This is a genomic window from Streptomyces boetiae (assembly GCF_031845405.1).
Taxonomy (GTDB): domain Bacteria; phylum Actinomycetota; class Actinomycetes; order Streptomycetales; family Streptomycetaceae; genus Streptomyces; species Streptomyces boetiae.
Window position 1 is genome coordinate 1 of the sequence record NZ_JAVREN010000007.1, and the last position, 57671, is coordinate 57671.

Consider the following 57671-nt stretch of genomic DNA (forward strand, 5'->3'; position numbering starts at 1 on the left):
GACGGGGCGGGGCGCCGGGCCGGCTCCGGTCCTCCGGGTGTGGCCCGGCGGCGGGTCCCCGAGCAGGCCGCGGCCCGGCCGTCGGTCCCGGCCGTTCGTGCCCGGGCCGGCCCCGGTCGTTCGCGTCCGCGTTCCGTCGGGCCGTTCGCTCCCGGCCCGGCCCGGCCCGGCCCGGCGCGGGGGCGGAGGCGGGCCGCGTGTGGCGCGGGCCGCCCGGCGGGGCTATGTGCGGCCGGCCGGGCGGGGGTTGGGTTCGGGGCTGAGGCGGGAGAGGAGCTGGTCGCGGTGGAGGCCGGCGACGGGGGCCGTCAGGTCGGGGTGGCGCAGGAGCGCGGCGGCCCGCCGGTCGCGTTCGGCGGGCAGGGTGAGGCGGCTGAACTCCGCCGAGCCCGCCGCCGCGTGCTCCGTCCCGGCCACCGCCGCGACCGCCCGCGCGGCCAGCTCCGGGGAGCTCAGGAGGCAGGCCGCCCAGCTCGCCAGGGCCTCGTCCACCCAGGTGCGCCAGGCGAACTCCTGGCCCCGCGGCAGCACGGTGTCCGCGCCCACCGTCCAGTCGAGGCGGGCCGAGCCCCCGGGCCCGGCCATCGTCACCAGCGCGGCGTCCAGCGAGGTCGGGTACCGCAGCCAGGCGGCGACCGTCACGGCCTGCCGCGCCTGGATCTCGGCCAGCGCCTCGTCCAGGGTGCTGCCGGCGGCCGGGTAGGCCCGCAGCAGCCACCGGGTGGTGGCCGCTATCACGGGCGTGAGTTCGGCGCACATGGACGTCGCCTCCTGTCCATTGTGCGAAAGGGAGTCGGACGCGGAGCGCCAGACAGCGTACTCCTCGGTAGCTCCGGCGTGCGGTGACCCCCGTCACCTCGGCATCGCCGCAGGTCGGGGGCGTGCGGGTCACTGGAATGGCGGCGTCCGGTGTGCGGGCGGGGCGCCGGGCGCCAACAGTGGCATTCGGGGGACGCAAGTCGCGTTTCCCGCAAGCTTCAGAACGGAGAGTGCCGTGACTCCCGCCCGAATGGCCGCGACCGCGCTGGCCGCCCTGTTCCTCGTCGGACTCCAGGCCGGGCCCTCCGACGCCGCCCCCGCCGTCGTCACCGCGGCCGACCAGACCTTCCTGATCTCCGCCCACGAGGGCAACCTCGCCGAGATCGCCGCCGGCGAGGACGCCGGGCTGAACGCGACCACCGCGTGCGTCAAGGACGTCGGCGCCTCGCTGGTGGAGGACCACACGCGGCTGGACGACGCGCTGACCGCGCTCGCCGGGCGGCTGGGCGTGCCGCTGCCGGACGCGCCGACGCCGGAGCAGGAGCAGCAGCTCGCCGCGATCCGCGAGCACGCCGGGACCGCGGCCTACGACCGGGCCTGGCTGGCGGCGCAGGCCGCCGCGCACGAGGAGACGCTCGCGCTCATCGACCGCGAGCTGGACACCGGGAACAACACGGAGGTCAGGGCGGCGGCCCGGGACGCGCGCCCGGTGGTGGAGACGCACCTGGAGCGCGTCCGGGGCGGCGAGTGCCACCCGGCGCCGGCCTGACGGCCGTCGCCGGTCCGGCCCCCTTGCCGGGGGCCGTGCCCCCGGCCTGCCCCGGCGTCTCCGGGGCCGTGCCCCGGTTTCCTCCGGTGCCTCCGGCCTTGGGCGGGGGCGTGCCGCGGGTCTTCCTGCGGTGTCTCCGGCCCCGGGCCGTGCACCCGGGCCTGCCCCGGCCTGCCGGGCCCGTGCCCCCGGGCTCCCTCGGTCCGGGGGGACGGGCGGCGGGCGGTGCGGCCGGGGGAGACCGCCGTTTCGCGGCGACGCGTCCCCGCCGGGCCGGGGCGCGGCGGGGACGTGGCGGGATGGGGTCAGCGGGGGGCGGCGGCGGTGACGACCGTCATGGACTGGGTGAGGCCGCTGCGCTCCAGGGCGCCGCGCAGGTGCTCCGAGGCGCCCTCGATCACCATCTCGGCCGTCGCCGGCAGGTGCTGCTGGGCGAACGCCAGGCAGCGCAGCGCCGCGGGCACCATCTCCTCCAGGTCGTACAGGTCCACCACCAGGCGGCGGGGCGAGCGCCCCACGGCCTGCTCCACCAGGCCGCGCAGGGTGCGGACGTCCGCGTCGGTCAGCCGGCCGGAGAGGTGCAGCACGGCGGAGCTGCCCGAGAGGCCGACGGAGGCGTCGAACGGCATGGGACTTTCCCTTCTTCGTGAGGAATCGTGTCAGGCGTCGCGCGGGGGCGCGGGCCGGACGGTGGCCTTCACCAGCAGGGGCTGGGAGGACTCGGGCAGCCGGACGGTCAGCTCCGCGGCGTCGAAGTCCGCGTAGGGCGCGCCGTCCACCGTGACCGAGTCCAGCGTCAGCGTCCCGTGCGGGAAGACGTCGGGGGCCACCCGCAGCAGCCCGCCGGGGTAGGAGGCGCCGGGTTCGGGGCGGAAGTACAGGTCCAGCGGCTCGCGGTGCACCAGCAGACGGGTGTACACCTCGGCGAGGTAGCACAGCTCCGCCTTGTGGTACATGGCCATCGCGTGGCTGCCCTTCAGCCGCTCGTTGCCGACCAGGTACGGGATGCCCTGGGCGAGCACGGTGAAGAAGACGCCGCCCTCGTCGTGGTCGAGGAAGAAGGCGTTGTAGAACGCCGCCGACTCCCGCGCGTGCCGCAGGTAGTCGTCCTCGCCGGTGTGCCCGGCCAGGATCAGGTAGGCGAGGATCGCCTGCTCCTGCTGCCACCACGTCTTGCGGTCGTGCCAGACGAAGGAGTGCCGGCCGCGGTCCGCGACCCGCTCCAGCAGGTCGTACCAGCCGCCCCGCTGCCGGTCCAGGCCGACCCCGGGCATGGACTTGCCCAGCTCCTCGGCCAGCGCCAGGTACTCGCGCTTGGGCAGGGCCCCCTGCATCCGGATCAGGTTCCAGGCGATCTTCAGGTTGTGCCCGATCACCGCCCGGTTCTGCTGCCAGCCCCAGCCGTGGTCCGGCGTCCAGTCGGCGTGGAAGCGCTCCCGGACGAAGGGGCTGTCCTGCGGCGACCGCTCCGGCATGTGCGTGACGATCATGTCGAAGGTGTGCTCCAGCATCCTGCGGTACCGCTCCTCGCCCGTGGCGAGGTAGAGGTTGAACAGGTAGGCCGGCGCGTGGTCGCCGATGGAGTTCCAGTTCTTGCGGGACCGGTTGGGGCCCAGGCTCTCCTCGTGGGGGCTGAGCGTCACCGGGTCGATGTGCGAGTAGTAGCCGCCCAGCCGGGTGTCGCGGAAGAACCGGTCGAAGAGGCGGACCGTGCCCTCGATGTCGGCCAGGATCTCCGGGGAGCCGGTCAGCCGGTAGGTCTGCACCAGGCCCACCAGGGCGTAGATCTGCTCGTAGGCCGGGATCGCCCGGTAGTCGTCCCCGAACTCCGAGGCGAACAGCTTGTGTTCGCGCCCGCCCACCAGCTCGGTGCCGTGGTACCAGTACACGACGTCCTCGGCCGGGTCCACGAACCGCATGTGGTCGTGGAGGTAGCGGGAGCCGCGCTCGGCCACGGTCAGCGCCCGCTCGTCCCCCGTCAGCAGGAACGTGCTGGCCATCCCGTACACCATCCGGGAGATGGTGTCCGTCTCCTGCACCTGCCGGACGGACTTCTCGCCGCTGTTGCGCAGGTCGGTGCGGTAGTTGCCGAAGTCGATCTCCCCCTCCCCGAACTGGGCCCGGGTGTAGAACGCCGCGAGCTGGCGCAGCTGGTCGGTCCACCAGCCGGGGCGCTCGGCCGGCCAGGCCCCGTCGGGACCGGTGACGAACACCAGGTGGGAGGCCTGGAGCCAGGGCCCGGCGTCCTCCGCGTAGACCGGGCCGTAGCAGAAGAGGAACGCCCCGGGCACCAGCAGGTCGTGCAGGCGGCCGGTGACGTCCTCGTAGGGCTCCCCGAGGTTGCGCAGCCGCTGCCCCGAGGTCGTGGCCGTCAGGTGCACGGTCACCAGCCCGTCGGCGAGGGTGCGCAACGTCACGGCCTCGCCCCGGCGTTCCACCACGTAGCCCGCGGTGGTGTCCGACCAGGAGGAGAACGGCGCGGGCGACGCGGGGGCCGGCGCCGTCACGACGCCCCGTCCGCGGCGGCCAGGGCCGGAACCGGGTCCAGCAGCTCGATCACGGAGCGGGCCAGCAGGTGGCACTCGGCGACGGTGCGGCCGGTGACCAGGTCCCCGTCCACCACCACGTCCTGGTTGGTGTAGACGGCGCCCATGTTCCGCACGTCGCCCACCAGGTTGTTGTGGCAGGTCACCTCCCGGCCGCGGACCAGCTCGGGGGCGGCCGACAGCAGCAGCAGGCCGTGGCAGGAGAAGCCCTTGATCAGGTTGGGCAGCCGGAAGGCGCGGCGCATCAGCTCCACGGCGGGCGCCAGCTGCTCGACGTCCTCGCTGTAGCGCAGCCGGTCCGCGACCTGCCCGGAGGGCACGATCAGGGCGGAGAGGCGGGAGAGCTCGGTGTAGTCCAGGGCCTCCAGGTCCTCGCTCACGGTCATCGGGGCGCGCTGCTCGGCGCCGGCGAAGGTCAGCGAGGGCCGGCCCCACAGGCGGGTGAGGAGCACCACCTCGGCGCCCTCCTCGGCGAAGCGCCGCTGGTAGTAGGAGATCTCCTCCTCGACGAAGTCGTTCTCCATCAGCAGCCCGATGCGCTTGCCCTCCAGGCGGCCGGGCGCGGGCGACGGCTGGGTAGTCATCGTGATCATTCCTCCGGGTCGGTGGGACCGGGTCGTCGGTCGTGAGCGTTGAAGCGTGGTGAGGGTGGTGAGGGTGGTGAGCGTCGGGGAGGACCGGGAAAAGGAGGCGCCGGGTGCCGGGGCCGGCCGGGACGCGGGGTCCCGGCCGGCCCCGGCCGTCAGGCGCCGAGCAGCGCCGCCGCGCGGGTGGCGGGGGCGGTGGCGGAGGGGTGCACGGAGATGGTGCGGATGCGCGGGCCCCCCTCCTGCCGCACCACCCACCACTCCTGCCGCACCGGGGCGGCGCCCGGCTCGGCCGTCGTGGTCACCATCACCTGGGCGTGCACCGGCGAGGGCAGGCTCACCCGGATCTCGGCCAGGTCCACCGCCTCGCCGGCCAGCGGCAGGTGGCGGCCGGAGGCGTACCAGCGGCGGAAGTCCTCGATGCCGCGCAGCACGCCCGTGGGCAGGTCCAGGCGCAGCCCGTTGGCGAGGTGCGGGGTGAGCTGCTCGACGGGGACGCGGTTGGTGATCGCCCGGTGCCAGCGGCGCACCAGCGCCTCGGCGCCTTCGGCGGAGAGCCTGGGGCGGGTCGCGAAGAGGTTCACGGGATGTCCTTTCTCCCGGCGCGCCTGCGGGGCAGGGCGTGCGGGCGGGTCAGGAGACGGCCAGATCGATCAGGTACGGCCCGTCGTGGGCCCACATCGCCTCGACGGCGGCCTCCACCTCGTCGGGCTTGTCCACCCGGCGGCCGGGGACGCCCAGGGAGGCGGCCAGCTCGGTGAAGCCGATCTCGGGGCGGGTGAGGTCGAACGCCGCGGGCGGGTCGTGCGGGGTGATTCCCAGCTCCCGCCAGTACTGCTCGATGTTCAGGTCGAGCAGCCGGTAGCGGCCGTTGTTGCAGATGACGAACTTGGCGGCGACGCCCTCCCGGGCGGCGGTCCACAGCGCCTGGAAGGTGTACATGCTGCCGCCGTCCCCGGTGAAGCCGATCACCGGCAGCTCGGGGTGGGCCAGCTTGATGCCGATGGCGCCGGGGATGCCCACGCCCAGCGAGCCGCCGCGGGTCTGGAAGAACCGGCCGGGCACGCGCGGCGGGAGGTGGCGGGCCAGCGGCCCGGAGGCGGTCAGCGCCTCGTCGAAGACCACCAGGTCGGCCGGGGAGCGCTCGGCGACGGCCCGGACGAACCGGTCCATCAGCGAGTCGTCGGCGGCCGGGGCGGCCGTTCCCGCGCGGGCGGCCTCCAGGCCCGGGCGCGGCGTGCGCGGGCCCAGCGCGTCGGCGAGGCCGGCCAGGGCGAGCCTGGGATCGGCCACGATGCCGAGGTCCACGGGGAAGTTCTTCGCGATCTCGTAGGCGTCCAGATCGATGTGGACGATCCGGGCGTCGGAGCTGAACGGGCTGGTGAGGGACGGGAAGACCTCGGGGAAGACGTAGGTCCCCACGATCAGCACGCCGTCCGCGTCCCCCACCACCCGGGCGCTGTCCGCGCCGAACATGTGGCCCAGCTGTCCGCCGAACAGCGGGTGCAGGGCGTCGAAGTTGACCTCCGAGGAGTTGACGCCCCACACAGGCGCGCCCAGGCGTTCCGCGACCGCGGTCAGCTCCTGCTGCGCCCCGCTGACGGCCACCCCGTCGCCCATGAGGATCAGGGGGCGGCGGGCCGAGGACAGCAGCCGCGCCGCCTCCCGCAGCGACTCGGCCGAGGGCGCCACCCGCGTGTCGGGGATGCTGGTGGGCACCGCCGGCTCGGAGGTCTCCTGGTCGAGCACGTCGGCGGGCACCACGACCATCACCGGGCCGCGCGGCGGGGTCATGGCGATCTTCACGGCCCGGCGCAGCACCCGCAGGGTGGAGGCGGGGTCCACCACGCGGGTGGCGTACTTGACGACCGGCTCGGCCATGGCGACCAGGTCGGCCGCCATCTGGCCGTCCATCGCGTCGTACTTGACGCCCGCCTCGCCCACCAGGACGACCAGCGGCGAGCCGCCGCGCTTGGCCTGGTACAGCATGCCGATGCCGTTGCCCAGGCCGACGCCGCTGTGCAGCTGCACCAGGGCCGGGCGCTGGGAGGCGCGGGCATATCCGTCGGCGATGCCGACCGCGGCCGCCTCCTGCAGGGCCAGGACGTAGGAGAGCCGGGAATTCGTCGCCTCGTCGAGAAAGCCCTGCTCGACGGTTCCCGGATTGCCGAACATGTAGGTGATGCCGTCCGCCGCGAACTGCTCGAATATGGCGGCTCTTCCCGGCCTGGCTCGCATGATTGTCCTTTTCCGGATTCCCGCGGGAATCCTCGTCGGAGGGGCGGCCGGTCTTACCAGCCGTAGCGGCGCAGGCCGCTTTCCAGAACGCGGACCAGCAGTTCACCGGAGAGGATGGAGTCCGGCGTGGAACGCGCGGTCACGAAGGGGTAGTCGACGATGACGGACGTTTCCCGCCCGACGTTGCCGTGGAAGGCGCCCTCGGGGCCGGTCGCGTCGCGCAGGATGTACTCCAGCGGGTACGGCGGCGGGCCCATGTTGAACTCGACGCCCAGGAAGCCGGTGCCGTCCTTGTAGTCGTACTCCTTGGGGTGGCCCGTGACGTGCTTGCCCCACAGCAGGCTGGAGCGGTCCTCCCAGTCGCGGGCGAACGCCAGCACGGCCACGCCGTAGCACTCCGCGAGGATCGGCTTGTCGGCCTTGACGAAGGCCAGCACGACCTCGTGCAGCCGCTCGTTGTTGGCCAGGTCCACGATGGGGCCGCTGCCGCCGACGATGGTCAGGGCGTCGAACCCGGAGACCAGGTCGGTCGTGGCCGCCTCCAGGCGGCTGTGGTAGTCCTCCAGCTCCCGCAGGTGGTTGAGGGCGCTGTAGTAGGGGCGCTCGGGGATGAGCGCCTCCAGGCTGACCGGGTTGTCCAGCCGGCTGGACTCGTCCAGCGCGGCGGCCCGGCGGGCCATGTCGCGGGTGGTGACCGACCGGCCCAGGGGCGGGTCGATGTACTCCGCGTCCAGGCTCGGCGGCAGCGCGTGAGGCCGCTTGCCGGTCGGGGTCATGAAGGTGATCTGGTAGCCCTGCTTGTCGAACTCCTCGACCGGGCCGACGAGTTCCTCGCCCCAGTACCCGAATTCCGAGAGAACCACGAGGATGCGCTTGGACATCGATGTCTCCTGACTGCTGCGCTTCGCTGCCGCACGCCGCAGGACCGGCGATTCCCGGGCCGCCCGGCGTGGTGAGTACGGTTGAAGTACAGCCCGCGGCAATCCACCCGGCAAAGCGATCCGGGGCTACGCGCCCGCACTTGTCCAACTTGACGCAATGCGGCGCCCGGCCGGCCCCGCCGGACTTTCCCCCGCCCCCCGCACTTCGCCGAGTTGACGAAGTGAGCCCCTTCCGCGACGACTCCAGCATGAAAGGGCCCCGCGCCTCGCACTATCAGCGGGAAGCCTCGGAAGGGGGTAGAAAATGAGTGGACGCCTGGTCATATCCGACCTGGCACCGGTCGTCAGCGGGGGATGCCACCCCGCGAAGGCCGTCATCGGAGAGCACATTCCCGTCGGCGCCACCATCTGGCGCGAGGGCCACGAGGCCCTGTCCGCGCACGTGGTGTGGCGCCCCGCCGCTCCGCCCGGCGCAGCGCCGGACGCCGAGCCCGTCACCGTTCCCATGATCCTGGTCAACCCGGGTCTCGACCGCTGGGAGGCGCACGTCGTCCCGGACCGGGAGGGCCTGTGGACCTACCAGGTCGTGGCCTGGTCCGACCCCTGGACCAGCTGGCGGCGCGCGGTGGAGGCCAAGGCCGCCGCCCGCGTTCCCGAAGAGCTGCTGGCCAACGACCTGGAGAGCGGCGCCCGCCTGCTGGACCGCCTGGCCGCCGCCACCGGCGACCCGGCCGCGGCCCGCGCCGCCGCCCGGCTGCGCGCGGCGCACCTGCCGCTCGTCGAGCGGCTGGCCGGCGCGCGCGCCCCGGAGACCGACGCCCTGGCCCGCGCGCACCCGCTGCGCGAACTCGTCACCGAGGGGCCCGTGCACGAGGTGTGGGCCGACCGCACCCGCGCCCTGTTCGGCTCCTGGTACGAGCTGTTCCCCCGCTCCACCGGCGGCGTCGACGACGCCGGCAATCCGGTGCACGGCACCTTCGCCACCGCCGCCGCCGACCTGCCGCGCGTCGCCGCCATGGGGTTCGACGTGGTCTACGTGCCGCCGGTCCACCCCATCGGCCGCACCCACCGCAAGGGCAGGAACAACGCCCTGACCGCGGAACCCGGGGACGTCGGCTCGCCGTGGGCCATCGGCTCCGAGGACGGCGGCCACGACGCCGTCCACCCGGACCTGGGCACCGTGGAGGACTTCGAGGACTTCGTGCGCGCCGCCCGGGACAACGACCTGGAGATAGCGCTCGACCTGGCCCTCCAGTGCTCGCCCGACCACCCCTGGGCCAGCGAGCACCCCGAGTGGTTCACCCGGCAGCCCGACGGCAGCATCGCCTACGCCGAGAACCCGCCCAAGCGGTACGAGGACATCTACCCGCTGAACTTCGACAACGACCCCGGGGGGCTGAGCGCCGAGGTCCTGCGTATCGTGCTGTTCTGGGTGGAGCGCGGCGTGCGGATCTTCCGCGTGGACAACCCGCACACCAAGCCGCCGGGCCTGTGGCTCGACCTGATCCGCCGGGTCAAGGAGAGCCACCCCGACGTGCTCTTCCTCGCCGAGGCGTTCACCCGCCCGGCCGTCCTCCAGGGCCTGGCCAAGGCCGGGTTCACCCAGTCCTACACCTACTTCACCTGGCGCACCGGCAAGGCCGAACTGACCGACTACGCGCGGGAGCTGGCCGAGGGCGCCGACTTCCTGCGCCCCAACCTCTTCGTCAACACGCCCGACATCCTGCCCGAGCACCTCCAGCACGGCGGCCCCGCCATGTTCGCCCTGCGCGCCGCGCTCGCCGCCACCCTCTCCCCGACCTGGGGGGTCTACTCCGGCTACGAGCTGTACGAGCACCGCGCCGTCCGCGAGGGCAGCGAGGAGTACCTGGACTCCGAGAAGTACCAGCTACGGCCCCGGGACTGGGCGGCGGCCGAGGCCGGCGGGCGTTCGCTCGCCCCCTGGCTGACGCGGCTGAACGCCGCGCGCCGCGCCCACCCCGCCCTCCAGCAGCTGCGCCGCATCCAGTTCCTGGAGGTGGACAACGACGCGCTGCTGGCCTACGTCAAGACCGACCCCGCCACCGGCGAGGCCGTGCTGTGCCTGGTCACCCTCAACGCCGCCGGCGTCGAGGAGGGCACCGTCCTGGGCGCGCCCGCCGCGATGGGCGCCGGCGAGGGCGAGACGCTGGCCCTGGCCGACGCGCTGGGCGGGGGCGACGTCCTCGTCGGTCCCCGGGCGCACGTCAAGATCGACCCGCGCGAGGCCGTGGCCCGCGTCCTGGTGAGGCGGGGCCATGAGTGAGCGCGTCGCCAGGGGCATCATCCTGGAACCCGAGGCGGCCGACTTCGAGGCCGCCAGACCCGCGCCGGTCGAGCCCGGCTGGTACAAGCGGGCCGTCTTCTACGAGGTGCTGGTCCGCGCCTTCCACGACAGCGACGGCGACGGCATCGGCGACCTGCGCGGGCTGACCGCCCGCCTGGACCACCTCACCTGGCTGGGCGTGGACTGCCTGTGGCTGCCGCCGTTCTACGCCTCGCCGCTGCGGGACGGCGGCTACGACATCAGCGACTACCGCTCGGTGCTGCCGGAGTTCGGCACCATCGACGACTTCATCGCGCTGCTGGACGCGGCCCACGCCCGCGGCATCCGGGTCATCACCGACATGGTGATGAACCACACCTCCGACGAGCACCCGTGGTTCCAGGACTCCCGCCGCAACCCCGACGGCCCCTACGGGGACTTCTACGTGTGGGCCGACGACGACAGCGCCTACCGGGACGCCCGGATCATCTTCGTGGACACCGAGCGCTCCAACTGGACCCACGACCCGGTGCGCGGCCAGTACTACTGGCACCGGTTCTTCTCCCACCAGCCCGACCTCAACTACGAGAACCCCCGGGTGCAGGACGCCATGCTGGACGCCCTGCGCTTCTGGCTGGACCTGGGCATCGACGGCTTCCGCCTGGACGCCGTGCCCTACCTCTTCGAGGAGGAGGGCACCGACTGCGAGAACCTGCCGGCCACCCACGCCTTCCTCAAGGCGGTCCGCAAGACCGTGGACGACGAGTACCCCGGCCGGGTCCTGCTGGCCGAGGCCAACCAGTGGCCGCAGGACGCGGTGGCCTACTTCGGCGACCCGGGCCTGGACGGCGACGAGTGCCACATGGCGTTCCACTTCCCGCTGATGCCGCGGATCTTCATGGGGCTGCGGCAGGAGAGCGGCGTGCCGATCGCCGAGGTGCTGGCCACCACGCCCCGCATCCCGGCGGACGGCCAGTGGGGCATCTTCCTGCGCAACCACGACGAGCTGAGTCTGGAGATGGTCACCGACGACGAACGCGCCTACATGTACGAGCAGTACGCGCCGCACCCGCGGATGCGGGCCAACGTCGGCATCCGCCGCCGCCTGGCCCCCCTGCTGGACAACGACCGCGGGCAGGTCGAGCTGGCCACCGCGCTGCTGCTCTCCCTGCCGGGCTCCCCGATCCTCTACTACGGCGACGAGATCGGCATGGGCGACAACATCTGGCTCGCGGACCGGGACGCGGTGCGCACCCCGATGCAGTGGTCCTCCGGGCCCAACGCCGGGTTCTCCACCGCCTCGCCCGAGCTGCTGTACCTGCCCGTGGTCACCAGCCCCGGGCACGCCCCGCAGGAGGTGAACGTCGAGGCGCAGTACGCCGACCCCGGCTCGCTGCTGCACTGGACGCGGCGGATGCTGGGCCTGCGGCGCGCGCACCCGGCGTTCGGCGAGGGCTCCTTCGAGCCGCTGCACTCACCCGACCCGGCGGTGCTGGCGTTCCTCCGGGACCACGCGGGCACCGACGGGGAACGCGACCGGGTGCTGTGCGTCTACAACCTGGCCACGAGCCCGCGCTCCGTCTCCCTCGACGTGCCGGACGCGGCCGGCGGAAGGCTGACCCTGCTCACCGGGCCCGAGGGCGCGGGCGCCGAGCCGGCCGTGGGCCCGGACGGCGCGGTCCGCATCGAGCTGGCCGCGCGCGGCGTGGGCTGGTTCTCCCTCGGCGGCGGGTCCGCCGACGGGTCCGAGCGGGGCACGTCGTGAGCGGGGCCGAGGGGGTGCCGGCCGGGGCCGTGCTGGCCACGCCCGGCGTGGCCGCCGCGCTGGGCGCCTGGATGGCCGGGCAACGCTGGTACGCCGGCGCCGGCCCGGCAAGCGCGACCGTCCTGGCGACGCGGGAGTTCGCCCCGGGCGGTGACGGCCGGGCGGCCGGCGTGCTGGCCCTGGCCGGGACCGGCGCCGGGGGCGGCGACTACCTGCTGCCGCTGGGCGTCGGCCCCGAGGCCGAACGACCGGCCGGGGCCCCGGCCCTGGCCGTCGCGGACGGCGCCGTCGTCTGGGACGCGCTGGCCGACCCCCGGCTGACCACCGCCCTGGTGCGGCGGATCACGGCCGGTGAGGACGGCGGCGGCCTGCGGTACTGGCCCGGGCCGAGCCCCGCCTCCCCGCCCGCCGGGGAGGCGGCGATGTCCGTCAGGCCGCTGGGCGTGGAGCAGACCAACAGCTCGGTCGTGGTGGCCGGGCGGTACCTGCTGAAGGTCTTCCGCAGGCCCGCGCCGGGCCCCGGACGGGACCTGACGCTGCACCGGGCGCTGGCGGAGGCGGGCAGCGCGTACGTCCCGCCGCTGCTCGGCGCCGCCTCGGACGCCGGGGACGGCACCACCTACGCCACCCTTCAGCGCTACCTGCCGGACGCCGCCGACGGGTGGGGTCTCGCGCTCCGGGCCGCGGGGGCCTTCGTGCGCGGCGGCCCCGCCGTGCCCTTCCCCGCCCGCGGCCTGGGCGTGGCCGTGGCAGCGGTGCACCGGGACCTCGCGGCGGCCGGCGGGCGCAGCGCGCCGGGCCGGGAGGACCTGCGGCGGCTGGCCGAGGGCTTCGTGCGCCGCCTGGAGAGGGCGGTGGCCGACGCCCCGGCTCTGGAGCGCCATGTGCCGTGGCTGCGGGCGGGGTTCGCGGCCGTCACCCGGCGGGCGACGGCCGGGGCCCGTCCCTCGCAGTGGATCCACGGCGACCTGCACCTGGGCCAGACCCTTCGGTCCGGGGCCGGGTGGCTGCTCCTCGACTTCGAGGGAGAGCCACTGGCCACGCCCGAGGAGCGCGACCGCCCGGACTCGCCGCTGCGGGACCTGGCCGGAATGCTGCGGTCCTTCGACTACGCGGCCCACCACGGGCTCGCCGCCGCGCCGGACGGACCGGCGGGGCGGCGGGCTCTGGCCCGGGCGGCGCGGTGGGCGGAGCTGACGCGCCGGGCGTTCCTCGACGGGTACGCCGCCGCGGCGGGCCGGCTCGGGGCGGCGGACCGGCGGCTGCTGGACGCCTACGTGCTCGACAAGGCCGTCTACGAGGTGGCCTACGAGACGCGGCACCGGCCCGGCTGGGCCTGGCTGCCGCTGGCCGCGCTGGACCGCGCGGCGGCCGGGCCACCGCCCGGCGCCGAGCGGACCGCGGCCTGAGGGCGGGCCCCGCTCAGCGCACACCGACCTCCTTGCCGCGGCCGTTGCCGCGCACCGCGGCGAGGAGGTCGTCGCTGCCCTGGGGGGAGAGCCGCGGCAGCACCCGATCGGCCACCATGCCGGGCAGCACCGTCCGCCACCAGGTGGCCAGCCGCTCCCCGATGTCCGCGCGGCGGCTGAGCACCTGGGAGAGGAGCTGCACGCCCGTCAGGGAGCCGACCACCAGGTGCGCCAGGGCGTCGGGGTCGGCCGCGCCGTCCAGCTCGCCGGCCTTCCCGGCCTGCACCAGGTGGGTGCGGCAGACGCCCAGCCACCACAGGTAGAGGCTGGGGTCCTCGGGGCCCATGGCGCCCTGCTCCACCGTCAGGCGGAAGCTGGCGCGCAGCACCGGGTCGGCGCGCAGCAGGCGGGCCACGCCCTGGGTGATGTCGATGACGGTCTGCGTGTGCAGGCCGGTGTTGGTCAGCACCAGCGCCCGCTTCTGCTCCTCCATCACCCCCCGGGCCAGGGCTTCCTTCGAGGGGAAGTGGAAATACAGGGCGCCCTTGGTCACATTGGCGGCCCGCAGGATGTCCGCGATGCTTGCTGAAGCGAATCCGTGGTGGTCAAACACGGCCGCCGCGGCTTCCAATACCCGGCGTCTTGTTCGCAGGGCGCGTTGTTGCACGGTCACAGGATCCTCCCCCGTCGTGTGCCACGCATGTCAACGGCCAGGGGTCCCTGCCCGTTGGGTCCCATTGCCTGGGATGCATATTAGCAACAAGAACCTACCGGCCAGTATCGGCGTGTTCATCAGGAAAAGCGGAGATAAAACAGCCCTTCCTTGCCGGCGGGCGAATGCGGATGACGTTTCCGCGGAGTTGTCCGGCGGCGGAACGCCTGCCGCGCGGCGGTCGCGCTCGGGGCGGCCCCGGGGCCGCGGCCCCGTGCCTCTGCGCCCGTCGCGGGCCCCGGCGAGACGGCCGCGGGACCGGCTCGTGGGGCGGCGGGGCACGGCGCGTTCGGCGGGCCTCCGGCGCTTCGCCGGGGGAAAACGCTGCGGGCCGCGGAGCGCGTAAAGCGGGGGCCCGGGACCGGGCCGGCAAGAGGGTTTTTCGGGGAGCGAACGGCCGGGCGTTCGCGGGGATTCCGGCGGAATCCCGCCGTCCATTTCCCGGGGCCACGCGATAATGCGCCCGGCCGGCCCGCCGGGCGAGCCGCCCGCGCTTGGCCCCCACCGCGCCGGAAGGCGCGGCGGCCGGACGGGAACGGCCCGGAACGGGCCGCGCGCACCCGGGAATTCCGCCACCGGCCGACGATTTCGCGCCGCCTTTCGCACGCACCCCCGCCGGGATACTTCTCCGCGGGCCCTCCGGGAGCCGCCCTCTCGCCGCACCGGCGGCAACGCCGGCGGAGGGCGTTGAGCCGGCCTCGCGGACGAAGGCCGCGGCGGCCCTCACGCCGCGGCCACGAGAGCGCCCGCCCACGGCGTCGGCCGTCCTGCGCGGACGAGGCTCCAGCGGCCAAGCTCGCCGCTGCGGCAACGCCCGCCCGGGGCGTCGGCCCGCTGCCGCGGGGGAGGCCGTGAGTCGGTCACCCCGCCGCGGGCCACGGGAGCGGCGACGTGCCGGAGCCCCGGTGCTCCGCCGTCGGCTGGCGGCGGGGCACCGGGGCCCGGCTGCGCGGCGCGCGGACCGGTCGCGCGCGGCGCTCGCAGGAGGTGCGAGGGGCCGGTGCACGCCCCAGGGCGCACGATCCTGCCGTCGTGCGCCGGGGGCGCCGGGACGCGCGGTCCCGGGGTCGCGCCCCGCCCGATGGCGGTGGAGCGCCCGCGGATCGCCCGTCGCGTCCCGCAGGCCCGAGGGGGGTGCCCCCGGGCCCCGGGCCCGGGGGAGGGCCGCACCGGCTCCTCGTGGCCGGAATCGGGCGGTTACCGCGCCCGGGGACCGATCACCCAGTGCTGGCGGACCGGGAGGACGTGCAGGTACTGCTCGTTGAGGAAGTTCTTGTAGTCGTCCTGGACGGCGGCCTGCTGTGCCGAGCGCTCGGCGTGCCGCAGGCTCTCCAGGCCGTCGAACCACACGTGGTAGGCCGCGTCGAACGGCGGCTCGCTGATGCCGTACCAGGAGTCGCGGGTGTAGGACTGGTAGTAGCGGCGCAGGCCCGGAAGCTGCGCGACGAGCGGGGCGTGCGTCTGCCGGCTGTGGCGGCGGAACTCCTCGACGCTCATCCCCTCCCGGCGCTTGGCCAGCAGCACCAGCTTGATGCCGGGCTGCACGGTGTCCTCGGGCACGCCGGGGACCACGACCTCCGTGTCGGTGTCCAGCACCACCGTGCGCCAGAACGCCGCCCAGCGCGGCTCGTCGATGCGGGCGCCCTCCAGGAACTCGGGCGTCTGGAGCGAGGCGAGCTGCTCCTCCTCGTTCTCCAGCCAGATCTCCGCGATCCCGCTCCACAGCGGCTCGCCCCGGTCGTCGGGCCGGGCGATGCGGGTGTCGATGGCGTAGCGCCTGATCTGGGGGATCTTGCTCGCGTAGTGGACGGCGTGCACGTCCAGCCAGTACCGCTGGAACTCCTCCTCCGTCATGCCCGGCTTGGGGGCCGCGAAGATGAGCTGGTGGATCATGTCTCCTCCTTGCTGAGGTCCCGGCCGGGACTCAGATCGGGTGACGGGCCCGGGTGAGGGGCCGCGGCGGGACCGCACCGGAGGGGAATGCCGGCTTTCCCCGCGTCGGGAAAGGCCCGTCCCGCCCCTTCGGGCGGGAAATCCCCCATGCCCGGCCTCTTCCCGGATGCCGCTTCCGCGCGGTTATTCCGGGACGTGGCGGGCCCGTCCTCCGCTTTCTTCACGGTCCCTCCCCGGGCTGATTCCGCGGCGCGATGCCGGACTTGACGCCGGGACCGGCTGGCGGGCTTGTGCCCGCCGCGGTCCGATGCCATGAGTAAACCTGCCGTCCATCCCCCGGAACAGCGAACGGCGGAATTCCGCGGACGTTCGTCCAACTTGACGCAGTGTCCGCGGAATTACGCCCTTGCCTTGCCTTGCCGTGCTACGCGGCGGGCGGCGTGCAGCAGCCGGCCGCCGCGTCGTCCTGCCGCTGCCAGCGCAGCTTCAGGTGGGCCTCGCCCAGCGCGATCTTCAGCCGCTCGATCTCCCGGCGCAGCTCCCGCACATCGCAGGGGTGCTCGCGCAGCTCACCCGCGAGGCCGGCCCGGCCGCCCTCGATGAACTGCTTCTTCCACATGCTGATCGTCTGGCCGGACACCCCGTGCCGGCGGGCCTCCTCGGCCGCCGACGTCCGGCCGGAGAGGACACTGAGGATGATCTGCACCTTGGCTTCGACCGGCATCGCGGGTGCACGGGCCATGTCGTCTCCTTCCGCAGCGAGTTCCGTTGCCACGCGGCCGGCCCCCGGCCGCCGTCCCCGCGCCCGGGGAGCCGGGAACGCGGGGTGCCCGGCCGGCGGGCGCCACGATCGTGCCGCCCCCATGATCGCGGCACGGCGGGCCACCCGAGCCGGTGCCCCCCCCGCTCCGGGCGTTCGCGCCCGCAGCGCGGGCCCTTCACCGCCGCCGAACGCCCGAATCGGGCGGCGATGCCCGTGAATTGCTCTGCCGCAATGTTAAAGCAAGGTAAAATTTGGACCTTCGTGCGGTTTTCTTCCGTGTGCTTCTCGGGGCCGGCGCTCCGGTTCGCGTCAAACGCCGGACCCGGGGTCGGAAATCCCAAGTATCCGGCCCGCATGACTTGTTGGGACGAGATTCAGCAACTACGTTAGGTCCTGCTTGCCCGTCACCCTACGCACTGTGAAACATGAGGCTGGACCACGACCGAGCGAGCACCCGGGGGTGTTCACGCCATGCTTGCGAATGATGTCGTTCCGAGAATCGCCCGCGATCCCATCGCCTCGTACGCCGGGGAGGTGTTCTGCGGGCTCCCACGCGTTGACCAGCGAAGGTGGGCGGAGGTCTATCTCAGGGGTCTTCTGTCCGTCGAGGGAAAGAAATCGGTGCGTAAAATTGCTGAGAATATTCTGGCGATGCCGGCCCATCAGTCACTCCAGCAGTTCATCAATCAGAGTCCGTGGCGGTGGGCGCCCGTCCGCGCCCTCCTCGCCCGTTACGTCCAGTCGGTGGCCCCGCCCCAGGCGTGGGTCCTCAGCCGGGTGGTCATACCCAAGCGGGGCGACCGCTCCGTGGGGGTGGAGCGGCAGTTCCTCCCCGAGGCCGGCCGGATGGTGAACTGCCAGATCGGCCTCGCGGTCTCCCTGGTCACGCCAGCCTCCAGCCTCCCGGTCAACTGGCGCATCCTGCTGCCCAAGTCCTGGGAGGGCCAGCGCATCAGGAAGGCGGCCCACATCCCCGACCACGTCGAGCCCCGCCCCGAGTGGCTGGAGGCCGCCGGGATGCTGGAGGAGATGTCGGAACGCTGGGGGCTGATGCGCGTCCCCGTGGTGGCCAGCGCCCGGCAGACGGGGAACGGCACGGCCCTGCTGCGCGAACTCGCCGCCCGCGACCTGCCGTTCCTGGTGGAGGTCGCCGAGCCGCCGGAGCCCGCGGCGGTCCCGCACGCCCCGCGCTCCCGCTCCCGCTTCGCCCGCGGCCCGCTGGAGAAGGTCATCACGGCCCGGGAGTACTTACACGCCCTGACCGGCCACCGGCACCACGCGGTGCCCGTGGCCTCGCCCGCGGCCAGGCGTTCGTTCGTCCGCTCCTCGCTCACCAAGATCCCGGCGGCCAACGGCGCCCCGCCCAAGGCGGCCCGGTTGCTCACCGAGATCGCGCCCGGGGGTCAGGCCGTCCGCTTCTGGGTCACCAACCTCATGGACCACCGCATCGACGACCTCATGGCCCTGGCCCGCCTGGAGCCGCGCAGCCGTGAGGACATGCAGAAGCTGGAGCAGAACTTCGGCCTGCGGGACTTCGAGGGCCGCTCCTTCCGCGGCTGGCACCACCACATGACCATGGTGTCGGCCGCCTACGTCTTCGCCACCGTCGGCTGGGACGCCCTCGCCTCCTGCGCCTGCTGCTCCTGACGCCCGCCCCTCACCGCCGCGCCGCCGCACGGCGCCGCGGGCCCGCGCTCCGCACGGCGGGCCCCCGGCGCCGGGCGGGTCACCCGGCCGCTCGGGCTCCGCCCGGCTCGCCCGCGTCAGGCGGGCCTGGCGGGAGGCCCGTTCACCCCGCCGCCCACGCGGGGTCCGCGTGGCGGGCCCTGAGGGACCCCTCCGCCACCTCCGCGCGGCAGTGGGCGCAGACGGTCACGGGCAGCAGGTCGTTCCCGCAGTCGTGCTCGAAGATGACCGGGGGCTCGTGGCCCAGGTGTTTGTCTCCCCAGGCCATCAGGGTCAGCAGCACCGGGCGCAGCTCGCGCCCGGCCTGGGTCAGCCGGTACTCGTAGCGCTCGGGGCGGTCCTGGTAGAGGACGCGTTCGAGGACGCCCCGCTCGACCAGGCGGCGCAGCCGCGCCGCCAGCACGTCGCGCGGGGCGCCCACGTTCCGCGCGATGGCGTCGAAGCGGCGCACGCCGAGAAAGACCTCCCGGAGCACGAGGACGGAGTACTTCTCGCCGATCACGCCCAGGGTGCCGGCGATCGAGCAGGGTCGCTGCGTCTTGCTGGCCATGGCCTCCACCTTAGATCACCTCGCGGGTGCGGGTTTGCTCTTCAAACCCACCCGGCTATAGTGGGCACGCGTCAGTCCGGAATCCAAACGCTCGCCGCCGCCTCGGGGGCGAGTCCGGCGCCGCGGGCCCGTTCGGCTTCAAAGGCCTCCCGGCCGAGCGCGGCCCGCGCCGCCTCCTCGACGCGGGCCACGTCGTGCCGTTCCCCCGGGGGCAGCGGCGCCCCGACCCCGCGCCGCAGGGACTCGGCCGCGCCCAGCAGCCGCGCCGCGTGCGCCGGTCGCCCGGAGAGGGCCCGCGCGCCCGCCAGCCCCTCCAGCGCCAGGGCCAGCGCCCGCGGGTCCCCGGTGCGCCGAGCCGCCTCGTACGCCTCCCGCTGGAGGCGCAGCGCGCCCGCCGCGTCGCCGCGCTGCTCCGCCACGAAGCCCAACTGCGCGGTGACGAACGCCAGTCCGCCCGTGCCCTCCACGCCGCGAAGCCAGTCGAGCCACTTGCGCAGAAGGGCCTCCGCCTCGTCCGGCCGCCCCTGCCGCCGGGCCACCAGCGCCAGGCCGATGTCGGCGAACTCCTCGGCCGGGCGGTCGGAGTGCTCGGCCGCCAGCCGCGCGGCCCGCTGATGCAGCTCCCGCGACCGCTCCAGATCGCCCGTCAGCAGCGCGATCCGGCCCAGGCCCGAGAGCCGGAAGGACGCCTCGGTCCACATGCCCAGGCCCTCGGCCAGCCGCAGCCCCTCCCGCAGCACGTCGGCCGCCGCCTCGTAGTCTCCGCGGACCTCCGCCACCACGCCCAGCGCGTACCCCGCCTCCAGGCGCCCCCACGCGTCGCCCAGACGCTCGAACAGGTCCAGGCTCGCGCGTCCGTCGCGCTCCATCCCCGCGAAGTCCGCCCGCCCCACGGCCAGCCGCGCCCGGGTCGCCAGCGCCGCGGCCGTTCCCCACGTGTCGCCCAGCGCCCGGAAGGCGGCCAGCGCCCGGTCCACCCACGCCTCGTGCGCCCGGTGGTCCCCGAAGGCCCAGCGCGTCAGGCTCAGGAACCACCGCGCCCGCGCCAGGCCCGGGGGATCGTCCACCCCGCCGGGCCCGTAGAGCGCCAGCACCTCCTCCTCCCGGCCCGCGCCCGCCGCGCCCGCGGCGGTGGCCGTCAGACCCGCGTGCCAGGCCGTCGCCGCCGCCCGCCGGGCGTCCACCGGGCCCGGCAGGGCCAGCGCCGCCTCGAAGGAGCACCGCGCCTCGCCCAGCCGCCCGCGCAGGAACCAGTACCAGGCCAGGGCGTTGACCAGCCGCAGCGCGTACCCGGCGTCCTTGGCCGCGAGCGCCCACTCCAGGGCGCCGCCCAGGTTCCCCGCCTCCGCGTCCAGCCGCTCCAGCCACGGCCGTTGCTCCGGGCCGCGCAGCAGCGGCGCGGCGCGCTCGGCCAGCGCCAGGTGGAACGCGGCGTGCCGGGACCGGGCCGCCTCCTCCTCGCCGGCCTCCCGCAGGCGTTCGAGCCCGTAGGCGGCGACCGACTCCAGCAGCCGGTAGCGGCCCTCGGGCCCCGCCACCACCAGCGAGCGGTCCACCAGCCGGGCCAGCACCGCCACGGCGTCGGGAGCATCGGCAGCGCCGGGGCCGCAGGGTCCCTCCGCCGGGCCCGGCTCCTCCCCGGCCCCCAGCGCCTCGGCGGCCGGGAGCGCCCAGCCGCCCGCGTGCACCGACAGCCGCCGCAGCAGCGCGCGTTCGGGGCCGGTCAGCAGGTCCCAGCTCCAGTCGAGCACCGCGCGCAGTGTCCGCTGCCGCTCCGGCGCGTCCCGGGGCCCGGCGGCCAGCACCCGGAACCGGTCGTCCAGCCGGGCGGCCAGCTCCCGCACGCCCAGCGCCCGCACCCGGGCCGCCGCCAGTTCGAGGGCCAGCGGGATCCCGTCCAGCCGCCGGCAGACCGCCGCCACCTCCGCCGCGTTCCCCGGCTCCAGCGCGAACGCCCCTCCCGAGGCCGCCGCCGCCCGCGCCACGAACAGCCGCACCGCCGCGAAGGCCTCCGCGGCCGGCGCCCCCGGCGGCGGCAGCTCCAGCGGCTCCACCGCCCGCAGGTGCTCCCCGGTCAGCCCCAGCGGCTCCCGGCTGGTGGCCAGGACCCGCAGCTCCGGCGCGGCCCTCAGCAGCCGGCCCACCAGCCTCGCCGCCGCCTCCGCCACGTGCTCGCAGTTGTCCAGCACCAGCAGCGCCCGGCGCCCGGCCAGCGCCTCGGCCACCCGCTGCCAGGCCGGGGGCCCCGCGGCCGGGGCGGCGCCCGGCCCCACGTCCTCCCGCACCCCCAGCACCGCCGCGACCGCCGCCGTCACCCCGTCCGTTCCGCCGCCCGCGGCCCGGGCCTCCGCCCCGGCCAGCTCCACCAGCCACACCCCGCCCGGGAAGGCCCCCGCCACCCGCTCCGCCGTGGCCAGCGCCAGCCGCGTCTTGCCCACCCCGCCCGGGCCGGTCAGGGTCACCAGGCGCGCGGCGGCCAGCAGCCCGGCCGCCGCCCCGAGGTCCGCCCCCCGGCCGATCAACTCCCCCAGCGAGGCGGGCAGGTTGGTACGCGGCCCGGCCGCCAGCGCCGGGTCCTGGGCCAGCATCGCCCGGTGCAGCTCCCGCAGCTCCGGGCCCGGGTCGGCGCCCAGCTCCCCGGCCAGCGCCGCCCGCAGTTCCTCGTACCCGGCCAGCGCCTCCCGCGTGCGCCCGCTGCGGTACAACGCCCGCAGGTGCACCGCCCGCAGCCGCTCCCGCAGCGGGTGCGCGGCCACCGGGCCCGCCAGCTCGGCGGCCAGCGCCTCGTGCTCGCCCAGCTCCCACCGGGCCTCCGCCCGCGCCTCGAACGCCGCCAGCCGGCGTTCCTCCAGGCCCGCCACGGCCGTTCGCGCGAAGGCGTGGTCCGCGAAGTCCGCGTACGCCGGGCCGCGCCACAGCGACAGCGCCTCGCCCAGAAGCGCCGCCCGGGCCCCCGGCTCGCCCGCCCGCGCCGCCTCGGCGGCCAGGTCCTCGAAGCGGTGCGCGTCCACCGCCTGCCGCGGCACGCGCAGCACGTACCCGGCCGGGCGGCGCACCAGCAGCTCCCGCCCGCCGGGGCCGGCGGCGGCCAGCGCCCCGCGCAACTGGGAGACGCGGGCCTGGAGCGTCCCGGCGGGGTTGCGCGGCGGGCGTTCGCCCCACAGGTCCTCGATCAGCCGGCCGGCCGGGACCGGCTGCCCGGCGTGGGCGAGAAGGTCCGCCAGCAGCGCGCGGACCTTGGTGTCCCGCACGGCCACCGGCGTGCCCTCGTCCGTCCACACGGCCAGCGGACCGAGCACCCCGAAGCGCATGCGGCCAGGTTAACGGCGCGCTCGTCGGCCCGGCCGGGGGAGCGGCCCCGCGGGCGGCGGCCCGGGGCGGCCCGGTGCGGGGCCCGTGGCCGGCCCGTAGGGAAACCGAAGCGGCCCGGGGCACCGTGGCGCTCACGTGCACCGACCGCACGCCGGCGCCCGCGACACCCGCGACGCCCCGCACCGCAACGAGAGGACCCGCCCCGTGTCCACGCCCAACGCCGCCCCGTCGTCCCCCGCGCGCCCGCCCGTCACCGTCATCGGCCTCGGCGCGATGGGCACCGCCATGGCCGAGGCGCTGCTCGCCGCAGGCCACCCCGTCACCGTCTGGAACCGCACCGCCTCCCGCGCCGAGCCCCTCGTCGCCCGCGGCGCCACCCTCGCCGCCTCCCCGGCCGAGGCCGTGGCCGCCTCCCCGCTCACCGTCCTGAGCCTGCTCGACTACGGTGCCATGCACGACATCCTCGGCCCCGTGGACCGCTCCCACCTCCAGGGGCGGGTGCTGGCCAACCTCAGCTCCGACACCCCCGAGCGGCTGCGCGAGGCCGCCCGCTGGGCCTCGGGCCGCGGGGCCGAGCTGATCACCGGCGGGATCATGGTCCCGCCCCCGGCCGTCGGCAAGCCCGGCGCGTACACCTTCTACAGCGGGCCCCGGGCCGCGCTGGAGGAGCACCGCGAGACGCTGGCCGTCCTCAGCGCCCTCGACCACCGCGGCGAGGACCCGGGCCTGGCGATGGTCTGGTACCAGGCCATGCTGCTGGTCTTCACCAGCCTGCTCACCGGCTACGCCCACGTCGCCGCGCTGCTGGGAACGGCCGGGGTCAAGGCCGGGGAGGCCCGCCCCTACGTCGCCGACCTGCTCAACGCCGTGGCCGCGGACGGCCCGCTGGGCATCCTGCGGGAGCTGACCCGGGAGTTCGACGAGAACGCCTACTCGGACGCGCTCAGCGGCCTGGGCATGATGGCCGCCGGCACCGAGCACGTCCGCGACGCCTACCGGGAGGCCGGCCTGGACGACGGCCTGCCCGCCGCCAACGCCCGCCTCTACGCCGCCGCGCTCGCCGCGGGCCCGGCCGGGGACGGCCGCCACCCCGTCCTGGAGGCGATCCGCAATCCCGCTCCCTGACCCGCCCGGCGGCGGCCCGGGAGCCCCGCGCCGGGCGGCGGCTCCGGGCTGCTCAGCCCAGGCCCAGCGGGGCCCGCCGCACCTCGGCCACCGCCTCCTTGTCGCCCTCGGTGGTCACCCGCGCCGCGGCCTGCCGCCCGAACGCGAACAGCAGCAGCTCGCCCGGGTCCCCGGTCACCGTCACCACGGGCGTTCCCCTGCGGGCCACCGCCGTCTGGCCGTCCGGCCGCCGCAGCACCAGCCCGGCCGGGCTGCGGCGGCCCATGATCCGCGCCGCCGTCTCAAGGCGCCTCCACAGCACGTCCGCGAACACCGGGTCCAGCTCCCGCGGCGACCAGTCCGGCTGGGCCCGCCGCACGTCCTCGCCGTGCACGAAGAACTCCACGACGTTCGCCGCCTCGTCCACCTGCTTCAGGGCGAAGGGCGAGACCCGCGGCGGCCCGCCGCGGAAGAGCCGGAGCAGCTCGTCGAAGGGCCGGGCCGCGAACTCCTCGCGCACCCGCTCGCCCCGCGCCGCCAGCGGCTTGATCAGGATGCCGCCGGCCGCGTCCGGGCGGCGCTCGCGGATCACCAGGTGCGCGGCCAGGTCCCGGGCCGTCCAGCCCGCGCACAGCGTCGGGGCCTCGGGCCCCGCGGTCTCCAACAATTCGGCCAGAAGCAGCCGTTCACGCTTGGCATGGGTAGACATGCCCCCACCCTAGAGGCCGGGACCGACAACGCCCCGAGGCGCGGCAGAATGGACGTATGTCCAGCACAACGCCCTCACCGGGCCGGCCGTCCGCCCTCGATCCCGCCATCGCCGGGCGCCTGAAGCGGACCCCCGACGGCCTGGTGGCCGCCATCGCGCAGCAGTACGACACGGGCGAGGTGCTGATGCTCGGGTGGATGGACGACGAGGCCCTGCACCGCACCCTCACCACCGGCCGCTGCACCTACTGGAGCCGCAGCCGCCGCGAGTACTGGGTCAAGGGCGACACCTCCGGCCACGTCCAGCACGTGAAGTCCGTCTCCCTGGACTGCGACGGGGACACCGTCCTCGTCCGCGTCGACCAGGTCGGCGCCGCCTGCCACACCGGCGACCGCACCTGTTTCGACGCCGGCCGGCTGGACCCCGGCGCGCCCGCCCCCGCCGGGCACTAGGCTCCACGGGCATGACCACCGGCAGGGCAACGCCAGACCTCGACCGCTTCCGGGTCCTCGCCAAGGACCGCCGGGTGATCCCCGTCACCCGCAGGCTCCTCGCCGACGGGGACACCCCGATCGCGCTGTACCGCAAGCTGGCCGGCGAGCGGCCCGGGACGTTCCTCCTGGAGTCCGCCGAGAACGGCCGCACCTGGTCGCGGTACTCCTTCATCGGCGTGCGCAGCGTCGCCGCCCTGACCGTCGAGGACGGCGAGGCCCGCTGGCTGGGCACGCCCCCCGACAGCGTCCCGCGCACCGGCGACCCGCTTCAGGTGCTGCGCGCCACCCTCCAGGCCCTGCACACCCCGCGCGACCCCGAACTGCCCCCGTTCACCGGCGGCATGGTCGGCTACCTCGGCTACGACGTCGTCCGCCGCCTGGAGGCCATCGGCAACTCCCCCCGCGACCCGCGCAACGAGCTGCCCCTGCCCGAGCTGACCATGCTGCTCGCCTCCGACCTCGCCGTCCTCGACCACCGCGACGGCACGGTCCTGCTCATCGCCAACGCCTGGGGCGCGGGCCCGGGGGAGAGCGACCCCGAGGCGTACGCCGAGGCGGCCCACGCCGACGCCGTGGCCCGGCTGGACGCCATGGCCGCCGACCTGGCCCGCCCCGTCTCCCTCGCCCCCGCGCAGCTGCCGCCGCCCTCGATGCCGTTCTTCACCGCCCGCTGGGGCGGCTTCGAGTTCCAGCACGCCGTGGAGCGGGTCAAGGAGTTCATCCGCGCGGGGGACGCGTTCCAGGTCGTGCCCTCCCAGCGGTTCGAGGCCCCCTGCCCGGCGCCCGCCCTGGACGTCTACCGGGTGCTGCGCGCCACCAACCCCAGCCCGTACATGTACCTGCTGCGCTTCGACGGCTTCGACGTCGTCGGCTCCAGCCCCGAGGCCCTGGTCAAGGTCGAGGACGGCCGAGCCATGCTCCACCCCATCGCCGGCACCCGCCCGCGCGGGGAGACCCCGCAGCGCGACGCCGAGCTGGCCGAGGAGCTGCTGGCCGACCCCAAGGAGCGCGCCGAGCACCTGATGCTCGTGGACCTGGGCCGCAACGACCTGGGCCGGGTCTGCGCCCCCGGCAGCGTCGAGGTCCTCGACTTCATGGCGATCGAGCGCTACAGCCACGTGATGCACATCGTCTCCACCGTCACCGGCCGGCTCGACGAGGGCCGCACCGCCTTCGACGCCCTCACCGCCTGCTTCCCCGCCGGCACGCTCTCCGGGGCGCCCAAGCCGCGCGCCATGCAGATCATCGAGGAGCTGGAGCCCACCCGGCGCGGCCTGTACGGCGGCTGCGTCGGCTACCTCGACTTCGCCGGGGACGCCGACACCGCCATCGCCATCCGCACCGCCGTCCTGCGCGACGGCACCGCCTACGTGCAGGCCGGGGCCGGGGTCGTCGCGGACTCCGACCCGCTCTCCGAGGACGACGAGTGCCGGAGCAAGGCCGCCGCCGTCCTCCGGGCCGTGGCCGCCGCCGACGGGCTGCGCGGTAGCGTGGAGGCGTGACGCCTGACCCCGCCGGCCGGCCCGCCGGTCCCCCCGCCACCGCCGCCGGCGCGACCCGCCGGGCGCTCGCCGCCGCCCTGCTCAGCGGCGCGGCGGGCGCCGCCGTGGTGCTGATCGCCGCGGGCCAGACCTGGGGCGAGGGCGAGGCCGCCGCGGGCGCCGCGGAACTCCCGGTCACCGCCAGCGGGTCCGCCGTCTCCGGGCTGCCCAGCGCGCTCGCCCTCGTCGGGCTCGCCGCGCTGGTCGCCGTCTTCGCGGTCCGCCGCGCCGGCCGCACCGTCGTCTCCTCCGTGCTGGCCCTCAGCGGCGCCGGAGCCCTGGGCGCGGCCCTCCTCGGCGCGGGCGACACCGACGCGCTGGAGACCAACGCGGCCGAGACCATGGGCCTCACCAGCGCCGCCGTCAGCTCCGTCAGCCACACCGGCTGGCCCTGGGTCTCCGCCCTCGGCGGCCTGCTGCTGCTGTGCGCCGGGCTGCTCGCCCTCACCTACGGCCGCCACTGGCCCGCCATGTCCGGGCGCTACGAACGCTCCGCGCGCCGAGGTCCGCGCCCCCGCGCCGCCGCGGCGGGCGCGCCCTTCGACCCGGACCGGCCCGAGGACATCTGGCGCGCCCTGGACCGCGGCGAGGACCCCACCTAGGGCCTCCCGGGAACCCCCGGGGGTCCCGGCCGGGGACGCCGGGCCGCCTGCGACAATGGCTGCGGGCGCGCGCGCCCCGGGAGCGCCGCCCAGGATTCCTGACCCACGAGGAGCACGCAATGGCCCGCGAGTACCACCACGGAAACACCCCCGCCGCCTGGACCGGTGTCCTCATCGCCTTCGTCGGGTTCGGCGTCGGCGGCGCGTTCACGGTGATGGCGCAGCCGCTGGGCGTGGCCGCGGGTGCGGTCATCGTGGCGCTGGGCGGCGTCGTCGGCCTGATCATGCGCTCCATGGGTCTGGGCCAGCCCCCGGCCCAGGCGCCCGCGCACCGGCCCGGCGCCGGCACGGCCACCGTTCCCGCCCAGTCCGCGGCGCCCGACTCCGAGGCGGAGCAGGCGACCGTCGGCGGCTGAGCCTCCCGGCGCGCCCGTCGCGTTGCCGCACCCGGCGCGGGCGGTCAGCCTGGGGCCATGCGCCCCACGCCGTCCGCCCTCGCCGCGCCCCTGGCCGCCGCCGCGGTGACGGCGGCGGCCCTCGCGTTCGTCGCCGCCGCCGACCCGGGGCGGCCCGGGGTGTTCCCCGCCTGCCCGGTGCTGGCGTGGTGGGGCCTGTACTGCCCCGGCTGCGGCGGCCTGCGCAGCGCGCACGCCCTCGCCCACGGCGACCCGGCCGCCGCGCTGGGGGCCAACGCCCTGGCGGTCGCCGCGTTCGCCGCCTGGGCCGTCGTCCTCGCGGGCTGGCTGCTGCGGGCGGCGCGGGGCCGTTCCCCGTTGCGGGCACACCCGGCGCCCCGGGCGCGCGCTCCCGGCTCCCGCGCGCTCCGCGCGCCCGCCCCCGCGCTGCTGGGCACGGCGGCCTTCACGATCCTGCGCAACCTTGAGGCGGGTGCGGCGCTGACGCCCTGACCTGGGGCGTTGTCCGTCAGCCGGGCGGAAGCGACCGCTCCGCCCGGTGCCCGATACCATCGAGATGGTTTGATCCGCCCGTACCGACAGGAAGGGGCCAGTCGCGTGAGTGTGCTCGACGAGATCATCGAGGGAGTCCGCGCCGACCTCGCCGAGCGGCAGGCACGCGTGAGCCTCGACGACCTCAAGGAGACCGCGGCGAAGGTCCCCCCGGCGAAGGACGGCGTGGCGGCGCTCAAGGGCGAGGGCGTGGCCGTCATCTGTGAGGTCAAGCGCTCCAGCCCCTCCAAGGGCGCGCTGGCCGCCATCGCCGACCCCGCCGGCCTCGCCGCCGACTACGAGGCGGGCGGCGCCGCCGCGATCTCCGTCCTCACCGAGCGCCGCCGCTTCGGCGGCTCCCTGGAGGACCTGGCGGCCGTCCGCGCCCGGGTCGACCTCCCGGTGCTGCGCAAGGACTTCATCGTCACCTCCTACCAGCTCTGGGAGGCCCGCGCGCACGGCGCCGACCTGGTGCTGCTGATCGTGGCCGCGCTGGAGCAGCCCGCGCTGGTATCGCTCGTGGAGCGCGCGGTGTCCCTGGGCCTGACGCCCCTGGTCGAGGTGCACGACGAGGAGGAGGTCCAGCGCGCGGTGGACGCGGGCGCCCGCATCATCGGCGTGAACGCGCGCAACCTCAAGACGCTGGAGGTGGACCGCGGCACGTTCGCGCGGGTCGCCCCTGAGATCCCCGACGACGTCGTCAAGATCGCCGAGTCGGGCGTGCGCGGCCCGCACGACCTGATCGCCTACGCCAACGACGGCGCCGACGCGGTGCTCGTGGGCGAGTCCCTGGTCACCGGCCGGGACCCCCGCTCCGCCGTCGCCGACCTCGTGGCCGCGGGGACGCACCCCGCGCTGCGGCAGGGCCGCTGAGCGCCGTGCCCGCCCGCCACCCCGTCCGCGGCTGCCGCGCCCCGGCCCGCCGCGCCCTCGGGCGCCGCGTCCGCTACCACATCGGCAGCGAGCCCGGCCAGATCAACGGCCGCCGATGGCGCGCCGTCCCGACGACGGCCTGACCGCCCCTCCACGCCGCGCGCCCCTCGACACCGGCGACCTCGCCTCCGGCGAAGGAACCGCGTGGGGCGTGCCGCTCAGGCGAGACGGCTCTCCCGCCGGGGAGCGCCCGTGCACCGCGTGGGGTCGCCCGCAGCCCGGACGAGGCTCTGCCCAGGGGCCGAGCCCGCCGCGTGCGGTCGTTCCCACCAGGGCGGGCACCGTATCGAGGCGGGGCTCGCTTCCGCGCAGGAAGGGCACCTGCCGTGGCGGTGCCTCCCGCCTGGGTGAGGACCGCATCCCTCCCCCAGGTGGGGCGCTGCCGAGGCTCCGGGCCCGCCGCGCGCAGCCTGCCCGCCGGGGCGGACCGCGCACCGCGTGGGGTCGCTGCCGCGCAGGCGGAGGGTGTTCGCCCAGGCGATGGGCGCCGCACCGTGTGCGGCAGTCCCCGCCCGGGCAGGGCGTCGCGCCGGGGCGAAACCGTCCGCAGGGTGCGGTCGTTCCCGCCAGGGAGGGCACCGCGCCGAGTGGCCGTTCCCGCCCGCGGGGCGGGCCCCGCCGCCGCGTGTGGTCGTCCCCGGTAGGGGGCCGCGCGCAGCGCTCGGGCGTCCCGGCCCGGGCAGGGCACCGTGCCGGGGCGGGGACCCGGGCGGGGCCCGGTAAGTTCGGCCGTGCCGTCGTCGTTCCGTTCGTTCAGTTCGTCCGTTCAGCACGCATTCGTCCGGAAGGCATTCACACCCGATCATGTCCGCACAGCACTTCTTTCCCGACCCCGAGGGGCGGGTCCCCGACGCCGGGGGATACTTCGGCGCGTACGGCGGCACCTTCATTCCGGAGGCCCTGCGGGCCGCCGTCGAGGAGGTGGCCGCCGAGTACGCCAAGGCCAAGGACGACCCGGCCTTCGCCGCCGAGCTGAACGAGATGCTCGTCCACTACACCGGACGCCCCAGCCCGCTGACCGAGGTGCCGCGCTTCGCCGAGCACGCCGGGGGCGCCCGCGTCTTCCTCAAGCGGGAGGACCTCAACCACACCGGCTCCCACAAGATCAACAACGTGCTCGGCCAGGCGCTCCTCACCCGCCGCATGGGCAAGACCCGCGTGATCGCCGAGACCGGCGCCGGCCAGCACGGCGTGGCCACCGCCACCGCCTGCGCGCTGTTCGGCCTGGAGTGCACCATCTACATGGGCGAGGTGGACACCCGCCGCCAGGCCCTCAACGTCGCCAGGATGCGCATCCTGGGCGCCGAGGTCGTTCCCGTCTCCTCCGGCAGCCGCACCCTGAAGGACGCCATCAACGAGGCGTTCCGCGACTGGGTCGCCAACGTCGGCCACACCCACTACCTCTTCGGCACCGTCGGCGGCCCCCACCCCTTCCCCGCGCTGGTCCGCGACTTCCAGCGCGTGATCGGCGTCGAGGCCAGGGCCCAGGTGCTGGAGCGCGCCGGCCGGCTGCCCGACGCCGCCGTCGCCTGCGTCGGCGGCGGGTCCAACGCCATCGGCCTCTTCCACGCCTTCCTCCCCGACGAGGGCGTCCGCCTCGTCGGCTGCGAGGCCGCCGGGCGCGGCGTCGACTCCGGCGAGCACGCCGCCACCCTCACCGCGGGCGAGCCCGGCATCCTGCACGGCTCCCGCAGCTACGTCCTCCAGGACGAGGAGGGCCAGATCACCGAGCCCTACTCCATCTCCGCCGGCCTGGACTACCCCGGCATCGGCCCCGAGCACGCCTACCTCAAGGACGCGGGCCGCGGCGAGTACCGCCCCGTCACCGACGAGGACGCGATGCTCGCGCTGCGGCTGCTCTCCCGCACCGAGGGCATCATCCCGGCCATCGAGAGCGCCCACGCGCTGGCAGGCGTGCTGGAGCTGGGCCGGGAGCTGGGCCCCGAGGGCCTGATCGTGGCCAACCTCTCCGGGCGCGGCGACAAGGACATGGACACCGCGGCCCGCTGGTTCGGCCTGTACGACGAGCGCGCCGGCGAGGCCGAGGAGGCACAGAAGTGAGCGGGAACGCCCAGGCGCTCGGCGCCGTCCTCGCCGCGGCGCGCGAGGAGAACCGCGCCGCCCTCGTCGGCTACTTCCCGGCCGGGTTCCCCACCCTGGAGGGCGGCATCCGCGCCGCCACCGCGATGGCCCAAGGCGGCTGCGACGTCATCGAGATCGGCCTGCCCCACAGCGACCCGGTCCTCGACGGCCCCGTCATCCAGACCGCCGACGACATCGCCCTGCGCGGCGGCATCCGCATCGCCGGGGTGCTGCGCACGATCCGCGAGGTGCACGCCGCCACGGGCGTTCCGGTGCTGTGCATGACGTACTGGAACCCGGTGGACCGCTACGGCCCCGAGCGGTTCGCCGCGGAGCTGGCCGAGGCGGGCGGCGCGGGCTGCATCCTGCCCGACCTGCCCGTGGAGGAGTCCGAGGCGTGGCGCAAGGCCGCCGCGCAGCACGGCCTGGCCACCGTCTTCGTCGTGGCGCCCAGCAGCCGCGACGAGCGGATCGCCGCCGTCACGGCCGCCGGGAGCGGCTTCGTCTACGCGGCCTCGCTGATGGGCGTCACCGGCACCCGCGAGAGTGTCAGCCGGGATGCCGCCGGTCTGGTGAGCCGGGTGCGGGCCACCACCGCCCTGCCGGTCTGCGTGGGCCTGGGCGTCTCCGACGCCCGCCAGGCCGCCGAGGTCGCCGCCTTCGCGGACGGCGTCATCGTCGGCTCGGCCTTCGTCCGGCGCCTCCTCGACCACCCCCAGGACGAGGCCGCGGCCCTGGCCGAGGTCCGCGCCCTGGCCGCCGACCTGGCCCGGGGCGCCCGCCGCGCCTAGCCGCCGGGCCGGCCGCCCCGGCCGGACACGCCGCCCCCGGCCGGACACGCCACACCCGGCCGGACACGCCGCTCCCGGCCGGAGCCCGCGTTCGCGCGAGTTCCGGCCGGGGCGCCGCGCCCGCTAGAGTCGGGCGCATGGGGATCGAGGGGGCTTCGGAGGACCTGCCGCCGTGGCAGGCGCCCACGGCGGTGGAGCACCGCCTGTACGAAGCGGGCCTCAGCGAGAACTGGCCGGCCTTCTTCGACGTCCTGGCCGCCACCGACCTCTACCTGCCGATGTCCCGCGAGCTGATGGACGCCGTTCCCCGCAGCATCCCCTTCCGGCCATTCCGCGACCCGAAGTTCGACGGCTTCGCGCTGGCCGTCTTCACCCGCGGCATGCTCGCCCCGCCGGACGGCGACCGCGTCTTCGAACGCAGCGAGCTGCGGCACCTCGCCCGCGCCTGGCCCCGGACCATCCGCTGGCTGGCCGTCAACCCCGGTACGCCGGTGGAGACCTTCCTGCCCGCCGACCCCAAGCGCTGGAAGCGGCACGCGCGGAACGCCGCGCCCGAGGAGCAGCTCAAGACCCTCTGGACGGGACACCGGCACGACCCGCTGGCCCACGGCATGGCCTGCGGCGCGCTGCTGCTGGTCAACCACGGCTCCCTGTGGAACCACCTCGGCTGGCAGTGGGCCGGCTACACCGAGGAGAAGGAGCTGCTGCGCAGCTGGTGGGACGTCACCACCCGGGCCGGCTGGCTGGACACCGTCGAGCGGCTGCTGCGCGGTGAAGTTCTCCCGCCCGCCTGGGAGTTCACCCTGCGCGTGCGGCAGGCCCTGGTCCAGGAGTACGGCGCGGCCCCCGACGCGGGGCAGTGGCGGCAGACGGCCGAGCGGGTGCTGGTCTCCCGGACCGCCGAGGTGGTCGACGCCACCGGGCGGCCCCCGGCGTTCGACCTCGACGCCGACATCGACCTGGTCCACGGGCTGATCGGCCGCGTCCTGCGCTACGAGGCCCGCTTCCGCGCCGACGGCCTGCTGCCCGGCGACACCTGCGTCCGGTCCGTCCTGGCCTGGGACTTCGGCCGCGCCTCCGCCATGGCCCGCTGGGGCCTGGGCGCCCGCTTCGCCGAACGCGCCGAGACCGAGCAGGCGCTGCTGCGCGCGGGCGAGGGCGCCCGCCAGGTGTACCGCTCCTGGGCCGAGTTCGCGACCGGCTTCGTCCTCGGGCGCTGCCTCCACTTCGACAGCGAGGAGTTCGGGGACTGGTACACCGACATGGTCGCCGTCCACAAGATCCTCAGCACCGACCCCGAGAGCCCCTGGCTGAGCGTCCCCTGGGAGCAGTCCGCCCCGCCGGACGCCCCCGGTCTTACGGAACGCTGACGGCAGGCCCGCGGCCGGCCGCGCGGGCCCGGGGCGCCGCTAGCGTGGCTGCATGCGCGTACTGATCACCGGAGGCGCGGGCTTCATCGGCTCGCACGTCGTCGCGGCCCTGTCGGCCGCCGGTCACGAGCCCGTGATCCTGGACCTGCGGCCCCCCGGGCGGCCGGCCGCCGCGGTGGCCGCCGACGTCAGGGACCCCGCCGCCGTCGCCGGGGCGCTGCGCGGCGTGGACGCCGTCTGCCACCAGGCCGCGATGGTGGGCCTGGGCACGGACTTCGCGGACGCGCCCGCCTACGTGGGGACCAACGACCTGGGCACCGCCGTGCTGCTCTCCGCGATGGCCGCGGCGGGCGTGCGCTCCCTGGTGCTGGCCGGCTCCATGGTGGTCTACGGCGAGGGCCGCTACGACTGTCCCCGGCACGGGCGGGTGCGCCCGGGCCCGCGGACCCCCGCGGACCTGGAGCGGGGCCGTTTCGAGCCGCCGGGCCCCGCGTGCGGCGCGCCGCTGGTCCCCGGCCCGGTGGCGGAGGACGCCCCGGCCGATCCGCGCAACGTCTACGCCGCGACCAAGCTCGCCCAGGAGCACCTGGCCGCCGCCTGGGCCCGGGCCACCGGGGGGCGCGCCGTCAGCCTGCGCTACCACAACGTCTACGGCGACGGCATGCCGCTGGACACGCCCTACGCCGGGGTGGCCGCGCTCTTCCGCTCCGCCCTGGAGCGCGGCGAGCCGCCGCGGGTCTTCGAGGACGGCGGCCAGCGGCGCGACTTCGTGCACGTGGAGGACGTCGCCGCGGCCAACGTCCTGGCGCTGGCCTCCCTCGCGGACGCCCCGGCAGGGTCCCTGCGCGCGTACAACACCGGCAGCGGCGAGCCGCACACCGTCGGAGAGCTGGCCCGCGCCCTGGCCTCGGCGCTCGGGGGGCCGTCCCCGGTGGTCACCGGGGAGTTCCGCCTGGGCGACGTCCGCCACATCACGGCCTCATCCGCCCGCCTGCGCGCCGAGCTCGGCTGGCGCCCCCGCGTCTCCTTCGCGGAGGGCATGACCCGCTTCGCCGTGTCCGCGCCGCTGTAGCGCGGGGGCGCGCCCGGAAGCGGCCGGGGCGGCGCGCGGGAACGCCCGGGGCGGCGCGCGCTCCCGGCGCGCGGGCCTCAGCCCGCCGCCGGGAGGATGACCTCGAAACGGCAGCCGCCGGGGACGTTGCGCACGCCTGTGCGCCCCGCGTGCGCCTCCACGATCCCGCGGACGATGGCCAGCCCGAGCCCGGCGCCCGCCGGAGGGGTGCGCGCGTCCGTTCCCCGCCAGCCGGTGTCGAAGACCCGCGGCAGGTCTTCGGCCGGGATGCCGCCGCAGCCGTCGGTGACCGAGAGCACCACCTCCCGCGCCCGCCGGGACGCGGCGACGGCCACCGTGCCGTCCGCGGGCGTGTGGCGGATGGCGTTGACCAGCAGGTTGGCCAGCACCCGGCTCATCTCCTTGCCGTCCACCTCGACCGGAACGCCCTCCACGCCGCGGTCGGCCAGCTCCACGCCGCGCTGCCTGGCCAGGGCGTCCGCGCTCGCGATGGCGTCGCTGATCAGGTCGTACACCGACATCCGGGTCGGGCTCAGGGCGAGCGCCCCGGCCTGGATGCGGGAGAGCTCGAACAGGTCCCCGACCATCGCGCTCAGCCGCTCGGCCTCGCCCCGGATCCGGCGGTGGTAGCGGGCGGGGTCCTCCGCGATCCCGTCCTCCAGGGCCTCGGCCATGGCCCGCAGACCGGCCAGCGGCGAGCGCAGGTCGTGCGAGATCCAGGCCACCAGCTCCCGCCGCGAGGACTCCAGCGCCCGCTCGCGCTCCCGCGCCGCCGTCAGCCGCGCGTCGGAGGCGGCCAGTTCCCGCGCCAGCTCCGCGAGTTCGGCCGGCATCGGCCCGGCCGGCGCGGCGAACGCGCCGCCGCCGCCCAGCAGCCGGGCGGCGCCCGCCAGCGAGCGGTGCGCGCCGATCACCCAGCGGCCCAGCAGCGCCGCGGTCACGCCCGCGGCCACCGCCCCGACGCCCAGCACGGTCACCACCACCGCCAGGTCGTGCGCCGAGAGGAACATCGCCCACGCCACCGACAGCGTTCCCGCCAGCAGCGCGCCGAGCGTCGCCCCGATCAGCACCGCGAGGGACACGGCGACCGAGCGCCTGCGCACCGCGGCCAGCGCCAGCGCCCCCGCCGCGCCCGCGCAGGCCGCCCCGCCCGCCGCGTACAGCGCGATCAGCGGCAGGTCCCCGAGCAGCGGGCCGAACTCCACCGTCACCGCCCCCCGTCGAACCGGTACCCGACGCCCCAGACGGTGACGATCAGCTCCGGCCGCGCCGGGTCGGCCTCCACCTTGTGCCGCAGCCGCCGCACGTGGACCGTCACCGTGGACAGGTCGCCGAACTCCCAGCCCCAGACGCCCGCCATCAGCTCCTCCCGGCTGAACGCCCGCCCCGGGTGCCGCAGGAAGTGCGCCAGCAGGTCGAACTCCCGCAGCGTCAGCCGCAGCGGGCCGCGCCCGTCGGCCGCGCTGCGCGCCGCCGGGTCCAGCGTGATCCCGCCGCCGCGCAGCACCGGGGCGCCTCCGGCCTCCGCGGGACCTGCGCCGCGCGCCCGGCGCAGCACCGAGGCCACCCGCAGCACCAGCTCCCGCGGGCTGAACGGCTTGGTGACGTAGTCGTCCGCGCCCACCTCCAGGCCCAGCACGCGGTCCTCCTCGTCGCCCCGCGCCGTGAGCATCACCACCGGCACCGGGCCCGCCGCGCGCAGCCGGCGGCAGACCGTCAGCCCGTCCAGGCCCGGCAGCATCAGGTCGAGAACCACCAGGTCGGGCGGCCGGGCCGCCGCCCTGGCCAGCGCCTCGTGGCCGTCGGCCGCCCGGTCGACGGCGAACCCCGCCCGGCTCAGGTAGCCGGCGACCACCTCGGTCACGGTGGGGTCGTCGTCCACCACGAGGACGCGCTGGGCGGCGGCGGTGGCCTCGGTGGCCTCGGGGGCCTCGGCAGACTGAGACATGCCCCGAGTCTCACACCGGCGCCCGCCCGCGCGCCCCGCCCGGCCCCCCGCCTCCCGGCGATGTCAGCGATCCGTAAGGCAGGGGCGTCCGGTATGCGAGGTTCGTCCTCGTAGGGTGAGCGGGGTGAACAACTCCCCGTTCCCGCTGGGCGACTTGGTGTTGCCCTGTCTCGACGAGGCCCGGGCCCTGCCCTGGGTCCTGGAGCGCGTGCCGCCCGGCTGGCGCGCCCTGGTGGTGGACAACGGCTCCACGGACGGCTCCGCCGCCGTCGCCGAACGCCACGGCGCGCGCGTCGTCCACGAGCCGCGCCGCGGCTTCGGCGCCGCCTGCCACGCCGGCCTGCTGGCCGCCGAGGCCCCGCTCGTGGCGTTCTGCGACTGCGACGCGACCCTCGACCCGGCCGACCTCCCGCGCGTCGCGGAGCCGGTGCGCGCCGGCGCGGCCGACCTGGTGCTCGCCCGGCGCCTGCCCGCCTCCCGCGGCGCCTGGCCGCTGCACGCCCGGGTGGGCAACGCCGCCCTGGCCCGGATGGTGCGCAGCCGCACCGGCGTGCGGCTGCGCGATCTCGGCCCGATGCGCGTCGCCCGCCGCACCGCCCTGCTCGGCCTCGGCCTGACGGACCGCCGCAGCGGCTACCCGCTCCAGATGGTGGTCCGCGCGGCCGACGCCGGCTGGCGCATCGCCGAGACCGAGACCCGCTACCTGCCCCGCGCCGAGGGCAGCGCCTCCAAGGTCACCGGCACCTGGCGCGGCACCTGGCAGGCCGTCCGCGACATGCGGGCGGTGCTGCGGTGAGCGCCGCACGCGCGGCTGCCGGGCCGCAGGTGACGGCGACAGCCGCGCCGTGCCGCGCGGGCGGAGAAGCGACCAGGGGGACACGGTGAGTGGCCCCGTCCTGCTCGTCATCGCCAAGGAGCCCGTGCCCGGGCGGGTCAAGACGCGGCTGACCCCGCCGTTCAGCCCCCTCCAGGCGGCCCGCCTCGCCGAGGCCGCCCTCGCGGACACGCTGCACACCCTGCTGAACGTCCCGGCCGCGCGCCGCGTCCTGGTGCTGGCCGGGCGTCCGGGTCCCTGGCTCCCGGAGGGCTGGGAGGTCGTTCCGCAGAGCGGCGGCGGCCTCGACGAACGCCTCGCCGCGGCCTTCGCCGGAGCGGGCGGCCCGGCCCTGCTCGTCGGCATGGACACCCCGCAGCTCACCCCCGCGCTCCTGGCACCCGCGACCGCGCCCGGGGCCTGGCCCCCGGGCCGGGCCTGGTTCGGGCCCGCCGCGGACGGCGGCTTCTGGGCCCTGGGCCTGGCCGAGCCCCGGCCCGGACTCCTGCGCGGCGTCCCGATGTCCACGCCCCGCACCGGGGCCGCACAGCTCCGCCGCCTGCGCGCGGCCGGGCTGAACGTCCGGCGGCTGCCCGTGCTGCGCGACGTGGACACGGCCGCGGACGCCGCCGCGGTGGCCCGCGCGGCCCCCGGCGGCCGGTTCGCCGCGGCGCTCGCCGGCCTGAGCCCGGCGGCCCGCGCGTGACCGCCGCCGCGCCGGCCCCGGCCTGGGCCTCCGACGCCTACGCCGCGGCGCTGCGCAGCGGCCGGGGGCCGCTGTTCCTGCGCGGAGCGGACGGCCGCCGGCTGCCGCTCGACGTCGAACGCTGGTGCGCGCGCCCCGCGCCCGCCGACCTCACCGTGCTGCGGCGCTGCGCCGGGAGCGTCCTGGACATCGGCTGCGGCCCCGGGCGCATGGTGGCCGCCCTGGCCCGCGCCGCCCGCCCCGCCCTGGGCATCGACACCGCCCCGGCGGCCGTGGCCCTGACCCGGCGCGAGGGCGGAACGGCCCTGCTGCGGTCCGTCTTCCAGCCCCTGCCCGCCGAGGGCTGGTGGGGCAGCGTGCTGCTGATGGACGGCAACATCGGCATCGGCGGCGACCCCGCCGCCCTGCTGGCCCGCGTCCGGCGCCTCCTCGCCCCCGGCGGCCTGCTGCTCGCCGAGGCCGCCCCGGCCGACGTCGACGAACGCCTCGACGTCCGCCTCGACCCCGGCGGCCCCGGCCCCCTCGGCCCCCCCTTCCCCTGGGCCCGCGTCGGCCCCTCCGCCCTGCGCACCCACGCCCGGTCCACCGGCTGGCGCCCCACCGGCCAGTGGACCGTCGACGACCGGACCTTCCTGGCCTTCACCTGAACCCGGCCCCGCCCGTGCCGGGCCGCGCCTCAACGGCCCGGCGCGCGCGGGGCGTCGTCCTCCCCGGGCCGCTCGCCGTCCTCGCCCGTCGCGCGCCCGGCACGCCGCCGGGACCACGCCCACGCGGCCGTCGTCCCCACCGCCACCGCCGCCAGCGCGAGCGCCAGGTTGCGGCCGTAGTCCGTCGACACCACCGTCGGGTTGCGCGCACCGCCCGGCCGCAGCAGCGCGGGCAGCGCGACCAGCACCAGACAGCCCGCCGTCAGCAGGCCGCCGCGCACCGCCCCCCGCCCCGGCACCCGGCGCAGCGCGAGGCCCGCCGCCAGCACCAGCGGCACCAGCACCAGGTCGTGCAGCAGGACCGCGCCCGCCAGCCAGCGCGCCACGTCCCACGGCGTGCCCTCCGCCGTCGTCACGAGGAGCAGCCGCACCCCGGCCGCGACGAGCGCCACTCCCGCCGCGCCCAGGGCCGCGCGGGCCACCGCGACCGCGCCCGGACGCCTCACGGCAGCACCTCGATCGCCGCCACCCACTTCGTCTGCAGCACCCCGGGGCGGTTCGGCGCGATGATCCGCGCCGGATAGCCGTGATCCCGCGAGAGCACCTCGCCGTTCAGCCGCAGCGCGAGGAGCGTCAGCGGGTCCCGCGCGTACGCGGGAGGCATCTCCATCACCCGGAACCCGCCCCTGGGCTGGAGCGAGACCACCCGGAGGAACGCCCCGGGCGGCGCCCCGGCCCGCTCCAGCAGGTCGCGCAGCCGCACCCCGCCCCAGTCGCCCGCCGCGCTCCAGCCCTCCACGCAGGCGATCGGCAGCCGCGCCTCGTGCTGGGGCAGCGCGTTGAGGGCCGCCAGGCTCAACGTGAGCCGGCGCGGCCCGGCCACCGTCAGCCGCCACCGCGCTCCTGAGACGCCCGCCACCCCCGCCTCCCGGGCCGTCCGGTTCACCGGCAGGCCCTGGGCCACGCCCGGCTCCGGGCGGCGCGGGGCCAGCAGCGTGACCGGGCGCAGCGGCGGGAACGACTGCCCCGCCGTCACGGCCGTCACCGCGCCCGCCGCCGCCCCCACGCCCAGCAGCAGCGAGCGCCGGTCCCGCGCGTCCGGGTCGGCGCCCGCCCGCCGCCGGCGCCAACCGGCCGCGATCACCGGCGCCTTGACCGCGAGGTGCAGCAGCAGCGACCCGCACAGCACCCAGGCCAGCGCCCAGTGCACCCGCCGGAACGGAAAGGGCCACGGGTACCACTGGAAGGTGTTCACCAGCCCGATGACCACCTCCAGCAGCGCCGTCGCGACCAGGACCGCCACCGACGCCCGCTCCAGCGCGTGCAGCGGCGAGCGCACCGCGGGCCGGACGAACAGCCGCGGGTAGACCGTCCACAGCTTGGCCGCCAGCAGCGGCACCAGGGCCGTGCCGGTCGCCACGTGCAGGCCCTGGCTCACCCGGTAGCCCCAGGCCGGGCGGGAGGGCAGGTGCGGGGCGAGCCAGTCCGGCGGCGTCTGGAGGCCGTGGCTGATCAGCCCGGTCACGAAGCACAGCAGCACCCCCGCGCCCAGCCACCGCCCCAGCGCCGTCGCCGTCCGCGGGTCGTGCAGGCGCCCCCGGAACGCCGGCCACGGGCGTCGCGGCCGGCTCACCATCGCGTCAGCCACAGGTGGTTGACCGCCAGGGCGAGCGCCGCCTGGAGCGCGAGCCACCACCGGGCGCGGGACGCGGGGAGCAGGGCGCAGGCGGGGGTCAGCCAGAGGGCGAAAGGCAGCCAGATGCGTTCCGTCTCGGCCTTGGACATCCCCGACAGGTCCGCGGCCAGCATCGCCGCGGCGCCCGCGGCCACCAGCGCCACGAGCCCGGCCGCCGCGCGCGGCCGGGCGCCCGCGCGCCGCAGCCCCGCCGCCGTGGCCAGGCCCACCGAGGCCACCTGCGCCGCGAGGTTCGCCCACACGAAATAGGCGTACGGCCGGTAGCCCCCCGCGCCCGCGTGGTACCGGTCCACCAGCGTGAAGTAGCCCTCGAACCACCAGAACCCGCCCGCCGTGAACGCCACCGCGCACGGCAGCGCCCCCGCCAGCACCCACGGCAGCGGCCGGGCGTTCCTCGCCCGCCACAGCACGGCAACCCCGACGGGCGCCATCAGCACCAGGCCGTAGGAGAGGTACAGCAACAGCCCCCACAGCAGCCCCGAACCGGCCGCCGCCACCCGCCGGCAGCGCACGCCCCGCGTCGCGGACAGCGCCAGCAGCGCCACCGCCCAGGCCGCCACCGCCGCGAACCAGCCGTCCGCCGACACCCCCATCCACACCGCCCCCGGGAAGAGCACCAGGAACGGCGCCGCCCGCCGCCCCGCCCCCTCCCCGGCCAGCGCCCGCACCGCGATCAGCACCGCCACGGCCGCGCTCGCGGAGGCCGTGACGCAGAACGCCCCAGCCCACGCGCCGCCGCCCAGACCCACCCGGTCCAGCAGCACGAAGGTCAGCGTGGCCCCCGGCGGATGCCCGGCCACGTGCGCGGGCCAGGCGTCCTGGGACTCCAGCGGGATGCGTTCGGAGAAGCCGCGCAGGAACGCCCCGATCCCGTCCACCTCGTCCACCACGGTCAGGTACTCGTGCCCGTACGCCAGGCGCCGGGCCACCCCGCGCTCCCAGCCGTCCACCAGCGCCAGGGACCACACCCACGCCATCGACCCGGCCCAGGCCGCCGCCAGGAGCCACCTCCACGGCAGCCGGCGGGCGGCAGCCGGCCCGAAGCCGGCGACCAGCCCCGCGGCGATCAGGGCGGCGGGGGTTCCGGGGCCCGCGTGCGGCCGCCAGTCCGCGAACAGGGGCGGCCAGGCCAGGAAGAGGACGTCCCCGTCGTAGGAGGCCGCGCCGACGACCGCCGCGGCGGCGAACAGGAGCGCCGCCCCCGCCGCCGCGGCCACGTCGGCCGCCCCTCCGGACGCCCGGGAGGTGGGAGTGTTCACGCCGGACCACGCTAGGCCGACACCCGGCCGCCCCGGCCGCCCGCGGCGCGGACGTCATCGCATCGTCAGAACCGCACTGCTCGTCAGCACCGCACCGCGCCGCGCGGCGGCGCGTGTCCTGGCCGCGTCCGGGTCGTTGCCCAGGCGTGAGTCAGACGAATCGTGCCGAACGGCGCAGCGCCCGTGAGCGGCTGCGCGAGGAGCGGGAGCGGGACCGGGCCAGGGACCGCAGGAAGCGGAACGCGAAGGTGGCCGCCGTGGCGGTGGCGGTGCTGGCCATCGCCACCGGGGCGGGCATCCTGGCCGCCGGGGGCGGCGGGGGAGGGGACGCCAAGGGCGGCGGCGAGGCGGCCCGCCCGGTCAGCGTCGGCGAGGAGACGGCCCCGGTCACCCTCACGGTCTACGAGGACTTCCGCTGCCCCGCCTGCGAACAGTTCGAGAACACCTTCCGCGACACCCTCCACGAGCTGACGGACTCCGGGAAGCTGCGCGTCGACTACCACCTGGTCTCGATCATCGACGGCAACCTGGGCGGCAACGGCTCCAAGTACGCCGCCAACGCCGCCCTCTGCGCCCGCGACGCCGGGCGTTTCCGCGAGTACCACGACGTCCTCTACACCCACCAGCCGCCCGAGACCGACGACGACTTCGGCGACACGACCCGCCTGCTCGACCTCGCCCGGCAGGTCGAGGGCCTGGACACCCCGGCCTTCCGCTCCTGCGTCGAGGACAACGCCCATGGCGAGGCGGTCGGCAGCGCGAACGCGGCCTTCCTCGACTCCGAGCACAGCGGCACGCCGACCGTTCTGCTCGACGGGGAGAACCTCTACGCCGCCGACACCGCGCCGCTGACGCCGGAGAGCCTGCGCGAGCGAGTGAACGAACTCGCCTGACGGGCCGCCCGATCCCCCTTGGATTCCGTCCCGCCGGGCGGGCACGGTAGCGTCGGGGACACCATGGAGATCCTTGCCTCTTTCCCCAGCCCGAGCGAGAGCGAGATCCACCTCGGGCCGCTGCCGCTGCGTGGCTACGCGCTGTGCATCATCGTCGGCGTCTTCTTCGCCATCTGGCTCGGCGGGCGGCGCTGGGTCGCCCGCGGAGGGAAGGCGGGAACGGTCGCCGACCTCGCGGTCTGGGCGGTGCCCAGCGGCCTGCTCGGTGCCCGCGTCTACCACGTCGTCACCGACTACCAGCTGTACTTCGGCGAGGGCCGCGACTGGGTCGACTCGTTCAAGATCTGGGACGGCGGCATCGGCATCTGGGGGGCGATCGCCGGCGGCGGGCTCGGCATCTGGATCGGCTGCCGGCGGCGGGGGATCGCCCTGCCGCCGATGGCCGACGCCGTCGCCCCCGGCATCGCGTTCGCCCAGGCGATCGGGCGCTGGGGGAACTGGTTCAACCAGGAGCTGTACGGCCGGGCCACGGACGTCCCCTGGGCGGTCGAGATCGACAACGGCCTGGACCGGGGAACGTTCCACCCGACGTTTCTGTACGAGTCGCTGTGGTGCCTGGGCGTGGGCCTGCTGGTGCTCTGGGCGGACCGCAGGTTCCGGCTGGGCCACGGGCGGGCGTTCGCCCTGTACGTGGCGGCGTACACCGTGGGCCGCTTCTGGATCGAGTACCTGCGCATCGACGAGGCGCACGAGTTCCTGGGCCTGCGGCTGAACAACTGGACCTCGCTGCTCGTCTTCCTCGGCGCGCTGCTCTACCTCGTTGTCTCGTCCCAGCGCCGCCCCGGCCGTGAGGAGACGGTGGAGCCGGACGCGGACGCCCCGGCGGCGCTGGTCCCGGCCCCGTCGCGCGCGGCGGACGAGGCGGTGCCCGGCGGCGCGGACGCGCCCGCGGCCGGGACAGCGGGCTCCGCGCCCGGCGAGGGGGCGGACCCGCCCGCCGCGGCGGAGGCGGCCGACGCGGCCGGGGCCGAGGGCCCGGCGGACCGACCGGCCGCGGAGGCCGTGCCCGGCGAGGAGGCTGGGCGTTCCGCCGAGGCGACGGCTCCCGCGGACGAGGCCGTGCCCGGCGGGGGCGCCGAACCGCCCGCGGCGACGGAGGTGGCCGGGGGCGCGACCCCCGGGGGAGCGGGCGCGGACGAGCCGGCCGACCAGAAGGCCCCGGCGGGCACGCCCAAGGAGAAGGCCGGTCCCGCCGCCCCGGCGGACGGCGCTTCCGGCGGGGCAGCCGTCCCGGCGGGGGCGGAGCCGGCCGCCTCCGGCCAGGAGGCCGCGGCCGAGGGCGAGCCCGCCGCCCCGGCGGACGGTGCCCCGGAGGGGACCGACGCTCCCGGCGGAGCGGCGGGCGCCGCTCCGGAGAAGCCGGAGAAGGGGGCCGAGGCCCCCGCCGCCTCCGGCGAGCCCGCCGCTGTCGCGGACCAGGAGCCCTCCGCCAGCGGGGCCGCCGCCCCGGGCGAGTCCGGCGGCACCGAGGGCCAGGCCGCGGCCGAGGCCGCCGCGGTCCCGGACCAGGAGCCCCCTGCGGACGGACCCGCCGCCGAGGACCGGACCCCGGCCCCGGACGAGGCCCCGGACGCCGCCGGGCAGGCCGGGGACGAGGTCCCGGCCGCTGGCCCGGCCGGGAACCGGACCGCCGCCGCGGCGGACGCCCCCGAGGCGGATGCGTCCGGTGGGAAGCCGGAGGCGCAGGCCGCCGCGGGGAGGCGGGCCGCGTCGGCGGACCGCACCTGAACGCCGCGCCGAAGGCGCGCACGCACAGCGACCCCCGGTGGGCCCACCGCCCGCCGGGGGTTCGTCGTCGGCGCTCCCGGCGGACGCGGCGCCGCTTCGCAGGCGGAACGGGCCCGCCGCGGCGGAATCGCGCGGCGCGCGCAAGCGTTGATCGAGGGCGGACCACAGGGAGGAGCGGGCGATGGCGACGCCTGAGGCGCATCACAGCCACCGGGACGTGAACGGCGGCTGGCTGCGCCCCGCCGTGTTCGGGGCCATGGACGGGCTGGTGTCCAACCTCGGCCTGATCAGCGGGGTCGCCGGCAGCTCGGCCTCCGCGCGCGCCGTCGCCGTGGCCGGACTCGCCGGGCTCGCGGCGGGGGCGTTCTCCATGGCCGCCGGCGAGTACACCTCCGTGGCCTCCCAGCGCGAGCTGGTCCTCGCCGAGCTGAACGTCGAACGCCGCGAGCTGAGGCGGCACCCCGACGCCGAGCTGGAGGAGCTGACGGCCGTCTACGTGGACCGCGGCGTGGACCCGGAGCTGGCCCGCGAGGTCGCCCGGCAGCTGTCGCGGGACCCGGAGCAGGCCCTGGAGATTCACGCCCGCGAAGAGCTGGGCGTGGCCCCCGGCGACCTGCCATCGCCCGCGGTGGCCGCCGTCTCCTCCTTCGGCGCGTTCGCCGTGGGCGCGCTGCTGCCGGTCCTGCCCTACCTGCTGGGCGCCACCGCGCTGGGGCCCGCCGTGGCCGTGGCCCTGCTCGGGCTGTTCCTGTGCGGGGCCGCGGTGGCGCGGGTCACGGCGCGGCCGTGGTGGTTCAGCGGGCTGCGGCAGCTCGGGCTCGGCGCTGCGGCGGCGGGGCTGACGTACGGCCTGGGCGCGCTGATCGGAACGGCCGTCGGCTGACCGGGTGGTCCCGGGAGCGGGCGCTGGGCGCCCCGGACTCACGCGCGTGCGCGTGCATGAGTGGCGCCCCACGGGGAATACGCACGGGACTCAGTGGTGCTATGCCGGGTATGCGCGCCCTGGGGTGAGCTTTGTTTCCGGAGGGTTTCAGCTCGTTGAACGAGGGCATGTGCATGAAACCCGCGGGGCTCGGCGCCGATGCCGATCCGTAGGTAGGGGCGGTCATATCCGCCCATCTCCGGCATCGCCCCGCCGCCGGAAGTCCGCATGGCGGACTCTGGTATCCGCTTCCCGGGAACCGGGGCATCGTGTAACCTGCACGAAAATTTAACGTACGCCAGGGCCAGCGTCGTCCCTCGGTTCAGCAGCCAACCAAGACGACGACGGGAGTGCCGATGCGTTCTGCGTCCCACCCGGTAGCGCAGGGGATGTACGACCCCCGCCACGAGCACGACGCCTGCGGCGTCGGCTTTGTCGCCACCCTCACCGGCCAGGCCAGCCATGAGCTGGTCGACCAGGCGCTCACCGTGCTGCGGAACCTGGAGCACCGCGGGGCCACCGGCTCGGACCCGGACACCGGCGACGGCGCCGGCATCCTCATCCAGATCCCCGACGCCTTCCTCCGGGAGAGCGTCCCCTTCACCCTCCCGGCCGCGGGCGCCTACGCCGTCGGCCTGGCGTTCCTGCCCACCGACGCCGACGAGGCCGCCGCGGCCCAGGCGAGGGTGTCCGAGATCGCGGACGACGAGGGCCTGACCGTCCTCGGCTGGCGCGACGTGCCCGTGGCCCCCGAGCTGCTGGGCGCCGCCGCCCGCGAGACCATGCCCCTCTTCCGGCATCTGTTCGTCTCCGACGCGGCCGGCGGCAAGAGCGGTCTGGAGCTGGACCGCGCCGTCTTCGTGCTGCGCAAGCGCGCCGAGCGGGAGGCCGGGCTCTACTTCCCCTCCCTCTCCTGCCGCACCCTCGTCTACAAGGGGATGCTCACCACCGGGCAGCTGGAGCCGTTCTTCCCCGACCTCTCCGACCGGCGGCTGGCCAGCGCCGTCGCCCTGGTCCACTCCCGCTTCTCCACCAACACCTTCCCGAGCTGGCCGCTGGCCCACCCCTACCGCTTCGTCGCCCACAACGGCGAGATCAACACCGTCCAGGGCAACCGCAACTGGATGCGCGCCCGGGAGTCCCAGCTCGCCGGCGGCCTGTTCGGGGACCCCGCCAAGCTGGAGCGGATCTTCCCCATCTGCACGCCCGAGGCCTCGGACTCCGCGACCTTCGACGAGGTGCTGGAGCTGCTGCACCTCGGCGGACGCTCGCTGCCGCACGCCGTGCTGATGATGGTCCCGGAGGCGTGGGAGAACCACACCTCCATGGACCCCGCCCGCCGCGCGTTCTACCAGTACCACTCCACGATCATGGAGCCCTGGGACGGCCCGGCCTGCGTCACCTTCACCGACGGCGTCCAGGTCGGCGCCGTGCTGGACCGCAACGGCCTGCGCCCGGGCCGTTACTGGGTGACGGACGACGGGCTGGTCGTGCTGTCCTCCGAGGTCGGCGTGCTCGACATCGACCCCGCCCGGGTCGTGCGCAAGGGCCGCCTCCAGCCGGGCCGGATGTTCCTGGTGGACACCGCCGAGCACCGCATCATCGAGGACGACGAGATCAAGGACCGGCTGGCCGCCGAGCACCCCTACGCGGAGTGGCTCCAGGCCGGGCTGATCGACCTGGCCGACCTCCCCGAGCGCGAGCACGTGGTGCACACCCACGCCTCGGTCACCCGCCGCCAGCAGACCTTCGGCTACACCGAGGAGGAGCTGCGCGTCCTGCTCACGCCGATGGCCAGGACCGGCATGGAGCCGATCGGCTCCATGGGCACCGACACGCCCATCGCCGCCCTCTCCGACCGGCCCCGGCTGATCTTCGACTACTTCACCCAGCTGTTCGCGCAGGTCACGAACCCGCCGCTGGACGCCATCCGCGAGGAGCTGGTCACCTCGCTGCACTCCTCGCTGGGCCCGCAGAGCAACCTGCTGGAGCCCACCGCGGCCTCCTGTCGCAGCGTGACCCTGCCCTTCCCGGTGCTGGACAACGACGAGCTGGCCAAGCTCATCCACGTCAACGCCGACGGCAACCTGCCCGGCTTCGCCGCCGCCACGCTCTCCGGCCTGTACCGGGTCGCGGGCGGCGGGCAGGCCCTGGCCTCCCGGCTCGCCGAGATCTGCGCCGAGGCCGACGCCGCCATCGCCGAGGGCGCCCGGGTCATCGTGCTCTCCGACCGCCACGCGGACGCCGAGCACGCCCCCATCCCCTCGCTGCTGCTCACCTCGGCCGTGCACCACCACCTCATCCGCACCAAGCAGCGCACCCGCGTCGGCCTGCTGGTGGAGGCCGGCGACGTCCGCGAGGTCCACCACGTCGCGCTGCTCATCGGCTACGGCGCCGCCGCGGTCAACCCCTACCTCGCCATGGAGACGGTCGAGGACCTGGTGGCCCGCGGCACCTACCTGCCGGGCCTGGACGCCCCCACCGCCATCCGCAACCTCATCAAGGCGCTGGGCAAGGGTGTCCTGAAGGTGATGTCCAAGATGGGCATCTCCACCGTCGCCTCCTACCGCGGCGCGCAGGTCTTCGAGGCCGTCGGCCTGGACCCGGCGTTCGTCGACACCTACTTCCACGGCACCGCCACCAAGATCGGCGGCGCCGGCATCGACGTCATCGCCCGCGAGGTCGCCGCCCGGCACGCCAAGGCGTACCCGGCCTCCGGCGTGGCCCCGGCCCACCGGGATCTGGAGATCGGCGGCGAGTACCAGTGGCGGCGCGAGGGCGAGCCCCACCTGTTCGACCCCGACACCGTCTTCCGGCTCCAGCACGCCACCCGCCAGCGGCGTTACGACATCTTCCGCCAGTACACCGACCGGGTGAACGAGCAGGCCGAGCGGCTGATGACGCTGCGCGGGCTGTTCCGGCTGAAGGAGGGCGAGCGTCCCCCGGTGCCGCTGGAGGAGGTCGAGCCGGTCAGCGAGATCGTCAAGCGCTTCTCCACCGGCGCGATGAGCTACGGCTCCATCTCCCGCGAGGCCCACGAGACGCTGGCCGTCGCCATGAACCGGCTGGGCGCCAAGTCCAACACCGGCGAGGGCGGCGAGGACCCCGAGCGCCTGTACGACCCGGCGCGGCGCAGCGCGATCAAGCAGGTCGCCTCCGGCCGCTTCGGCGTGACCAGCGAGTACCTGGTGAACGCCGACGACATCCAGATCAAGATGGCCCAGGGCGCCAAGCCCGGCGAGGGCGGCCAGCTGCCCGGGCCCAAGGTGTACCCGTGGGTGGCGCGCACCCGGCACTCCACGCCGGGCGTCGGCCTGATCTCCCCGCCGCCGCACCACGACATCTACTCCATCGAGGACCTGGCGCAGCTCATCCACGACCTGAAGAACGCCAACCCCGGCGCCCGCATCCACGTGAAGCTGGTCTCCGAGGTCGGCGTGGGCACCGTGGCCGCCGGCGTCTCCAAGGCGCACGCGGACGTGGTGCTCATCTCCGGGCACGACGGCGGCACCGGCGCCTCGCCGCTGACCTCCCTCAAGCACGCGGGCGGCCCCTGGGAGCTGGGCCTGGCCGAGACCCAGCAGACGCTGCTGCTCAACGGCCTGCGCGACCGGATCGTCGTGCAGACCGACGGCCAGCTCAAGACCGGCCGCGACGTGCTGATCGCCGCCCTGCTGGGCGCCGAGGAGTTCGGCTTCGCGACCGCGCCGCTGGTGGTCTCCGGCTGCGTGCTGATGCGGGTGTGCCACCTGGACACCTGCCCGGTCGGCATCGCCACCCAGAACCCGGTGCTGCGCGAGCGGTTCACCGGCAAGCCCGAGTTCGTCGTCAACTTCTTCGAGTTCATCGCCGAGGAGGTCCGCGAGCTGCTGGCCTCCCTGGGCTTCCGGACGCTGGAGGAGGCCGTCGGCCACGCCGAGCTGCTGGACGTCACCCGCGCCGTGGACCACTGGAAGGCCCAGGGCCTGGACCTGGCCCCGCTGCTGCACGTGCCCGCGCTGCCCGAGGGCGCCGCCCGGCACCGCACCACCGAGCAGGACCACGGCCTGGCCAAGGCGCTGGACAACGAGCTGATCCGGCTCTCGGCCGACGCGCTGAACGCCCCCACCGCCGAGGAGGCCGCGCCGGTCCGCGCCCGGATCGCGATCCGCAACATCAACCGCACGGCCGGCACGATGCTGGGCCACGAGGTGACCAAGCGGTTCGGCGGGGCCGGGCTGCCCGAGGACACCATCGACCTCACCTTCACCGGCTCGGCCGGGCAGTCGTTCGGCGCCTTCGTGCCGCGCGGCGTGACCCTGCGGCTGGAGGGCGACGCCAACGACTACGTCGGCAAGGGCCTCTCCGGCGGCCGGCTGATCGTCCGCCCCGACCGGGGCGCCGACCACCTGCCGGAGTACTCCACCATCGCGGGCAACACCATCGCCTACGGCGCCACCGGCGGCGAGATCTTCCTGCGCGGCGCGGTCGGCGAGCGGTTCTGCGTGCGCAACTCCGGCGCCACGGTCGTCGCCGAGAGCGTCGGCGACCACGGCTGCGAGTACATGACCGGCGGCCGGGCGGTCGTTCTCGGCCCGACCGGGCGGAACTTCGCGGCCGGCATGTCCGGCGGCGTGGCCTACCTGCTCGACCTGAACCCGGCCCACGTCAACCCGGAGTTCGTCGCCGTCGAGGAGCTGGACGCGGCCGACGCGGCCTGGCTCCAGGAGACGGTCCGCCGGCACGCCGAGGAGACCGGCTCCACCGTCGCCGCCGCGCTGCTGAAGGACTGGGCCGCCGCGAGCGCCCGCTTCCGGCGGATCATGCCCACCACCTACAAGGCCGTGCTCGCCGCCAAGGACGCCGCCGAGCGCGCGGGCCTGAGCGAGTCCGAGACCCACGAGAAGATGATGGAGGCGGCGACCCATGGCTGACCCGAAGGGCTTTCTCACCACCGGCCGCGAGGTCGCCCGCAGCCGCCCCGTCGAGGAGCGGGTCAGGGACTGGAACGAGGTCTACGTCCCCGGCTCCCTGCTGCCCGTCATCAGCAAGCAGGCGGGGCGCTGCATGGACTGCGGCATCCCCTTCTGCCACAGCGGCTGTCCGCTGGGCAACCTCATCCCCGAGTGGAACGACTACGCCTACCGCGAGGACTGGGCCGCGGCCAGCGAGCGGCTGCACGCGACGAACAACTTCCCCGAGTTCACCGGGCGGCTGTGCCCGGCGCCGTGCGAGTCCGCCTGCGTGCTGGGCATCAACCAGCCGCCGGTGACCATCAAGAACGTCGAGGTCACCATCATCGACCGGGCCTGGGACGCGGGCCTGGTCACGCCCCAGCCGCCGCAGCGGATCTCCGGCAAGACCGTGGCCGTCATCGGCTCGGGCCCCGCCGGCCTGGCCGCCGCCCAGCAGCTGACCCGCGCCGGGCACACCGTGGCGGTCTACGAGCGGGCCGACCGCATCGGCGGCCTGCTGCGCTACGGTATCCCCGAGTTCAAGATGGAAAAGCGCCACCTCAACCGGCGCATCGAGCAGATGCGGGCCGAGGGCACCAAGTTCCGCACCGGCGTCGAGGTCGGCCGGGACGTGGACGCCACCGCCCTGCGCAAGCGGTACGACGCGGTGGTCATCGCCGCCGGCGCCACCACGGCGCGCGAGCTGCCGGTCCCCGGCCGCGAGCTGAACGGCATCCACCAGGCGATGGAGTACCTGCCGCTGGCCAACCAGGTGCAGGAGGGCGACTACGTCGCCCCGCCGATCACCGCCGAGGGCAAGCACGTGGTGGTCATCGGCGGCGGCGACACCGGCGCCGACTGCGTGGGCACCGCCCACCGGCAGGGCGCGGCCTCCGTCACCCAGCTGGAGATCATGCCCCGCCCCGGCGAGGACCGCCCCGCCGGGCAGCCCTGGCCCACCTTCCCGATGACCTACAAGGTCACCTCGGCCCACGAGGAGGGCGGCGAGCGGGTCTACTCCGTCTCCACCACCCGCTTCGAGGGCGACGAGGAGGGCAACGTCGCCTGGCTGCACCTGGTGGAGGTCGAGTTCGCGGACGGCAAGCTCGTCACCAAGCCCGGCACCGAGCGCCGCATCCCCGCCCAGCTCGTGACCCTGGCCATGGGCTTCACCGGCACGGACCAGGAAAACGGCCTGGTCAAGCAGTTCGGCCTGGAGCTGGACGCCCGCGGCAACATCGCGCGCGACGCCTCCTACGCCACCAGCGCCGAGGGCGTCTTCGTGGCCGGCGACGCCGCCCGCGGCCAGTCGCTCATCGTCTGGGCCATCGCGGAGGGCCGCGCCGCCGCGCGCGGCGTGGACCGCTACCTGACGGGCGAGTCCACGCTGCCCTACCCGGTCCGGCCCACCGACCGCGCGCTCGCGGTCTGAGGCCGCCACGGCCGGGCCCGCCGCGGATCCGGCCACGGCCACCCAGGACGTTCCGCACAGCGTCGTGCGAGGACACGGCCCGGCGCCCGCCCCCACCCGACCGGGGGCCGGGCGCCGCGCCGTGCCCTCGCGTCCGCCGCGGGGCCGCCCGGCGGGGCCGGCGGCGGTGAAGAAGCCGGGGGAATCCCGCTCCGGGCGGCGGCCTAGGCTGGGGCGCATGAACAGCAGCACGGGGAACACCCCGAACGGAATGGACGGCCTCGACGAGGGCGTGCGCACCGAGCTGACCCGCCTGAGGCAGAGCATCGACAACATCGACGCCGCGATCGTCCACATCCTGGCCGAGCGCTTCAAGTGCACGCAGCGCGTGGGCCGCCTCAAGGCCGAGCACCGGCTGCCGGCCGCCGACCCCGCACGGGAGGCCCGGCAGATCGCCCGGCTGCGGCAGCTCGCCGAGAGCGCCCACCTCGACCCCGCGTTCGCGGAGAAGCTGCTGGGCTTCATCATCGCCGAGGTGATCCGCCATCACGAGGACGCCGCGGGCGGGGTGGCCGGCGCCTGACCCCCCCCGCACGCCCGGCGGGCGGCGCGCCCCGTAACGCGCGTGCGCGCCCGCCCGCCCCTGCGGCACGATGGCCCCCATGGCCACTCTCACCCGCCGCGAGGCGGAGGACCGCGCACGCCTCCTGTCCGTCCAGCGCTACGCGATCGACCTGGACTTCACCCGCGGCGAGGAGACCTTCCGCTCCGTCACCACCATCCGCTTCACCGCCCGCGAGGCCGGCGACACCTTCGCCGAGCTGCGGCCGGCCGTTCTCCGCAGCGCCGCCCTCGACGGGCGCGACCTGGGCCCGGACGCCCTCGCGGACGGCCGCCTGGCCCTGGCCGGCCTGACCCCCGGCGAGCACGAGCTGACCGTGGACGCGGACCTGCCCTACTCGCGCACCGGCGAGGGCGTGCACCGCTTCACCGACCCGGCCGACGGCCTCACCTACCTCTACAGCATGTGCTGCCTTGCCGAGGGCCCCCTGGTCTTCGCCGCCTTCGACCAGCCCGACCTCAAGGCCGTCTTCGAGCTGACCGTCACCGCCCCCGAGGGCTGGACCGTCCTGGGCAACGGCGTCGCCACCCCCGAGCCCGGCGCCCCCGGCCGCTGGCGCTGCGCCCCCACCCCGCCGATCTCCACCTACCTGATGGCCGTGGCCGCCGGGCCCTGGCACTCGGTGCGCACCGAGCACGCCGGCCTGCCCTTCGCCCTCCACGTGCGCCGCTCCCTGGCCGAGTACCTCGACAAGGACGCCGAGGAGATCCTCGGCATCACCCGCCGCTGCTTCGACCGGTACGCCGAGATCTTCACCGAGCCCTACCCGTTCGACTCCTACGACCAGGCCTTCGTCCCCGAGTTCAACGCCGGGGCCATGGAGAACCCCGGACTGGTCACCCTGCGGGACGAGTTCGTCTTCCGCTCCGCCGTCACCGACACCGAGCGCGCCACCCGCGGCGTCGTCATCGCGCACGAGATGGCGCACATGTGGTTCGGGGACCTGGTGACCCTGCGCTGGTGGGACGACATCTGGCTGAACGAGTCCTTCGCGGAGTTCATGGGCTACCAGGTGCTCACCGACGCCACCGCGCACCGCCCCTGGACCGAGTTCGCCACCAGCCGCAAGGCGTGGGGCTACGACGCCGACCAGCGGCCCTCCACCCACCCCATCGCCCCCGAGCCCGGGGCCGTGCCCGACACCGCCTCCGCCTGGCTCAACTTCGACGGCATCTCCTACGCCAAGGGCGCCTCCGCGCTGCGCCAGCTCGTCACCTGGCTCGGCGAGGACGTCTTCCTGGCCGGCATCAACGAGCACTTCGCCCGCCACCGCTTCGGCAACGCCACCCTCGCCGACTTCATCGACGCCCTCGCCACCGCCTCCGGCCGCCCCGTCCCCGAGTGGGCCGAGGCCTGGCTGCGCACCCCGGGCCCCGACACCCTCACCCCGCACGTGGACGGGACGGCCGACGGCTGGCGCCTGCGCCTCACGCACGCCGGGGCCCGGCCGCACCGGCTGCGCCTGGGCGGCTGGGCCGCCGACCCGGCCGACCCCGCGCGCGCCGTGCCCGCCGGGAGCCACGAGATCGAGCTGAACGCCGAGGAGGGCACCACCGAGCACGCCTTCCCCGGCCCCCGCCCGGAGCTGCTGATCGTCAACGACGGGGACCTCACCTACGCCAAGGTCCGCCTCGACCCCCACTCCTGGCAGGCCGCCCTGCGCCTCCTCTCCGGCCTGCCCGACCCCCTCAGCCGCGCCGTGGTGTGGAACGCCGCCCGCGACATGGTCCGCGACGGAGAGCTGGACCCCCTGGCCTACCTCGACGCCGTCCGCCGCCACATCCCCGCCGAGCCCGCCCCCGCCATCGCCGAGGCCGTCCTGGCCTTCGCCCGCGCCCAGGTCGCCGACCGCTACCTGGACGAACGCCAGCGGCCGGCCGCCCTGCGCACCCTCGCCGGGGTCGCGGCCGACCTCCTGGCCCCCGGCGTCGCGGACCCCACCCGCCGCCTCATCGCCGCCCGCACCGCCATCGGCGCCGCCACCGCCCCCGAGGAGCTGCGCGCCTGGTGGAGCGCCGGCACCGTCCCCGGCGGCCCCGCCCTCGACCAGGAGCTGCGCTGGCGCCTGCTGCACCGCCTCGCCGTCCTCGGCGCCACCACCGAGGGGGAGATCGACGAGGAGGCCGCCCGCGACGCCACCGCCGCCGGCGAGGAGGGCGCCGCCCGCTGCCGCGCCGCCCTGCCCGAGCCGCGCGCCAAGGCCGCGGCCTGGGACGCCCTCTTCGCCGCCGAGGACCGGCTCTCCAACTACCTGTTCATCGCCACCGCCGAGGGCTTCTGGCACCCCGAGCAGCGCGCCGTCCTGGCCCCCTACGCCGAGCGGTACTTCGACGCCGCCGCGGCCCTGGCCGCCCGCCGGGGACACGCGCTGGCCCAGGCCGCCGCGCGCCACGCGTTCCCCCGCGGCTTCACCGATCCCGCGACGCTGCGCCGCGGCGAGGAGTGCCTGGCCCGCCCCGACCTGCTGCCGACGCTGCGCCGCGGCCTGGCCGACCAGCTCGACGACCTGCGCCGCGCCCTGCGCGTCCTGGGCCGGGAGGGGGACGTCGCGCTCGACGCTCCGTGACCGCCCGGGGACGCGGCGGCAGCCCGGCCGTTCCGCCCCGCCCGGGACGTTAACCCCTTCGGGGGAACAGCGGGCAACGCCCGGGCCTGTCGGCTTGCGCGCGCGTAGCTTGAGCGCGTTCCCAGCCATCCCGGGCCGTCGCACCGCGGCCCGGGGCATCCCGCCACCCCCGGGAGAGCCCGCCATGCCCGAGTACAGCCCGCTCGCGGGCGGAGCGGAGGGACCGCGCGCCCTGCGCCCCCTCCTCGACACCGTCCTCGACGCCCTCGCCGAGGGGGCGGCTGCCCGCTGCGGCCCCCTGCCCGCCGGGGGCCCCGAGCCCGTGCGCCGCCGCCTGGAGGCCGCCCTCGGGGACCCGCTGCCGGCCGAGGGCGCCGGCGAGGGGCCCGCGCTGCGCGCCCTGGTCACCGCGCTCGCCGAGGGCTCTGCCGACCCGGCCGACCCGCACTGCGCCGCCCACCTGCACTGCCCCCCGCTGGCCGTGGCCGCCGCCGCCGACCTGGCCGCCTCCGTCCTCAACCCCTCCCTCGACTCCTGGGACCAGGCCCCGGCCGCCTCCGCCCTGGAGGCCCGCACCGCCGCCGCCCTGGCCGCCCTCGTCCACCCCCGCGGCCCGGCGCCCGAGGCCCTGGTCACCTCCGGCGCCACCGAGGCCAACCTGCTGGGCACCCTCCTGGCCCGCGAGCGCCTCGGCCACCGCCTGCGCGTCATCTGCGGCGCCTCCGCCCACCACAGCGTCCACCGCGCCGCCTGGCTGCTGGGCCTGCACCCGCCCACCGTGCTGCCCACCCCCGGCGGCGTGCTCGACCCCGCCGCGGCGCACGAGGCCCTGGACCGGCTCGACCGCCTCGACCCCGCCCCCGGCGATCCCCTGCCCGCGCTGGTCGTGGCCACCGCCGGCACCACCGACTCCGGCGCGATAGACCCGCTGCCCGCCCTGGCCGACACCGTCGCCGCCCACCGCACCCACCGCCCCGCCGTCCTCCACGTGGACGCCGCCTACGGCGGGCCGCTGCTGTTCAGCCCGGCCCGCCGAGGTCTGCTCGCCGGACTCGACCGGGCCGACAGTGTCGCCCTCGACCTGCACAAGCTGGGCTGGCAGCCCGTCGCCGCCGGCCTGCTCACCGTCCCCGACGCCCCCGCCCTCGCCCCCCTGGCCCACCGCACCGACTACCTCAACGCCGAGGACGACACCGAGGCGGGCCTGCCCGACCTCCTGGGCCGCTCCCTGCGCACCACCCGCCGCCCCGACGTCCTCAAGGTCGCCGTCACCCTCGCCGCCCTCGGCACCTCCGGCCTCGCCGCCCTGATCGACGCCACCTGCGAGGCCGCCGCCGAGCTGGCCGCCCTGGTGGACGCCGAGCCGCGGCTGCGGCTGCGCGCCCGGCCCGGCATCTCCACCGTCCTGTTCCGGCCCGCCGGCGCCACCGACGCCGAGGTGGCCGCGCTGCGCCGCCGCCTCCTGGAAGGGGGCCGGGCGGTCCTGGGCCGCGCCCGCCTGGACGGGACCCTGTGGCTGAAGGCCACCCTCCTCAACCCCCACGTCCAGCCCAGCGACCTGGCCGCCCTCGTCAAGCTCGTCCTCGACCAGCTCGACGGCCCCGCCCGGCCCGGCCCGCGTCCCGACCAGCCGGAGGGAAGCCCCACGTGACAGCCTTCGACCCCAGCACCACGCTCGACCTGGCCGGCATCGGCATCGGCCCGGCCAACCTCTCCCTCGCCGCCCTCGCCCAGCCCCGCCCCGGCCTGCGCGCCGCGTGGTTCGAGCGCCGCACCGCCTTCCGCTGGCACCCGGGACTGCTGATCGAGGGCACCACCCTCCAGGTTCCCTTCCTCGCCGACCTGGTCACCCTCGCCGACCCCACCAGCCCCTGGTCGTTCCTCAACTACCTGCGCCACCAGCAGCGCCTCTACCCCTTCTACGTGGCCGAGCGCTTCCACGCCCCGCGCGCCGAGTACGACGCCTACTGCCGCTGGGCCGCCGACCGGCTGCCCGGCCTGCACTTCGGGCACCGGGTGGAGTCCGTGCGCTGGGACGAGGAGCGCGCCGTCTTCGAGCTGGACCTGGCCCGCGTCGGGTCCGAGGCGGGCGAGCCGCTGGCCGCGGGCCGGGTGCGGGCGCGCAACCTCGCCCTGGGCATCGGCACCGCCCCCTTCGTGCCCGAGCCGCTGCGCCCGCTGCTGGCCTCCTCCACCTCAGCCGTGCCCGTGCTGCACTCCGCCGACTACCTCGCCCACCGCGACAGCCTGCTGGCCGCCGAGCACGTCACCGTCGTCGGCTCCGGCCAGTCGGGGGCCGAGGTCTTCCTCGACCTGCTGCGCCGCCGCCCGGCGGGGCGGGAGCGGCTGCACTGGATCACCCGCACCCCGGCGTTCGCGCCCATGGAGTACAGCAAGCTCGGCCTGGAGCACTTCACCCCCGACTACACCCGCTACTTCCACGCCCTGCCCGAGCCGGTCCGCGACCGCCTGGTGGCCGGGCAGTGGCAGCTCTACAAGGCCATCGACCACGAGACGCTGGCCGCCATCCACGACGAGCTCTACCGCCGCACCGTCGACGGCGGCTGGCCCGACGCCGTGCTGACCCCCGGCGTGTCCGTGCGCACCGCCGGACGGGTGGGGGCCGCACAGATCGAGCTGCACCTGGAGCACGGCGAGCAGGGCGAACGCTCCCGGCTGCGCACCGGCGCGCTGGTGCTGGCCACCGGGTACCGGGAGCGTTCCGCCGAGCGGCTGCTGGCCGCGCTGGAGCCCGCGCTGCTGCGGGACGAGGCGGGCCGGCCGCGCGTGGACGAGCGGTACCGGCTGGCGCTGGATCCGGCGGTGACGGGGGCGGTGTACGTCCAGAACGCCGAGCGCCACACGCACGGGGTGGGCGCCCCGGACCTGGGCCTGGTGGCGCACCGGGCCGCCGCGATCCTCAACGACCTGCTCGGCGAGGAGTGGTACCCGCTGCCCGCGCGGACGGCGTTCACCACCTTCGGCCTGCCCCGGCAGGACGCGCGGGGCAAGGTTTCACCGGGGCGTGCGCCGGGCAGCTTTCCCCCGGCCGCGGAAGCCCTCGCGCACCGGCCATGAATTGGCTCAAAAGAGCGGCGGCCCGCTCATAAGAAATAGATGCGCGGCATTCCTTAAAAAGCCGGCCGCACTGTCGTCACTTCCGGATAGCTCTCTACTGCCCGGTAACTCCTATGGTGACGAGTATGCGTCGCCGAGCAAAAATCGTCTGCACACTTGGTCCGGCCACCGACTCATACGAGCGCATCCTTGCGCTGGTCGAGGCGGGTATGGATGTCGCGCGCCTGAACCTCAGCCACGGCGCCCACCACGAGCACGAGCAGCGCTACCGGCGGGTCCGCAGAGCCGCCGCGGAAATGGGGCGCAGCGTCGGAATTCTCGCCGACCTCCAGGGTCCGAAGATCCGCCTGGGCAGCTTCCTGGAAGGGCCCGTCCTGCTGGAGGAGGGCGACGAATTCACCATCACGACCCAGGACATTCCCGGGGACCACCGCCGCTGTTCCACCACCTACGCCGGTCTGCCGGGCGACGTCCGCGCGGGCGAGCGCATCCTCGTGGACGACGGGCGGGTGGCCCTGGAGGTGACGGCCGTCGAGGGCCCGGACGTCCGCACGCGGGTGGCGGAGGGCGGCCTGATCTCCGACCACA

Annotated in this window: 47 protein-coding genes and 1 pseudogene (1 of these 48 running past the window's edge); 30 read left to right on the forward strand and 18 right to left on the reverse strand. The window is 76.0% G+C overall.

What is annotated here, in order from left to right; genetic code table 11:
• Nucleotides 1-222: 222 nt before the first annotated feature.
• Nucleotides 223-759: a hypothetical protein gene (locus RM780_RS06570; protein WP_311629563.1), complete on the reverse strand. Its 537-nt coding sequence runs from the start codon at nt 757-759 to the stop codon at nt 223-225.
• Nucleotides 760-994: 235 nt separating this feature from the next.
• On the opposite strand from RM780_RS06570, the gene RM780_RS06575 reads away from it, so the two are divergent.
• Nucleotides 995-1528 (forward strand): DUF4142 domain-containing protein, encoded by a 534-nt coding sequence (locus RM780_RS06575; protein WP_311629564.1) that lies wholly within the window; start codon nt 995-997, stop codon nt 1526-1528.
• A 305-nt stretch (nt 1529-1833) separates the two neighbouring features.
• Here RM780_RS06575 and RM780_RS06580 read toward each other — a convergent pair whose 3' ends face one another.
• The 6 genes from RM780_RS06580 to RM780_RS06605 form a co-directional block, all read right to left on the reverse strand.
• Nucleotides 1834-2157, reverse strand: a complete 324-nt coding sequence (locus tag RM780_RS06580) for an STAS domain-containing protein (protein WP_311629565.1) — start codon at nt 2155-2157, stop codon at nt 1834-1836.
• A gap of 30 nt (nt 2158-2187) precedes the next feature.
• Entirely contained in the window at nt 2188-4035 is a 1848-nt protein-coding gene (locus RM780_RS06585; RefSeq protein WP_311629566.1) for an AGE family epimerase/isomerase, read from the reverse strand.
• Nucleotides 4032-4658, reverse strand: coding sequence for a DJ-1/PfpI family protein (locus RM780_RS06590; RefSeq protein ID WP_311629567.1), 627 nt, complete (start codon nt 4656-4658; stop codon nt 4032-4034). The genes RM780_RS06585 and RM780_RS06590 overlap by 4 nt, the downstream gene beginning before the upstream one ends.
• Nucleotides 4659-4816: 158 nt before the next feature.
• On the reverse strand, nt 4817-5245 hold the full coding sequence (locus RM780_RS06595; protein WP_311629568.1) for a hypothetical protein: 429 nt from the start codon (nt 5243-5245) through the stop codon (nt 4817-4819).
• Between the two features lie 49 nt (nt 5246-5294).
• On the reverse strand, nt 5295-6899 hold the full coding sequence (locus RM780_RS06600; RefSeq protein WP_311629569.1) for a thiamine pyrophosphate-binding protein: 1605 nt from the start codon (nt 6897-6899) through the stop codon (nt 5295-5297).
• A 53-nt stretch (nt 6900-6952) separates the two neighbouring features.
• Nucleotides 6953-7780: a type 1 glutamine amidotransferase domain-containing protein gene (locus RM780_RS06605; RefSeq protein WP_311629570.1), complete on the reverse strand. Its 828-nt coding sequence runs from the start codon at nt 7778-7780 to the stop codon at nt 6953-6955.
• 304 nt (nt 7781-8084) lie between these two features.
• Between RM780_RS06605 and RM780_RS06610 the strand changes: the two genes are divergently transcribed.
• From RM780_RS06610 to RM780_RS06620, 3 genes are read left to right on the forward strand one after another with little or no spacing between them, the layout of a single operon-like run.
• The gene (locus tag RM780_RS06610) at nt 8085-10064 is read left to right on the forward strand and encodes an alpha-1,4-glucan--maltose-1-phosphate maltosyltransferase (protein ID WP_311629571.1); all 1980 of its coding nucleotides are present in this window, start codon (nt 8085-8087) and stop codon (nt 10062-10064) included.
• Nucleotides 10057-11829: a maltose alpha-D-glucosyltransferase gene (gene treS / locus RM780_RS06615; protein WP_311629572.1), complete on the forward strand. Its 1773-nt coding sequence runs from the start codon at nt 10057-10059 to the stop codon at nt 11827-11829. Before RM780_RS06610 ends, treS begins: the two co-directional genes overlap by 8 nt.
• A complete protein-coding gene (locus RM780_RS06620) occupies nt 11826-13238 on the forward strand; it encodes a maltokinase N-terminal cap-like domain-containing protein (protein WP_311629573.1) in 1413 nt (470 codons plus the stop codon). The genes treS and RM780_RS06620 overlap by 4 nt, the downstream gene beginning before the upstream one ends.
• 13 nt (nt 13239-13251) lie before the next feature.
• On the opposite strand, the gene RM780_RS06625 is transcribed toward RM780_RS06620, so the two are convergent.
• From RM780_RS06625 to RM780_RS06635, 3 genes are all read right to left on the reverse strand, one after another.
• Entirely contained in the window at nt 13252-13911 is a 660-nt protein-coding gene (locus RM780_RS06625; RefSeq protein WP_311629574.1) for a ScbR family autoregulator-binding transcription factor, read from the reverse strand.
• Nucleotides 13912-15147: 1236 nt separating this feature from the next.
• Nucleotides 15148-15843 (reverse strand): EthD domain-containing protein, encoded by a 696-nt coding sequence (locus RM780_RS06630; RefSeq protein WP_311629575.1) that lies wholly within the window; start codon nt 15841-15843, stop codon nt 15148-15150.
• 424 nt (nt 15844-16267) lie between these two features.
• Entirely contained in the window at nt 16268-16585 is a 318-nt protein-coding gene (locus RM780_RS06635; protein WP_311629576.1) for a transposase, read from the reverse strand.
• A gap of 492 nt (nt 16586-17077) precedes the next feature.
• On the opposite strand from RM780_RS06635, the gene RM780_RS06640 reads away from it, so the two are divergent.
• Nucleotides 17078-18253, forward strand: coding sequence for an IS701 family transposase (locus tag RM780_RS06640; RefSeq protein WP_311629577.1), 1176 nt, complete (start codon nt 17078-17080; stop codon nt 18251-18253).
• 142 nt (nt 18254-18395) lie between these two features.
• Here the strand turns inward: RM780_RS06640 and RM780_RS06645 are convergent, their stop codons facing one another.
• Complete coding sequence (locus RM780_RS06645; RefSeq protein ID WP_311629578.1) at nt 18396-18842, reverse strand: winged helix-turn-helix transcriptional regulator; 447 nt, start codon at nt 18840-18842, stop codon at nt 18396-18398.
• Nucleotides 18843-18913: 71 nt separating this feature from the next.
• Nucleotides 18914-22153, reverse strand: coding sequence for an ATP-binding protein (locus RM780_RS06650; protein WP_311629579.1), 3240 nt, complete (start codon nt 22151-22153; stop codon nt 18914-18916).
• 136 nt (nt 22154-22289) lie between these two features.
• Here RM780_RS06650 and RM780_RS06655 point away from each other — a divergent pair, with 136 nt between their 5' ends.
• Nucleotides 22290-23279, forward strand: a complete 990-nt coding sequence (locus RM780_RS06655; protein ID WP_311629580.1) for an NAD(P)-dependent oxidoreductase — start codon at nt 22290-22292, stop codon at nt 23277-23279.
• A 52-nt stretch (nt 23280-23331) separates the two neighbouring features.
• On the opposite strand, the gene RM780_RS06660 is transcribed toward RM780_RS06655, so the two are convergent.
• Nucleotides 23332-23967: a TIGR03085 family metal-binding protein gene (locus RM780_RS06660; protein ID WP_311629581.1), complete on the reverse strand. Its 636-nt coding sequence runs from the start codon at nt 23965-23967 to the stop codon at nt 23332-23334.
• Nucleotides 23968-24023: 56 nt separating this feature from the next.
• Between RM780_RS06660 and hisI the strand changes: the two genes are divergently transcribed.
• The 11 genes from hisI to RM780_RS06715 all read left to right on the forward strand — a co-directional run bounded on the left by hisI (nt 24024) and on the right by RM780_RS06715 (nt 33799).
• A complete protein-coding gene (hisI, locus tag RM780_RS06665) occupies nt 24024-24419 on the forward strand; it encodes a phosphoribosyl-AMP cyclohydrolase (protein WP_311629582.1) in 396 nt (131 codons plus the stop codon).
• Nucleotides 24420-24430: 11 nt separating this feature from the next.
• Nucleotides 24431-25963: an anthranilate synthase component I gene (locus tag RM780_RS06670; RefSeq protein WP_311629583.1), complete on the forward strand. Its 1533-nt coding sequence runs from the start codon at nt 24431-24433 to the stop codon at nt 25961-25963.
• Nucleotides 25960-26604 (forward strand): TIGR02234 family membrane protein, encoded by a 645-nt coding sequence (locus RM780_RS06675; RefSeq protein ID WP_311629584.1) that lies wholly within the window; start codon nt 25960-25962, stop codon nt 26602-26604. The genes RM780_RS06670 and RM780_RS06675 overlap by 4 nt, the downstream gene beginning before the upstream one ends.
• Nucleotides 26605-26723: 119 nt before the next feature.
• Nucleotides 26724-27020 carry an HGxxPAAW family protein gene (locus RM780_RS06680; protein WP_311629585.1) on the forward strand — a complete coding sequence of 99 codons (297 nt, stop codon included), beginning with the start codon at nt 26724-26726 and terminating at the stop codon, nt 27018-27020.
• A gap of 57 nt (nt 27021-27077) precedes the next feature.
• Entirely contained in the window at nt 27078-27512 is a 435-nt protein-coding gene (locus RM780_RS06685; RefSeq protein WP_311629586.1) for a DUF2752 domain-containing protein, read from the forward strand.
• Between the two features lie 105 nt (nt 27513-27617).
• Nucleotides 27618-28424, forward strand: a complete 807-nt coding sequence (gene trpC / locus RM780_RS06690) for an indole-3-glycerol phosphate synthase TrpC (protein WP_311629587.1) — start codon at nt 27618-27620, stop codon at nt 28422-28424.
• Complete coding sequence (gene trpM, locus RM780_RS06695) at nt 28421-28567, forward strand: tryptophan biosynthesis modulator TrpM (protein WP_394812908.1); 147 nt, start codon at nt 28421-28423, stop codon at nt 28565-28567. The genes trpC and trpM overlap by 4 nt, the downstream gene beginning before the upstream one ends.
• 721 nt (nt 28568-29288) lie before the next feature.
• Nucleotides 29289-30545 (forward strand): tryptophan synthase subunit beta, encoded by a 1257-nt coding sequence (gene trpB / locus RM780_RS06700; protein WP_311629590.1) that lies wholly within the window; start codon nt 29289-29291, stop codon nt 30543-30545.
• The gene (gene trpA / locus RM780_RS06705) at nt 30542-31357 is read left to right on the forward strand and encodes a tryptophan synthase subunit alpha (protein WP_311629591.1); all 816 of its coding nucleotides are present in this window, start codon (nt 30542-30544) and stop codon (nt 31355-31357) included. Before trpB ends, trpA begins: the two co-directional genes overlap by 4 nt.
• A gap of 137 nt (nt 31358-31494) precedes the next feature.
• Nucleotides 31495-32727 (forward strand): DUF1266 domain-containing protein, encoded by a 1233-nt coding sequence (locus RM780_RS06710; protein WP_311629592.1) that lies wholly within the window; start codon nt 31495-31497, stop codon nt 32725-32727.
• A 52-nt stretch (nt 32728-32779) separates the two neighbouring features.
• Nucleotides 32780-33799 carry an NAD-dependent epimerase/dehydratase family protein gene (locus tag RM780_RS06715; RefSeq protein ID WP_311629593.1) on the forward strand — a complete coding sequence of 340 codons (1020 nt, stop codon included), beginning with the start codon at nt 32780-32782 and terminating at the stop codon, nt 33797-33799.
• 77 nt (nt 33800-33876) lie between these two features.
• On the opposite strand, the gene RM780_RS06720 is transcribed toward RM780_RS06715, so the two are convergent.
• Nucleotides 33877-35010, reverse strand: coding sequence for a sensor histidine kinase (locus RM780_RS06720; RefSeq protein WP_311629594.1), 1134 nt, complete (start codon nt 35008-35010; stop codon nt 33877-33879).
• The gene (locus RM780_RS06725; RefSeq protein ID WP_311629595.1) at nt 35007-35747 is read right to left on the reverse strand and encodes a response regulator transcription factor; all 741 of its coding nucleotides are present in this window, start codon (nt 35745-35747) and stop codon (nt 35007-35009) included. The genes RM780_RS06720 and RM780_RS06725 overlap by 4 nt, the downstream gene beginning before the upstream one ends.
• A gap of 115 nt (nt 35748-35862) precedes the next feature.
• Between RM780_RS06725 and RM780_RS06730 the strand changes: the two genes are divergently transcribed.
• The 3 genes from RM780_RS06730 (at nt 35863) to RM780_RS06740 (ending at nt 37914) form a co-directional block, all read left to right on the forward strand.
• On the forward strand, nt 35863-36543 hold the full coding sequence (locus RM780_RS06730; RefSeq protein WP_394812903.1) for a glycosyltransferase family 2 protein: 681 nt from the start codon (nt 35863-35865) through the stop codon (nt 36541-36543).
• 85 nt (nt 36544-36628) lie between these two features.
• The gene (locus RM780_RS06735; protein ID WP_311629597.1) at nt 36629-37267 is read left to right on the forward strand and encodes a TIGR04282 family arsenosugar biosynthesis glycosyltransferase; all 639 of its coding nucleotides are present in this window, start codon (nt 36629-36631) and stop codon (nt 37265-37267) included.
• Entirely contained in the window at nt 37264-37914 is a 651-nt protein-coding gene (locus RM780_RS06740; protein WP_311629598.1) for a methyltransferase domain-containing protein, read from the forward strand. Before RM780_RS06735 ends, RM780_RS06740 begins: the two co-directional genes overlap by 4 nt.
• Nucleotides 37915-37943: 29 nt before the next feature.
• Here RM780_RS06740 and RM780_RS06745 read toward each other — a convergent pair whose 3' ends face one another.
• The 3 genes from RM780_RS06745 to RM780_RS06755 are packed head-to-tail and all read right to left on the reverse strand — an operon-like array spanning nt 37944 to nt 40869.
• Nucleotides 37944-38420 (reverse strand): hypothetical protein, encoded by a 477-nt coding sequence (locus tag RM780_RS06745; protein WP_311629599.1) that lies wholly within the window; start codon nt 38418-38420, stop codon nt 37944-37946.
• A complete protein-coding gene (locus RM780_RS06750) occupies nt 38417-39550 on the reverse strand; it encodes a molybdopterin-dependent oxidoreductase (protein ID WP_311629600.1) in 1134 nt (377 codons plus the stop codon). The genes RM780_RS06745 and RM780_RS06750 overlap by 4 nt, the downstream gene beginning before the upstream one ends.
• Entirely contained in the window at nt 39544-40869 is a 1326-nt protein-coding gene (locus RM780_RS06755) for a hypothetical protein (RefSeq protein WP_311629601.1), read from the reverse strand. Before RM780_RS06755 ends, RM780_RS06750 begins: the two co-directional genes overlap by 7 nt.
• 146 nt (nt 40870-41015) lie before the next feature.
• On the opposite strand from RM780_RS06755, the gene RM780_RS06760 reads away from it, so the two are divergent.
• The 10 genes and pseudogenes from RM780_RS06760 to pyk form a co-directional block, all read left to right on the forward strand.
• A complete protein-coding gene (locus tag RM780_RS06760; protein WP_311629602.1) occupies nt 41016-41762 on the forward strand; it encodes a DsbA family protein in 747 nt (248 codons plus the stop codon).
• A 63-nt stretch (nt 41763-41825) separates the two neighbouring features.
• Nucleotides 41826-42890: pseudogene (lgt, locus tag RM780_RS06765) on the forward strand (prolipoprotein diacylglyceryl transferase); the annotation flags it as partial.
• 841 nt (nt 42891-43731) lie between these two features.
• Nucleotides 43732-44433 (forward strand): VIT1/CCC1 transporter family protein, encoded by a 702-nt coding sequence (locus RM780_RS06770; protein ID WP_311629603.1) that lies wholly within the window; start codon nt 43732-43734, stop codon nt 44431-44433.
• Nucleotides 44434-44828: 395 nt separating this feature from the next.
• Complete coding sequence (gltB, locus tag RM780_RS06775; RefSeq protein ID WP_311629604.1) at nt 44829-49385, forward strand: glutamate synthase large subunit; 4557 nt, start codon at nt 44829-44831, stop codon at nt 49383-49385.
• A complete protein-coding gene (locus RM780_RS06780; protein WP_311629605.1) occupies nt 49378-50838 on the forward strand; it encodes a glutamate synthase subunit beta in 1461 nt (486 codons plus the stop codon). The genes gltB and RM780_RS06780 overlap by 8 nt, the downstream gene beginning before the upstream one ends.
• Before the next feature lie 217 nt (nt 50839-51055).
• On the forward strand, nt 51056-51400 hold the full coding sequence (locus RM780_RS06785; RefSeq protein WP_394812904.1) for a chorismate mutase: 345 nt from the start codon (nt 51056-51058) through the stop codon (nt 51398-51400).
• Nucleotides 51401-51479: 79 nt separating this feature from the next.
• Nucleotides 51480-54005: an aminopeptidase N gene (gene pepN, locus RM780_RS06790; protein WP_311629606.1), complete on the forward strand. Its 2526-nt coding sequence runs from the start codon at nt 51480-51482 to the stop codon at nt 54003-54005.
• A 184-nt stretch (nt 54006-54189) separates the two neighbouring features.
• On the forward strand, nt 54190-55656 hold the full coding sequence (locus RM780_RS06795) for a pyridoxal phosphate-dependent decarboxylase family protein (RefSeq protein WP_311629607.1): 1467 nt from the start codon (nt 54190-54192) through the stop codon (nt 55654-55656).
• On the forward strand, nt 55653-57083 hold the full coding sequence (locus RM780_RS06800; RefSeq protein ID WP_311629608.1) for a lysine N(6)-hydroxylase/L-ornithine N(5)-oxygenase family protein: 1431 nt from the start codon (nt 55653-55655) through the stop codon (nt 57081-57083). Before RM780_RS06795 ends, RM780_RS06800 begins: the two co-directional genes overlap by 4 nt.
• Before the next feature lie 125 nt (nt 57084-57208).
• On the forward strand, nt 57209-57671 hold the 5' end (the start) of the coding sequence (gene pyk, locus RM780_RS06805; protein ID WP_311629609.1) for a pyruvate kinase. 980 nt of this gene lie beyond the right edge of the window; 463 of the gene's 1443 nt are visible here — the first part of the coding sequence; the start codon lies at nt 57209-57211; the stop codon falls past the right edge of the window.

Coding starts and splice junctions, on each gene's coding strand:
- RM780_RS06680 (WP_311629585.1), top strand. CDS start 26,724: ATGGCCCGCGAGTACCACCACGGAAACACCCCCGCCGCCTGGACCGGT.
- pepN (WP_311629606.1), top strand. CDS start 51,480: ATGGCCACTCTCACCCGCCGCGAGGCGGAGGACCGCGCACGCCTCCTG.
- treS (WP_311629572.1), top strand. CDS start 10,057: ATGAGTGAGCGCGTCGCCAGGGGCATCATCCTGGAACCCGAGGCGGCC.
- RM780_RS06750 (WP_311629600.1), bottom strand. CDS start 39,550: ATGGTGAGCCGGCCGCGACGCCCGTGGCCGGCGTTCCGGGGGCGCCTG.
- RM780_RS06640 (WP_311629577.1), top strand. CDS start 17,078: ATGCTTGCGAATGATGTCGTTCCGAGAATCGCCCGCGATCCCATCGCC.
- RM780_RS06725 (WP_311629595.1), bottom strand. CDS start 35,747: ATGTCTCAGTCTGCCGAGGCCCCCGAGGCCACCGAGGCCACCGCCGCC.
- RM780_RS06660 (WP_311629581.1), bottom strand. CDS start 23,967: ATGTCTACCCATGCCAAGCGTGAACGGCTGCTTCTGGCCGAATTGTTG.
- trpB (WP_311629590.1), top strand. CDS start 29,289: ATGTCCGCACAGCACTTCTTTCCCGACCCCGAGGGGCGGGTCCCCGAC.
- RM780_RS06770 (WP_311629603.1), top strand. CDS start 43,732: ATGGCGACGCCTGAGGCGCATCACAGCCACCGGGACGTGAACGGCGGC.
- RM780_RS06685 (WP_311629586.1), top strand. CDS start 27,078: ATGCGCCCCACGCCGTCCGCCCTCGCCGCGCCCCTGGCCGCCGCCGCG.
- RM780_RS06795 (WP_311629607.1), top strand. CDS start 54,190: ATGCCCGAGTACAGCCCGCTCGCGGGCGGAGCGGAGGGACCGCGCGCC.
- hisI (WP_311629582.1), top strand. CDS start 24,024: ATGTCCAGCACAACGCCCTCACCGGGCCGGCCGTCCGCCCTCGATCCC.
- RM780_RS06710 (WP_311629592.1), top strand. CDS start 31,495: ATGGGGATCGAGGGGGCTTCGGAGGACCTGCCGCCGTGGCAGGCGCCC.
- RM780_RS06580 (WP_311629565.1), bottom strand. CDS start 2,157: ATGCCGTTCGACGCCTCCGTCGGCCTCTCGGGCAGCTCCGCCGTGCTG.
- RM780_RS06600 (WP_311629569.1), bottom strand. CDS start 6,899: ATGCGAGCCAGGCCGGGAAGAGCCGCCATATTCGAGCAGTTCGCGGCG.
- RM780_RS06605 (WP_311629570.1), bottom strand. CDS start 7,780: ATGTCCAAGCGCATCCTCGTGGTTCTCTCGGAATTCGGGTACTGGGGC.
- RM780_RS06590 (WP_311629567.1), bottom strand. CDS start 4,658: ATGACTACCCAGCCGTCGCCCGCGCCCGGCCGCCTGGAGGGCAAGCGC.
- RM780_RS06785 (WP_394812904.1), top strand. CDS start 51,056: ATGAACAGCAGCACGGGGAACACCCCGAACGGAATGGACGGCCTCGAC.
- gltB (WP_311629604.1), top strand. CDS start 44,829: ATGCGTTCTGCGTCCCACCCGGTAGCGCAGGGGATGTACGACCCCCGC.
- RM780_RS06715 (WP_311629593.1), top strand. CDS start 32,780: ATGCGCGTACTGATCACCGGAGGCGCGGGCTTCATCGGCTCGCACGTC.
- RM780_RS06780 (WP_311629605.1), top strand. CDS start 49,378: ATGGCTGACCCGAAGGGCTTTCTCACCACCGGCCGCGAGGTCGCCCGC.
- RM780_RS06670 (WP_311629583.1), top strand. CDS start 24,431: ATGACCACCGGCAGGGCAACGCCAGACCTCGACCGCTTCCGGGTCCTC.
- RM780_RS06610 (WP_311629571.1), top strand. CDS start 8,085: ATGAGTGGACGCCTGGTCATATCCGACCTGGCACCGGTCGTCAGCGGG.
- RM780_RS06645 (WP_311629578.1), bottom strand. CDS start 18,842: ATGGCCAGCAAGACGCAGCGACCCTGCTCGATCGCCGGCACCCTGGGC.
- RM780_RS06570 (WP_311629563.1), bottom strand. CDS start 759: ATGTGCGCCGAACTCACGCCCGTGATAGCGGCCACCACCCGGTGGCTG.
- RM780_RS06650 (WP_311629579.1), bottom strand. CDS start 22,153: ATGCGCTTCGGGGTGCTCGGTCCGCTGGCCGTGTGGACGGACGAGGGC.
- RM780_RS06630 (WP_311629575.1), bottom strand. CDS start 15,843: ATGATCCACCAGCTCATCTTCGCGGCCCCCAAGCCGGGCATGACGGAG.
- RM780_RS06635 (WP_311629576.1), bottom strand. CDS start 16,585: ATGGCCCGTGCACCCGCGATGCCGGTCGAAGCCAAGGTGCAGATCATC.